The organism is Marinilactibacillus kalidii (assembly GCF_017599325.1).
GTDB classification, from domain to species: domain Bacteria; phylum Bacillota; class Bacilli; order Lactobacillales; family Carnobacteriaceae_A; genus Marinilactibacillus; species Marinilactibacillus kalidii.
In genome coordinates this window covers 57672-115342 of the sequence record NZ_JAGFVM010000023.1, presented here as the reverse complement: position 1 = coordinate 115342, position 57671 = coordinate 57672, and the positions used below count along the sequence as shown (strand labels likewise).

Here is a 57671-nt window from a genome sequence, read left to right as displayed (position 1 = left end):
GGGCATGATGATTTGACGTCATCCCCGCCTTCCTCCGGTTTATCACCGGCAGTCTCGCTAGAGTGCCCAACTAAATGCTGGCAACTAACAATAGGGGTTGCGCTCGTTACGGGACTTAACCCAACATCTCACGACACGAGCTGACGACAACCATGCACCACCTGTCACTCTGTCCCCGAAGGGAAAGCTCTATCTCTAGAGTGTTCAGAGGATGTCAAGACCTGGTAAGGTTCTTCGCGTTGCTTCGAATTAAACCACATGCTCCACCGCTTGTGCGGGTCCCCGTCAATTCCTTTGAGTTTCAGCCTTGCGGCCGTACTCCCCAGGCGGAGTGCTTAATGCGTTAGCTCCAGCACTGAAGGGCGGAAACCCTCCAACACTTAGCACTCATCGTTTACGGCGTGGACTACCAGGGTATCTAATCCTGTTCGCTCCCCACGCTTTCGAGCCTCAGCGTCAATTACAGACCAGAAAGTCGCCTTCGCCACTGGTGTTCCTCCATATATCTACGCATTTCACCGCTACACATGGAATTCCACTTTCCTCTTCTGCATTCAAGTCTTCCAGTTTCCAATGACCCTCCACGGTTGAGCCGTGGGCTTTCACATCAGACTTAAAAGACCGCCTGCGCTCGCTTTACGCCCAATAAATCCGGACAACGCTTGTCACCTACGTATTACCGCGGCTGCTGGCACGTAGTTAGCCGTGACTTTCTGGTTAGATACCGTCAAGGTCGGGGCAGTTACTACCCGACTTGTTCTTCTCTAACAACAGAGCTTTACGATCCGAAGACCTTCTTCACTCACGCGGTATTGCTCCATCAGGTTTTCACCCATTGTGGAAGATTCCCTACTGCTGCCTCCCGTAGGAGTCTGGGCCGTGTCTCAGTCCCAGTGTGGCCGATCACCCTCTCAGGTCGGCTACGTATCAATGCCTTGGTGAGCCATTACCTCACCAACTAGCTAATACGCCGCGGGTCCATCCATAAGCGGCAGCCGAAGCCACCTTTCGTCTAAGAGACAGGCGTCTCAAAGACATATGCGGTATTAGCATCCGTTTCCGAATGTTATCCCCCTCTTATGGGCAGGTTACCCACGTGTTACTCACCCGTTCGCCACTAATCCACTCTCTGCAAGCAGAGAGCTTCATCGTTCGACTTGCATGTATTAGGCATACCGCCAGCGTTCGTCCTGAGCCAGGATCAAACTCTCGTTTTAAGTGTTTGACTTGCTCATTGATAAAAATTGTGAATGAACCTTGTTCATTCGTTTAGTTGTCTTGATTCATAAATGAATCGAAGACCCCTGCACATTTGGTTGTTTTTACTTTGTTCAGTTTTCAAAGATCAATCGTTTAGCCTACTGGTTAAGCCGTTCTTGCGAACGTCAACTCAACTTGTCGACTCATACTATGTTACATCATCGTGTCGAAGATGTCAACAAATTTTTAAATTTATTTTTTTGATTGCAAATGCGAATCAGTTGAAAAGATCAATTCTTTATAACTGCGTTTCGTTATCAGCAACGTTTTATACTTTACCAGTTAGAATCGATCTCGTCAATAGATTTTTATATTTTTTTCAATTTTTTTTGATGTAATACATAAAAAGGTTGATATACCAACTTTTATAAAATTACCTTTATTGAGCTTCGACTTCTTTCATAAACGAGAAATCTGCCGTTTCTTTTTTAGTAATCAATAATAAGCCGTCACCCAGTGGCAATAAAGTTGTTTCGAGCGCAGGATGATCAAGAACAATTTCTAAAAAAGCATTTAACTTTTTATGAATCTTTCTTCTTCGTCTTGGAATATCCTTTACATCCTCTAATATTGTACCACCTTGAAGCACATCATCTACCGCTAAGACTCCACCATCTTTTAAAACACGCATACAATCGGGGAAGAAATCATAATACTTTGCTTTAGCGCTATCCATAAAGATAAAATCATATCGATTCTTTTCAAGTTTCGCTAGCCACTCATCTGCTTGACCTTCTAATAACGTAATACGATCTTCTATGCCGAGTGTCTTAAAATTTACTTTTGCTTTTTCAAGCATCACAGGGTTACGGTCGATTGTAGTGATTTTACCATTCTTTTCCATATGTTGCGCCATTAATCCGGCTGAAAATCCAATCGCTGTACCAATTTCTAAAATTTCTTTCGGTTTGATTTGTCCAAATAGCCATACGAAAAATGCGACTGTCTCATGAGGAATAATCGGCACCCGTTTTTCGTTGGCTTCTTTTTCTATTGTTCCCAGTTTCCCATCTAATTGCTTCTGTGCTGTTCTTAAAAAATCTCTTACTTCTTCTATTACAACTGGGCGATCCATCATTTCATTTATTTTATGCATATTGTCCTCGGCTTTCTTTTAGGAATTTCCATTATATTTTACACGTATTTAGGTATTTCTCCAAGTAGTTATCTGTTATAATTATAATGTGAGAATAGAGAAAGTTATATGAGAAGGAGCCAATAATTATGTTGATTAAACAGTTATCTGTACCAAAGAATGTTGTTAACACCATTTCTGAAGAAGCAACGCTACAAGAATCAATCGAGCTTTTAGAAGAAACGGGTTATCGTTGCGTGCCAGTACTTGATGAAAGTGGCAAAATCTTCCGTGGAAATATTTACAAGATGCATATCTATCGTCATAAAGCTAACGGCGGAGATATGAGCCTTCCTGTTACACACTTACTGAAAAATGCAACAAAGTATGTGCATTTGAATTCTTCATTTTTCAAAATTTTCTTCATGATCAAAGATTTGCCTTATATTACTGTACTTGATGAGAACAACCACTTCTATGGTATTTTAACGCACAGTTCATTAATTGATTTGCTTGAACAATCTTGGAGTATTGATCAAGGTAGTTATGTTTTGACCATTGCAACACCTGGTCAAAAAGGAGATCTAACGTCTATGACGAAGATTATCAATCGCTACTGTTCTATCATGAGTTGTATTACGCTAGATGTCAAACGTGAAAATATGGTTCGCCGTACTATCATGACTCTAGAACCTGGACTTTCAGAAAAGACATTAGAAGAATTGATCGCTCACTTAAATCGTAAAGGTTTTAAAGTTGTCGGTACTGAAGATTTGCATAACGACTAATCTTATTCATCAGTGTTCATACAAAAAGCAGTGTCTCTTTTACCAGAGACACTGCTTTTTTACGCCCGTTTTGTTCATCAATTAGTTCATTTGTTGTCTAAAATTAATTTTACTATCTAAATAAAGCATGAGCGGAATACCAATTGCCATGGTTACAAATTGACTGACGAACAGAGATGCATAAACAATCCAAAATGCTTGATCTGCGTCGAACATCAATAGTAAAAAGGCGATCATGAAGGTAAAAAATGAAAATACGATTGTATTGACTAACATTTTCTTCTTGACTGATGTCATCTTTCTAGTCAGTAAAATGATAACGATAAAGGAAACAATCGTATGGCCACCCCCAAGTATCCAATCGTATACACCGAATGGAGATAGGATAACATTGGCGATAATCACACCAATTCCGATTCCATAAGCATACTTTTTGTCAAAGGTAACTAAATGATTCAGCATTTCTGATAGTCGGATTTGAACTGCTCCAAATCCCAATGGTGCAATAATAAGTGTAATTACGACATACAAGGCACCGACAATTGCATTCAATACCCATTGTTTTGTTTTCATAAATGATTTCCTCCTAGTTTTTGATAACGTGGGTTGGCGCTCTCGAACCACGGTTGTTAGACAACGTTTAGTAGTTTATCACGATTACATACATGGTTGCAATATTTTTTTGAAAACGCGAAAAAAGAGGGTATCCATAAAGGGATACCCTCTTTTCTACTAAGTAATTAGGATCGTTTTAATCAAATATGTTTGTATTTGTTTGAAAGACCTACACTGATAGATAACGCTTCGTCTACAGAGTCCATAATATTCGCATTTAAATGCGTCACTTTATCTCGGAGCCTCTGTTTGTCGATTGTTCTTATCTGTTCTAGTAGTACAACAGAATTTTTCTCAAGTCCTTGATCAGCACCTACTTCAATATGCGTAGGCATTTTGCCTTTTTGAATCTTCGTTGTAATCGCTGCAACGATAACAGTCGGACTATACTTATTACCAACGTTGTTCTGAATGATCAAGACTGGCCTCATTCCACCTTGCTCCGAACCAACGACTGGTGATAGATCCGCATAATAAATATCTCCCCGCTTAACCATAGGCTTTTTCTCCTCGAAGGTACCTTTTTGGAAAAGTTTGCTGCATGCGACCCTCAATGACTCCTACTTCATCGCATGTAACATTCCTTTTTCAGATATGATAATGTGCTTCGCTTTCGCATCCATCGAACTCAGAGCATATCTCTAAATTGATGTTAGCCATTTCAGCATATCCTTTCCGCATGGCATCCATTTTATTCATACTCTCTTTGATACAATAATTTACCATTTGTGACATCAGTTCCGTTTTCTCAACATTTGTTTCCACACAGAACTCGACTAAGTCTTCATAAACTGATTGATCTAACTCAATAATCATTTTCTTGTTGCGCTGCTCTTCCATGATTGTGCCCTCCAAAAGATTATCGCTACCTACTCTATTCCAAGTCCTGATTAAATCATTTGAGCGAGACTGCTCCATTCAGCAAGACTGGCCAATGTTCAGTATGTTGGATCCATTTAGGAATGAATCGTGCAAATTACTATCTTAAGGTTAAGTTTATCATGAAAGACCTTGCATTAAAACCGGTCAATTCTATCGTTTGTGACGATTTCATGACCATATGATCATTTCACATCGAACTTATTAAGAAGTTTTTTCTAATATCACCTGTGCTGCCGCTACATTATTCGTATGCGTAATGGTGACCCAAGCATTACCGGCAAATGGGGACAGCGTAATCTCAGGCTTACCAGAAGCACTATTCAGTATCTCGATGTCGTGGAAACCGACTTTACCAATCCCCGTGCCCAACGCTTTGGAAAAGGCCTCTTTAGCTGAAAACCTTCCGGCAAGAAATTCATCTCTACGCGTACCCTTCAACTTTTCATAAACTTGAAGTTCATTTTGCGTTAAAACACGTGAGGGAAAGCTTTCTCTCTTTTCACTCGCTTCACTAATTCTTGAAATATCAACTATATCCAATCCAATGCCTACAATCATGCAATCCCTCGCTTACAAACATGCTTATTTCTTTTCTACTTGTTCGAATACAATAGTACCAGAACCTTTGGGAAAAGTCATACATAAGCTCTATGACCGTCACCCTACTAATCCCAATCAGCCTCTAGTTCATATGCATTTATTTCTCATCAGTAATAAATGCGTATAATCTAAAAAAGGGATCCATTTCTGGACCCCTTCTCAACTTGATTTTTAGCTATTTCCTTTAGTGCTGCTTCCGCGATCCTTACGGTAATTGTTACGACGTCCGCCGTTTTCACTGCGTCCTTTACCGTCACCACGTCTGTTTGTACGTTTGTTGTTGCTACTTCCACTACGGTTATTTCTACTACGATTACCGCCTCTATTTCCGCCACCACTACGTTTACGGTCTTTGTTCGGAAGTGGTCTTTGAGGTGTGATCGTTACAGGTACTTCAGTAGAATCTTTAATCATAGACTTAACTAAAGCTGCTGCGATGTCCTCAGAAGAATATGCGCTCAACAACTTTTCAGCTGCATTGTGGTATTTATCCAAACCGTTTTCTACGATTGTTTTACGGATATCTTCCATAGCAGTTTCTAATTGGCTTTCAATAGCTTCGTCGTTAGTAGGTGGACGAAGAGAAGAAATTTCTTGCTTGGTTAGGTTTTCGATTGTACGTAAATAACCCATCTCTTGTGGTGTTACAAACGTTACAGAAACACCTTTTTCACCAGCACGACCAGTACGTCCGATACGGTGAACATAACTTTCAGGATCTTGAGGAATGTCATAGTTATAAACATGTGTTAAACCTGAAACGTCTAATCCACGTGCAGCAACATCCGTTGCAACTAAGATATCCATTTTTCCTTTTTTAAAGTCACTCAATACGCTCATACGTTTACTTTGAGAAAGGTCTCCGTGGATTCCTTCAGCTTGGTATCCGCGCATTTCAAGACCTTTAGCTAGTTCGTCAACACGACGCTTCGTTCTACCAAAAATGATAGCTGAAGTTGGGTTTTGAACATCGATTAAACGAGTCAAAATATCAAACTTCTCATTATCACGTGCTTTAGTAAAGTACTGCTCGATTGTTGCAGCAGATAAGGTTTTTGTTTTGATTTTAACTGTTTCAGGTGATTTCATGAAACGTTCAGCAATACGCTTGATTGGTGTAGGCATTGTTGCTGAGAACAAGAGTGTTTGACGCTCTGAAGGTACTTCGCTGATGATAGATTCAATATCTTCGATGAATCCCATGTTCAGCATTTCATCCGCTTCATCTAATACAAGCGTTTCAACTTGATCTAGTTTCAATGTTTTACGTCTAATATGATCTAATAAACGTCCAGGCGTACCAACGACGATTTGCGCGCCACCTTTAATTTGTTTGATCTGTCTTCTGATATCCGCTCCACCGTAAACGCATGTTACACGTACGCGTTTATCTTTGCTTAAACGGAAAATTTCTTCTTGTGTCTGGATAGCTAACTCACGCGTTGGTGCGATAATCAAACCTTGTACGTTACGGTTGCTTGGGTCGATTTTTTGTAACATCGGAATACCAAACGCAGCCGTTTTACCTGTACCTGTTTGTGCTTGTCCAATAACATCTTTGCCTTCTAAGGCTAAAGGTATTGTTTGTTCTTGGATTGGGGTCGTTTCTTCAAATCCCATACCCTCTACTGATTTCAATATTTCTGGTGCTATGTTTAATTCGCTAAATTTCAAAAAATAATTCCTCCTATTGTTTTCCTTGGCTTCTATTTTACTGTGGAGCCAAGGAGTAATGCCTTAAAGTGAACGCATACCGTTCAATAGGTTGGCACTACTTAAAAGAAACTTATCGCCTCTAGATTCAATGAGGGTAGTTCGTCGTTTCTTTTTCACATAAATACCCTAATGTTCGTATACGAAACGCTCGATGCGAAACACCAGGGTTTTAAATTCTTCTTGACTCATATTTAATTAAAAATCATTTACTTTGAATTAGTATTCCGCTAATGAAAGCAAAATCGAACAATATCGAACCGTTGCTCAACAGACATCATAGCATGCATAGTTTTAATTTTCAACTACATCAGTGGATAAATTAAATGAATACGTTTTATATGACCTATTTTTTCAAATCGTTGACTACATTCAAAATGCCTGTTCCTAAGCTAGATTTCAGTAAGACAGTATCGTTTGATTGAATCGTTTTTCTCAAATAGTCAATCATCGGTTGTTTATCTCCTGAGAAATGTCTGATTGTTTCTAAACTGAACTGATCTTTAACTGTTTCATAGACTATGCCCATTTCTTCTCCATAAAGAACGAGCTGATCAATCGATGCTGCGTCAATAGCTTTCGCAACATCTAAATGAAGTTGTTCTGAAAGAGTTCCTAGTTCTAGAATATCTCCTAATACAACGATTTTTCGTCCATCTACGTCAATTGTAGAAAAATAATTTAACACGGCTTTCATTGATGAAGGACTAGCGTTATAAGCATCATTCAACAGTTGCGCCCCATTAAACCCTTCTATCCATTCCAAACGATTTTTGGTTAATTGGAACTGTTCCAATTGTTTCGCACATGTCTCTACTTCAATCCCTAATTCTAACCCCACAGCTAGCGCAGCCAATGCATTTTGTACATTGTATTCGCCTGGAGTAGGTAGCGTGATCGTCAGATCTGGAGAAAGGTTCACAGAGAATTTAGTCGTTCTCATTTCTGAAACGACTTCTACTGCATAAAGATCTTCTTTCGATGACTTCCCAAATGTCCGCGTTCTGAATCCTGACATCTTTTCTACACGTTCTGACAACAGAGGTTCTTCTCTTGGATATATCAATACACCTTCTGATTTCAGTCCGTCTGTAATTTCGAGCTTGGCATCAGCAATGCCTGATCTTGAACCAAAGAACTCAATGTGCGATTCTCCAATCATAGTGATTACCGCAATATCTGGTTCGGCCATTACGGATAACACATGAATTTCTTGAGCCTGACTCATGCCCATCTCAAGAACAACGACTTCAGTTTCTTCTGGCATTTCCAATATGGTGTATGGTAATCCAATATGATTATTAAAATTCCCTACTGTTTTATGTGTTTTATAACTGGCAGAAGCGACTGCTTCAATCATGTCTTTAGTTGTGGTTTTACCATTACTTCCTGTTACGCCAATAACCTTTGGATTCACCTTTTTCAGATACCACTTAGCTAGTGACTGTAGTGCAATCAATGTATCCCTTACGAGAATTACTGGAATATCTTTTGGCGCTTCTTCAATTGGATCACTCCAGAAGGTTGCACTTGCTCCATTTTCAATGGCACTCTGGATATATTCATGTCCATTACGTTCGGCTACTAAAGGTACAAATAGACTGCCTTCAGAAAGGTTTCTAGAATCAAAAGAGACTTCTTCGATTTTCACTGTTTCATCTTCAGCGTAGTAAACAACGCCTTGGGTGGCTTCAGCTATTTCTTTTAACATCCATTTCGTCATATTGTTCTCCCCAATCTATGTTTCTCGATTAGATTATCGAGCGTATTTTTTTAACGATTTTTAACGATCTTTCAAGGCTTGGCCTTGTCTGGCTTTGAAACGATGTAGTCCTAATTGAATGAGCTCTTCTATCAGATCACCGTAAGCAAGTCCTGTATTTTCCCATAGTCTTGGATACATACTATACTCCGTAAAACCAGGGAAGGTATTCACTTCGTTGATATAGATTTCATTTTCCGGTGTCAGGAAAAAATCGACGCGCGTTAGGCCACTACCATCAATTGCCATAAATGCTTTTGCAGCATATTCTCTCAGTTTATTCGTAACCTCTTCAGGTACTTGTGCTGGAATTTGAGGAATGACTTCATTTGTCAGGTATTTAGATTCATAATCGTAGAACTGCTGCTCTTTCACTAACTCTCCCGGCACAGAAGTATTCACATCTTCATTACCCAAAACAGCCACTTCGATTTCTCTCGCTTCAATACCTTGTTCCACTAAAACTCTTCTATCATATTCAAACGCTTTTTCAATTGCCTTAATCAGTTCTTCGCTATTATTGGCTTGCGTAATGCCGACACTTGATCCCATATTAGAGGGTTTGATAAACATGGGGTAAGGTAACTGTCTTTCAGTTTCTTCAACAACAGCTTCTTTGTTTACTCGCCAGTCATTCACTCTCACTTCATAGTAAGGAACGATTGGTAACCCTGCTTCTTGAAAGAGAATTTTACTGATGATCTTATCCATTCCTGTAGCACTCGCTAATACCCCAGATCCTACATATGGAATGCCTAGAACTTCAAATAATCCTTGTACTGTTCCATCTTCTCCATTTGGACCGTGCAATACCGGAAAGACGATTGATTGATCTTTAGGCATATCGCTAAATGAAAGCTCATTAGCTTCATCTTTAAAAATCAGATCTTTCTCAGAAGTCAATTGGCTTGGATCTTTAATGTCTTGTCCTCGCAACCACTTACCTTCACGTGTAATAAAGACTGGGGTTACTGTGTAGTAATTATAATAAATTTCTTTCAGGATAGCGTACGCTGATAAAATAGAAATATCATGTTCAGCACTTTTCCCTCCGTAAATCAGGAATATATTCATCAGATTTTCTCCTTTAATAGTGATTCATTTTTCTTGTTTCACTCAAATACTGGTAAGATGTTCTAACGATTATTTTAGCAACAAACGACTGACATAACAACTAAACTTTGAAAGGATTATAGAAAAATACACTTGTTTATTTATCGACTATCTATCCAATGACCGTGAATATATGTACACTTTTGTTATACTGAAAATGTGCAAATAAAAAAAGCTCTGGATAGCCAGAGCTTTTTTAACAGACGATTTACGCTTCGTCCATACCGTATTTTTTGTTGAAACGGTCGATACGTCCATCTGCTTGCGCAAATTTTTGACGACCAGTGTAAAATGGATGTGAGTCAGAAGTAATCTCCATACGAATTAATGGATATTCTTTTCCGTCTTCCCATTCAACTGTTTCGTTAGATGCTTTAGTAGACCCTGACAAGAATTTAAATCCTGTAGTAGTGTCCATAAAAACGACTTGATGATATGTTGGGTGGATTTCTTTTTTCATATTGTTTTCACTCCTTGTGCCATGAAATCTCTGCGATCTCATAGTTGTCTTCTATCATAAAATGCTTCGGATTGTCTAACCATTATAGGCAGACACTCTTCCCCACTTTTAGTTTGTATGCAACATTAAATATAATAGCACGATTGACTGGTTGTTGCAATCATTTTTTAGAGAATACTGTAAAATGATTGCTCACGTCTCAAGCTACTTTTTTATTTCTGTTGTAACATTTTTTGAACAAACTGATCATTTCTTTTATACCTACTAAGCGTTTTGATAAACTGGTCGGTATATTCAAGGGTATCATTACGCATGCCGCGTCTTAACTTATAGACTGCTTCATATTGCTCTTTGGTCAGCAACATATCTTCTTTACGCGTACTTGATCGCTTGATATCAATCGCCGGATAGATTCTTCTCTCTGCAAGTTCTCTTGATAGGTGTAGTTCCATATTTCCAGTACCTTTGAATTCTTCGTAGATAACATCATCCATTCGACTACCCGTATCAACCAATGCTGTTGCTACGATAGTTAAACTACCGCCTTCTTCAACATTTCTGGCTGATCCGAAGAATCGCTTCGGACGATAAAGTGCCGCTGGATCGATCCCACCACTCAATGTACGACCACTAGGTTGTTCTACAAGATTATACGCACGCGCTAGTCTGGTGATACTATCCATCAAAATGACGACATCTCTCTTGTCTTCTACTAATCTACGCGCACGCTCGAGGACGAGTTCACTCACTTTCACATGGTTTTGCGGCTGCTGATCAAATGTAGAATGCACCACTTCTCCGTCTATACTACGCTCAAGATCCGTCACTTCTTCGGGACGTTCATCAATCAGCAATACAATTAATTCAACTTCTGGATGGTTTTGTTTAATACCATTGGCGATTTCTTTCAAAATCGTCGTTTTCCCTACTTTTGGTGGTGCAACAATCAAACCACGTTGACCAAATCCGATAGGTGCAATTAAATCAAGCATTCTTGCAGAAAGTTCCTTAGGTTCTGATTCAAGGTTGATTCTTCTATCTGGATATAGTGGTGTCAATGCTGGAAAATGCGGTCTTTCTCGCGCTTCTTCCGGATCTTTACCATTTACCTGACGGACGTTCATCAATCCATAATAACGCTCGCCAGATTTGGGCGGTCTCGCTGTCCCAGTGATTTTATCCCCATTGCGCAATCCGAAACGCGTCATCTGAGAAGCTGAAATGTAAATATCTTCATTACTATGCGAATAATTGATAGGTCGAAGAAAACCAAAATCTTGTGTATAGATTTTATCCAGTACACCAGACACTTGGAAATAGCCTTGTTTTTCTTCTTGCGCACGCAAGACAGCCAGCGACAATTCTTTTTTGTTCATCTGACTATACTTTGGAATTTTCAAGTTTTTAGCTAACTCATAGATTTCTTTTAATGTTTTTTGTTGTAAATCATCAAATGTCAAAAAATTTGCCACTATTGTTTCCCCTATTCGTACATACCATTTTTTACGTTATTCTGTTACTTCTATTTCTTCCATACGGATATCTGCACCAAGTGCTGTCATCTTTTCAATAATGTGTGAATAGCCACGCAAGATATTCTCCACACCAGTAATCTCAGTTTCACCATTCGCAATCAAACCGGCAATCATTAAACAAGCGCCGGCTCTCAGATCACTAGCTTCTACTTGAGCACCATCTAGTTTTGACTGCCCTTCAATCAAGATAGTATCACTCGTTACACGCGCTTCTGCACCCATACGGTTCAATTCGGGAATGTGTTTTACGCGCTTAGGATAAATTGTATCTACGATTGTTGAGTTTCCTTCTGCCATCATCAATAATGGCGTGAACGGTTGTTGCAAGTCTGTCGCAAAGCCTGGATAAGGAAGTGTTTTGATGGACACACCTTTTAACTTACCAGTCGGTTCCGATACGCGGACAGAGTCTTCTCCGATTTCCATCGGAACACCCATTTCATCCATTTTCGCAATGAGCCCTTCAATATGTTCTACGATGACATTTTTCACAAGAATATCTTTACCTGCTGCTGCTGCCATGATCAAGTAAGTTCCCGCTTCAATGCGATCCGGGATAACGGTATGACGACATCCGTGCATCTCTTCTACCCCATCGATTCGGATGATATCTGTTCCGGCACCTCTTATTTTTGCACCCATATTATTCAATAGCGTTGCGACGTCAATAATCTCAGGTTCGCGTGCAGCATTTTCAATGATCGTTCTGCCTTTGGCTTTTACAGCCGCTAGCATTACATTGATTGTTGCGCCGATAGAAACAACATCGAAGTAAATTCTTGATGCTGTCAATCCGGATTCATCTGTTTTTAGGTACATCGCGCCTAATTCATTTTCAACAGAAGCACCCAACGAACGGAAGCCTTTTAAATGTTGATCGATTGGTCGCGGTCCTAAAAAGCAACCGCCGGGTAGTCCGACGACACCTTGACCAAATTTTGTCAGAAGTGCGCCCATGAAGTAGTATGATGCACGCAGACTTTTGATTTTCCCACTTGGCATCGGTATAGAGACCATTTCAGACGGATCAATCACAAGTGTTGAACCATCAAAGTCTGTTTTAACGTTCATTTGGTTTAGAATTTCAATCAATGAATGGACATCTTGTATATTCGGAACGCCTTCTAATGTTACAGGCGAATCTGCTAATATAGCTGCTGGTATCAATGCGACTGCACTATTTTTAGCGCCCGATATCGTTACTTCTCCGGTTAATTTGTTTCCACCGTTTATCAATATTTTTTTCATAGCTACTTATACAAGCCTCTCTTTTAAAAAATTATTTGATTATACGAATCTTTATTTCTGCTGATGGTTACTTAAACAGTATGTGGTAAAACAGCTTCTAATCTTTGGTAGACGATCCCTGCTGTAAATGCTTTGACCATATCAATGGGCAAGAAAGCCGTCAAATTCGTTAACATGATTGACTGCCACGAAATCGCTGTTCCGAGAACTTGATTCATAATGACGAACTGGTAAGTCATACCAATGAGGTACAATACCATAATCCCAACGAACATCGTCCCGATTATTTCTATACTGCTTGCTTTCTTCTGGTGCAATCTTCCCACCACTAAACTGACGAATATGGCGCCGATGATATATCCGAAGGCTGGAGATAATAGGCTTTGGAACCCACCTGATCCACCTGCGAACACTGGAAAACCAATCAATCCTAATATCATATAAAGCGTGATTGTCAGGGCACCTTTTATCTTACCCACTAGTGCGGGAATCAGTAAGAAAAAGAAAACTTGCAATGTGATTGGGACTGGTCCAATGGGAATGATAAAAACAGATGCGACAGAGAGCATCGATGTTAGTAAGGCTATTTGCATGAGGTCTTTAGTTGAATAGTTTTTCAAAGGGATCTCCTTTGCCAAGTTAATAGTTTAAAACACAGATAAGTATAAACAATAAAGTTCTGTAATACAATATTAAAAGTAAGAATGATATGGTCTTGCAATCACCTGTTCATCACTATGTAAAACGGTAAAACGACGCCTGATCACTCAGCCGTCGTTTTATCTGTTATTTTTATTGAAAGGATTCGATTAACCTTGGTTAGATGAACCGAATTCTTGCATTTTAGCTTTAGTTGTTGCAGTGATATTTTCTTTACCGGGTCCGATAACTTTACGTGGATCGTAAACTTTATCATCGTTAGCTAGAACTTCACGCGTACGTTTAGTCCAAACTTGTTGTAATTCAGTATTCACGTTGATTTTAGTGTGACCATATTCGATTGCTTTTTTGATTTGGTGTGTTGGAATACCAGATCCACCGTGTAATACTAGTGGTGCACCAGTTAATTCAGAAATTTCTTTCATTTCGTCAAAACCTAGTTGAGGTTCGCCAACATAGTCTCCGTGAACTGAACCAAGCGCAGCTGCTAAAGCATCGATTTTCGCTTCAGTTACCATACGTTTACATTCTTCAGCATCAGCATAATTTACGTTACCGATAACGCCATCTTCGTTTCCGCCAACAGATCCAACTTCGGCTTCAACAGAAACACCTTTAGCATGTGCATATTCAACAACTTTTTTAGTTGCTTCAATGTTTTCAGTGATCGGGAATTTAGAATTATCGATCATTACTGAAGAAAATCCAGCATCGATTGCTGCTGTACATGTTTCTAATGAAGAACCGTGATCCAAGTGAACTGCTACAGGTACAGTGATGTCCATTTCTTCCATCAAAGCATTAACCATTGCTGTTACAACTGTAAATCCGCCCATGTATTTTGCTGCACCTTCAGAAACTCCTAGGATTACTGGAGATTTTTCTTCTTTAGCTGCTGTTAGAATAGCTTGAATCCATTCTAAGTTGTTGATGTTGAATTGGCCTACAGCATATTTACCGTCTAAAGCTTTGTTCAACATTTCTGTCATACTCACTAAACGAGTCATGTATTTGTTCCTCCTCAAAATTTTCGCACTTTTAAACCGAGGTTTGATTATCGGTTTCCACTACATTATATACAAAATTCACAAATAAAACTAGTCAAATATAGAGAATTCGACGGGTTTTTCTATCAACTTGCTGCTATGACTTTATCTGATTTTATTTCGATTAGACTCTTTTCAAAATTTTAATCGGTTCGCCATTTATTTGCTAAGCGCATTTTCAAGCGATTTTTCTACAAATGCTGCAAATAATGGTTGTGGTCTATCGGGTCTTGAGATAAATTCAGGATGGAACTGGCAACCAACAAAGAATGGGTGATCCGGAACTTCAATGATTTCCACTAAACGATTATCTGGAGAAACACCTGAGAAGACAAGTCCTTTTTCTTCTAAGATTTCTCTATATTCATTATTAAATTCATAGCGATGTCTGTGACGCTCTTGAACCACTTCTTGATTATCGTAAGCTGCTGCTGTCACTGTATTTTTTTCTAATTTACATGGGTACAGACCCAGTCTAAGCGTACCGCCCATTTCAACAACGTCTTTTTGATCAGGCATCAAATCGATAATGTTATGTTCAATCGTTGGATCAACTTCCGCTGAACCCGCTCCTTCGATCATAGCAACGTTACGTGCATATTCAATTGTTGCTAATTGCATACCTAAACAGATACCGAAGTAAGGAATCTTGTTTTCTCTCGCATGTTGGATGGCAAGTAATTTCCCTTCAAGACCTCTTGAACCGAATCCTCCAGGTACTAAAATACCATCTACATCTTCTAATTGACTCATCAATTCAGAAGGTGCTAATTTCTCAGCATTCACCCACTTGATTTCAATATCAGAGTCAACAGCATAACCTGCGTGTTTCAATGCTTCTACTACTGATAAATAAGCATCCGGTAATTCTACATATTTTCCAACGATGGCTACACGTGTTGTGTATTTCAGGTTTTGTACTTTTTCTTCTAATTTCTTCCACTCAGTCATATCAGCTTGAGGAACATCTAGTTTCAAATGATCCACGACGATTTGATCCATGTGTTGTTTCTGAAGATTCAATGGAATCGTATAAAGGGTTTCAACATCAAGCGACTCAATGACCGCTTTAGAATCGACATCCGTAAATAAAGCCAGTTTATCTTTTGTATGTTGATCAAGTGGATACTCTGTTCTCACAATCAGTAAGTTTGGCTGGATGCCTAGACTGCGTAATTCTTTTACACTGTGCTGAGTCGGTTTTGTCTTCATTTCTCCTGCCGCTTTTAGATAAGGGATCAACGTAGTATGGATGTACATCACGTTGTCTGATCCTACCTCACTCTTCATTTGACGAAGTGCTTCCAAGAATGGAAGAGATTCGATATCACCCACAGTTCCGCCAACTTCAGTAATGATAATATCTGAATCTGTCGTTTGTGCAGCACGCATGATCTTTTGCTTGATCTCATTTGTAATATGCGGAATAACTTGCACGGTCGCACCTAAATAGTCCCCGCGTCTTTCTTTATTTAATACTTCAGAATAAACCTTCCCTGTCGTTACATTGGAGTATTGGTTCAAATTGATATCGATGAAACGCTCGTAATGGCCTAAATCCAAATCTGTCTCAGCACCATCATCTGTTACAAAAACCTCACCGTGCTGGTATGGACTCATCGTTCCTGGATCCACGTTGATATACGGATCAAATTTTTGAATCGTGACTTTTAATCCTCTGTTTTTCAACAATCTTCCTAGCGATGCCGCTGCGATACCTTTACCAATTGAAGAAACAACGCCACCTGTTACGAAAATATATTTTGTCATTAAAATGCCTCCTATATGCTGTTCGGGAAAGTTCAGTGCAGTCTTGCGCCGTACGTTCATTGCCTATCAGACGTTTCCACTCGTCTCTCTAAAAAAGAGAAAGCTCCCCATTCTAAATAAGAATAGGGAGCTTGATATATGTTGTATTCCGCTCTGCCCTACTAAGACGTTCTACTCCCTTTTAGTTAAAAGTTTGCAGATTGCCTCTTAGGGTGCCCAATAAATATGATATAGACTCGGCACATGTTCGTCAAGAACTTTTTCTGTTTTCACATAGCGTTCTTTTTAAACAAACTAACGTTTAGCGAAAACTTTTTTATTCGTCTTCCTCGTCATCGTCGCCTAATACATCTTCATCGTCGACTACAGAAAGTCCAGCGATGTTTTCATCTTCTTCATCGTCATCACCTAGATCTTCAAGATCTTCTTTGTACTCGCCAAGATTTTCTTCATCTTCGTCATCGACCATTACACCGTGCTCATCTACAGCGACACGATCACCGAATTCAACAACATCTTCTTCGTCATCGTCTTCTTCAACATCTTCATCTTCGAAGACTTCAATTTCGTCGTCGAATCCTTTACGTTTTCTACGGCGTGGTTTTTCATCTTCTTCATCATTGTCGTGTGTGATTTCTTCATCGATTGAATCGATTGGATACCAGCCACGTAGTCCCCAGCGGTTAGAACCTAAAGAAATGAAACGACCATCAATATTCAAGTCTGTATAAAATTGAATCATCTCTGCTTCTAATTCAGCATCACCGATGTTCAAGTACTCTGCAACTTGCACAAGTAAATCATTGTAATTAGATACTTGTCCAGTATTTTCTAAAATAGCGTGTGCTACGTCTACCATTGCTAATTCATCTTTTGATTGTCCATCGAATTGTTTGAGTTCCAAACCCACACGACCTTTCTTGTCTATGCTCATTTTATTTATAAGTGATGATTGTCAGACTACCGCTATTAAACTTCTTAAGCGTACTTCTATTTACGGCATCCAGTTTATACTACCTTATCACGTCGTAAAACGCAATCTTATTTGGTAAGAACCCAATTTTTCTCCATTAAAATAAAGCGCATAGTCGACAGACATTCTTCCAGCGAACGGTCGATCATAATAGCTGATTTTAAGGTTTTGTGTATCAATCTTGATGGGCATGATGCCTGCTGCTGTTTTATATTGCGTTTCAGTCACTTCATCGCTGTTGAAAGTTAATCTTGTAAGAAACTCTCCTCTACGAATTAAGTTGACCGTTCCGTTAGGATTGATTTTCACCGTAACCGGTACAGCCGCTTCCCCTGTAAATTTTTCTTCGTATCTAATGTAATAACTGTTGTTCATATAAACCACTCGACCTTTTTCTTCAAATACATGGTGGTGTGTTTCTCCGTTTTGCACATATGAACTCTCCATTATAACCTCTGCCGGCAATCCATTCGCTAATTCTTTTGAAGGCACAGTTGACTCTCCTTTCATCATCTAATCCCTTAGGCAATAAATGATTGATTCTATACTTTTCAGTTTATCACAAAATCAGAGGGACGTCTCACACTTCCTTTTCTTTATTACGGCGTAGGCAAAAAAAACAATCTTTGTTATACTGTTTCTATAGAAAACTATCATGACTAAAGGAAGATTTTACATGACGCCATTAAATGCGCGCATACTCCCAAACGAAGTACCTTATATCCTATTCGATTCAGAATCTGCACCTTTTGATCAGACGCCAGCTTCTCCTTTTGCTTTGACGGATGCCTTCATTGAATATGCTGTTAGACTACAGCAACCGGTCCTACATTTCTGGTCCACAGAACCCCTCGTTATTCTAGGAATGATGGATACCAAGTTGCCTTTTTTAACAGAAGCACTCTCCATCTTCATACAATCAGATTACGATTATGTTGTTCGAAATTCCGGAGGTTTAGCTGTTGTCAGTGATCCCGGTGTATTGAACATTTCCCTGATTTTTCGAGAAGGCGATCGACGTCTCACGATCAATGAAGGGTACGAGCGCATGCACGCTCTGATTCAAGAAACATTCAAAGATTATGGTAAAACGATTGATGCTATTGAAATTCCAGACTCTTATTGTCCGGGAGATTACGATTTAAGTATTGATGGCAGAAAAATTGCTGGTATTTCTCAACGCCGTATCAAAGGCGGCATTGCGATCATGATTTATCTCAGCGTAACCGGTAATCAAAAAGCACGTGGTGAATTGATTCGTTCCTTTTATCAAAAAGGGCTCGCTGATATTGAAACAAAGTGGCATTTCCCAGACGTACGCCCCGCTTCTATGACCACCCTAGAGGAAGCATACGGTATGCCCCTCACTCTTGTTCAAGTAAAACAAAGTCTGACTATGACCTTACAAAAATGGGTTCCACAATTACAACTAGGCGAATACGATCAGCTTTTAGAACAACAGTACTTTGAAGGTATGGAAAAAATGAACAAAAGAAATGAAAAACTAGGCGAATACAAACAAAAATGACGGACTATATTGACCGATAGAGAGGAGTCTCTGTTTACCGCGCAGATCGAATCACTACTATTTCGACTGTTTTACAGCGGAAACAGTCACCTATGAGCGCAGATAAATTCGAACGCATCGACCGTTTACCCTTTGAGAAAGTTTTCAAAGACCCTGTTCATGATTATATTCACGTAAGACATCGACTCATACTAGATTTGATTGATACCAAAGAATTCCAGCGTCTTCGTCGCATCAAACAATTGGGCACCGCACAATTCACTTTTCACGGCGCAGAGCATTCTCGTTTTTCTCATTCTCTCGGTGTTTACGAGATCACACGAAAAATCGTAGACATGTTTGAACGGAATTATCCAGACGATTGGGATGCAGATATGCGTTTAGTTACGCTGTGCGCTGCCCTATTGCACGATCTTGGACATGGACCATTTTCTCACACCTTTGAAAAGATATTCGACACTGATCATGAAGCTTTCACGACGGATATTATCCTATCAGAGAGCACAGAGATTCACAAAGTGCTTCGTCGCGTTTCACCTGACTTCCCTAACCAGGTTGCTAGCGTTATTACCAAAGAACATGCCAACCCACAAGTCGTCCAACTGATTTCCAGTCAAATCGATGCAGATAGAATGGATTATCTTCAACGTGACGCTTTCTTCACCGGTGCGACCTATGGTGCATTTGATTTATCACGTATTTTGAGGGTGATTCGCCCTTATCAGGATGGCATTGCTTTTCAATATCAAGGCATGCATGCTGTAGAAGATTATGTCGTCAGTCGTTTTCAAATGTATATGCAAGTCTATTTCCATCCTGCTTCTAGAGGAATGGAAGTCACCTTAGACCGTTTGCTTTACCGTGCAAAACAGCTTTTCGAACAAGGTGAGCTTTTCCCAGCATTTCCTTTACTTGACCCCTTTTTCAAGGATACTCCTACACTCTCAGACTATCTGAGATTAGATGATGGCGTTCTGCAAACGGCGATCAACCTTTGGACGACTAGTGAAGATGCTTATCTCAGTGAATTGTCTAAGATGTTTTTGAACAGACGTCCCTTTAAATCTCTTTCTTATCAAAAAGGAAAAGATGAGCATCTTGTTGAGGAATTAAGAGACATCGTCGGGAAATTAAACTACGATAAAACGATTTTCACTCGTACCAACAGTAGTTCTGATTTACCTTATGATTATAAACTCAAAAGTAAAACGCCTATCCATTTGATGCAAGCTGACGGCACACTGATTGAATTAAGTGAAGCAAGTCCGATCGTACGCTCGCTAAGTGGAAATTTACATGGCGATCATAGATTATTCGTGCCGAAAGAATTACTTGAAAAACCGGCAGACAATAAAGAAGTCAGCATGTTCCAAGATGACTACGATGCTTTTCAACAATATATTGTGAATGACCGGATCGTTGATCCGAATAAAAATAGAAGTGGAGAATGATTGAGGCATGAAAAAAGATTTAATCGCAATTGATATGGACGGAACCTTGCTTAACCCAGAACGCAAAGTGACAGAAGAAGTGAAACAAGCAATCCACGAAGCCAAACAAGCTGGAATTAAAATCGTCTTATGTACAGGACGCCCTTACCCTGGTGTAACAGCGTATTTGAAGGAACTAGATCTTCAAAACGAAGGTGACTACGTGATTACTTACAATGGTGCTTTGGTTCAGAAGTCTGATACAGAAGAAATCATTTCACAACATACGATGACACACGCCGATTATAGTACTTTAGAAAAAGCCGCTCGTGAGTCTGGTGTCCACTTCCATGCGATCCGCAACGACGGTATTTATACCCCCAACAAAAATATCGGTAAATACTCTGTCTTGGAATCTTTTATCAACGAAGTACCATTGTTTTATAGTGCACCGGAAGAGATGGATGCCCAAACGCCTTACAATAAAATGATGATGATCGATGAAGAACCGTTACTGGAAGCAGCGATTGCACAACTTCCAAAAGCGTTGTGGGACAAGTATACCATTCTACGTAGCGAGCCGTTTTTCTTGGAATTTTTAAACAAGAAAGCCAATAAAGGCATCGCACTAGAAGACTTGGCAAATAGTTTGAATATACCTCGTGAACGTGTAATGTCTATCGGTGACGGTGGTAACGATGTTCACATGATTGAATATGCGGGTACTGGTGTGGCTATGGGTAATGCCAAGGATGTTGTAAAAGATGTAGCAGATGCTTTCACGACATCTAACGCTGAGAACGGTGTAGCAAAAGCTATTCGTGATTTCGCACTGTAATATTCTCTATAAAATTTTAGAAAAGACTGAACTGATGCGGATATTGTTATCAGTTCAGTCTTTTTTTCATGATTCTTTCCCTAATAATTAGCGGTTTCGCGGATAAATTTGTATACGTAATTTAATTCTATAATCGTTTGGTTTTATCCTTAAAATGATGAGTGTTATACTTTGTCTAGACAAAAAGATAAGGGAGATGGAAGAAACATGGCAGACAAACCAGTTTATACAACAGCAGCAGTCAATACAGGTGCTCGTAATGGAGAAAGTCATACTCCGGATCGTTCTTATGAGGTCAACGTAGATACACCGAAAAAAATGGGTGGAGATGGAAATGGTACGAATCCAGAGCAATTATTTGCTTTAGGTTATAGTGCTTGTTATCACTCTGCACTTGATCATTATAAATCTGAGAAAAAAATCGATAATAAATCACAGGTAACCTTGACTGTTCATTTATTGAAAGATCAAGCTGACGGCGGATTCAAATTAAGTGTAGAAATCGAAGTCGGCATTGAAGATATGAGTGATGCGGATGTTCAGGAACTTGCTGAAAAAGCACACCACTATTGCCCTTACTCAAAAGCTACTATGGGAAACATTGATGTAAAAATCAGCGCAGTACCTTACGTTGCTGGAAAATAAATCTAACTTTTCTTCAGGACTCAGACGCTTCATGTCTGAGTCCTTTTTTTATTGTATTGGTTTTTCTTGACTATTCGAACAAACGTTCTTATAATTAAACCAAACATATATTCTTTAAGGAGAAACGCTTATGCTTCAGAAGATGGATTATACTAACGAACCTCGGCGAGATATTCTCTGTATCGATGTGAAATCTTTTTTTGCTTCGGTTGAGGCTGTCGACCGCCAACTACATCCGCTCGAAGCCTATATCGCTGTCGTCAGTAAACCAGATAATAATGGTGGGCTTGTTCTCGCTTCTTCGCCGATGGTAAAACAAACTTATGGGATCAAAACGGGCTCGCGCGTGTTCGACTTCCCTCGTCACTCAAAGATTCAAATCGTAGAGCCACGAATGGCTTTTTATTTGGAAAAAAACATAGAAATCCTTAGTATTTTTAAACGGTTTGTCGCAAACGACGATTTACTCGTTTATAGTATTGATGAATCATTTTTAGATGTAACACATTCACACCGATTATTTGGAACGACCGAAGAAATTGCTAAAAAAATCCAACAATTAGTCTGGAAAGAATTGAATCTCGTCGTAACTGTCGGTATTGGCGATAATCCGCTTTTAGCTAAATTAGCATTGGATCACGCAGCAAAAGATGATCGAGAGCGGAATTTCATTGCGGACTGGCGCTACGAAGACATTCAAGACACTGTATGGCACATTCATCCACTATCTGATTTTTGGGGGATCGGTGCTCGCACAGAAGCCCGCTTAAAACGAATGGGCATAACCTCTATTTACGAATTATCCCAGTTCGATGTCCGTCAGTTAAAGAAAAAGATCGGTGTCATTGGAGAACAGCTCTTTTATCACGCACATGGTATTGACCGCACACTTTTATCAGAAACCTTTACGCCTAGCTCTACTTCTTATAGTAAAAATCAAATACTTAATCGTGATTATGTGGATCAGCACGAAGTCGAGATCGTCATCAGAGAAATGGCCGAAGAAAACGCCATGCGTCTTCGTAGGCACTGTGCGACAACTAGCGTAGTCAAACTCAGTCTTGGCTATTCAAAACATATTGAGGATAGAGGGTTCAGTCATCAAATGCTGATAGAGGCCACTGATTCTTCTAAAGTTATTATTCATTCTCTGTTGTTGCTATTTGAGCGTCACTATACTTATAAGCCAGTGCGCGTCATCAATGTTACTTTTGGTACGATCAGGCCCAAACAATCCCTTCAATTGAGTTTGTTTGAAGAACCGCAACAGTTGATCGACCGAGAAGAACTGGATAAAACGATTGATCACATTCGAAAACAACATGGCTATACCGCTCTTTTGCACGCTAGTAGTCTTGTTCAAGGCGGTATGGCCTTGCAACGTGCAAAGTTATTGGGTGGTCATCGCTCAGGTATCCTCAAATAAAAAACCTGCTCTTCGAACCGCCAGCAAGGGATGCTTGTCTGACTGTTCAAAGAGCAGGTCTGATTACCGTTTATTTTTTAGCTGTTGAAAATTTTCTGTAGACGCTTCTTAGCTGTTTATTGTTTACCAAGAACCAGATCGTCATGACCCGAATAACTATGGTTACTGCATTCTGAATCAATCTTGGTGGTAGAATAACGGCCAAAGGATTCTCGGTCAAAATCATTAACCAAGCTGTATTTAAGATAATATGGATAATGACAGCAATGACTACCTCTACAGCGATGACTTGCCACAAACGGATCTCTTTTCTGTGAAGAAATAAGCCATAAGCAACCCCAGTCAATAACGCAGAAAGTGTGAAGCCTGGAAAAAGTGTACCGGACCCACCTGCCAGCATAAATACTAAAATATCCGCTAAAGCAGCGGCTATTCCTGCTACAACAGGCCCAAACAATAACCCAATGAGCGCAATCGGTAAGAATGCAAAAGTGATTCTAACAATCGGAGTCATAATGCCTACCCTACTGAGTGCTAAGTTCATGGCAATCAAAATACCTACGATTGCTAATCCCTTCGTTCCTATATTCCAATTTGATGGTTTCCCATTATTTCTAAAAGCCGATTGCTGTTGATTTTGCATGATTCGAAGATCTCCTTTAATTTGAATTTTGTACCGCATGAATAGGATACAACTACTATCTATGATTGCTCGCAGATAGCCGTTCATTAAAGAGTCCTCGCTAAAAAACCGTTAGAGCTTTAAAGCGGATGCAGAGAGAAATCGCAAAACATAACTGTTTTTTCGTCTGAGGGCGACATCCCATCCACTCAGCACTTAACGCTTCTCTCTTACTCTTGTCGTATACTAACTTTACGCAGGTATTTACTTTGGTTGAATCGGTTCTATTATAGCATGTTTCTGTCCTGTACTGATCGTTTTTCCAACGATTAAATACTGAACCGGTATATCGTGAGGCTCCACTGGCATTTCCTCTACAAGTTGACTGGAGCATACAAGTGATAGGGTCGTATTGGGGAAATCGGCTAATAATCGATCATAATAACCGCCACCAAATCCGATTCTGTACCCTTCTCTTGTAAACACAACACCTGGAACGATCATCAAATCAATCGTCTCCACTGCGCACCTCGTTGTTTCTTGAACTAACGGTTCACGAATACCAAAGTATCCTGCTTTAACTTGCGCGAACTGGTCGATCTCATAAAAGTGAAGCGCTCGTGTGGCATGAATAGACTTTGGGACCGCTACTTTTTTCCCTTCATACCAAGCTTGTTTGATAATCGGTTCAGTATCCCATTCTAATCCGCCTGATAGCGTTACACCGATACTCGTCGCTTCTTTCCAGTGTTCCGAGTCAAAGAGCGTTTTGTAAAAAGCTTGTTCTATCAGCTGTTTTTCCGTTGAAGATAGGGATTTCAATGTGTTCATGACTTGTGCACGAATCGTTTCTTTCTCCAAATCCTCTCCCCCTTTAGTGCTTATGTTCCGCTTTTAGTGCCCAGGCTGCTTTGACAACTTGCTCAGCTAGAATTGCTGTAGTGATTGTCCCGATTCCACCGGGTACAGGTGTTATCGCTGACGCCTTTTCCGCGACCGCTTCATATTGAACATCTCCGCAAGTCTTGCCATTGATGCGACCGTAACCAACATCCACAACGATTGCATCTTGTTTAATATGATTTGGACCGATCAAGTGCGCGACACCCGTTGCCGAGATCACGATATCTGCTTGTTGTGTATACTGTTCTAAATTTTTTGTTTTAACGTGACAGTTAGCCACAGTCGCTTCTTCGTTAAGCAGTAAAATCGATAGTGGTTTCCCTACAACAGGGCTACTTCCGACTACGCAGACATCTGCACCTACTAACTCTACTTTGTAGTACTCCAGCAATGCCATTACAGCTTTGGGTGTACTTGGCCATAAACCAGATTGATCATTTTCTACTAGCTTACCTAAGTTATCAGGCGTCAAGCCATCAATATCTTTTTCAGGATCAATTCTTTTCGCAATATCATTTCGAGAAATTCCTTCGGGCAAAGGCTGCATTACCAATATGCCGTGTGTCTGATCATCTTCGTTTAAACGGTCAATTTCTGCAAAGATATCCGCTGACGTCGTATCTTCTGGAAAAAAGACAGAAGTCACGTCAATCCCAATTTGATTCATTGTTTTTACGGCTGCCGTTTCGTATGAAATAGACGACGCATCTTCCCCAATTCTAACAATCGCCAGTGTCGGACGACACTCTACTCGTTTCAGTTCATCGACTACTTGTTTCGCTTGCTGGCTGATTTTTTCTGCTACTGGCTTACCCTCTAATATTTTTACCAACTACTGCACACTCCTTGTCTCTACTGATGGCCATTTTTTATGTACCAAGTAATATTTCGAGTCTGCATACAACTGATCTGCTTTGCCTTCTCCTTGGACAAGATATGCATTACTTAGCCCTTCCAACTCTTTTTTGGTTGTTTCATCTTTCATGAAATTCGTATTTACAAGTACATTGAGATGAGAAGACTGTAAGGCTGTTCTTGCAAAAAGCACCCCTACTGAAATGTCATTCACGATTGATCCGCGAATCGATAAGGTTGACAGTTTTTCATAAAGCTCAATCAATTTCAGTGTTGTTTTCATCATTTTCAGTGGTGGTTGAACAGCACTATGCAGCCCAGTTTCTATCGCTTGTTGGCGCTCAGACTTTTGTTCTTCTGTCTCTTTCGGCATTGCATAAGCTTTTGAAACGGGCTCGAATGCATGGGCATCTTCATCTTTTAATTGTTCAAAATAGGCTTGAACCTCTGCTGCTTCCATTAAAATCGTTTGGACTCTTTCTTTGAATTCACTTTCCAATTTCTTGTTACTCTGGATTTCAGAGACCATGTGTATCAAAGCCGCACTCATTGCACCTATCAGCGCTGTCGCACTACCGCCTCCAGGCAGTCCATCTTTAGACTGTAGTTCTTTTAAATATTCAGCGATCGATTGTTCTGTCATGTAACCTGTCCTTCTCTCTTAGAATAATCCTGTGATCTTACCTTCTGATGTGATATCAACTTGCTCAGCTGCTGGCTTCTTCGGTAATCCTGGCATCCGCATAATATTACCTGTTAAGACAACAATAAACCCTGCTCCGGCAGAAATCGATAACTCTCGAATATTTACACTAAAATCGCTCGGTCTACCTAACTTATCCGCTTGGTCCGACAGGGAATACTGTGTCTTGGCCATACAAACAGGTAGCGCACCATACCCCAACGCTGTTAGTTTTTCTGCTGCTTTTTTTGCTACAGTGGTCCATTCTGTTCCAGATCCACCGTAAACTTTTTGTACGACTTTTTCTACTTTATCTTCAATAGTGTCTTCTAGTTCGTAAGCAAATGTCAATTTAGAGGGTGTCTCACAGACCTCGACAACTTGTTTTGCGAGTGCTACTCCTCCATTACCACCTTTGGCCCATACATCAGATTGAACCACTTTAACGCCTTGTTTTTCACAGGCTTCTTTCAATAATTGAAGCTCTGCTTTTGTATCTTGAGGAAAAGTGTTAATGGCTACAACGGCATTTAACCCAAAAACATCTTGGATATTTTCAACGTGTTTCAATAAATTTGGTAGTCCTCTATTCAATGCTTCTGTGTTTTCTTGATCGAGTTGGGCTTTCGATACGCCACCATGCATTTTCAGTGCTCGAATCGTCGCGACGATCACCACGGCATCGGGTTCGATTTCACCCATACGACATTTGATATCAAGGAATTTTTCCGCACCTAAGTCTGCACCGAATCCTGCTTCTGTTACGACATAATCCGCATGCGCCATGGCCATCTTAGTAGCTAGCAGACTATTACAACCATGGGCAATGTTAGCAAAGGGACCCCCATGAACGAATACTGGTGTATGCTCAAGTGTTTGAACTAAATTAGGCTTCAGTGCATCTTTTAGTAGAGCTGCAACTGCGCCTTCAGCGCGTAATTGACCCACAGTAACAGGATGATTAGCATAGGTATAGCCCACCAGACAATTCTTTAATTTCTCTTTTAATTCATCAATCGAACGAGATAAACAGAGAACAGCCATGATTTCTGATGCAACTGTGATATCAAACCCATCTTCTCGTGGCATACCGTTCGAACGCGCCCCAATCCCACTGATCAGTGAGCGTAATTGACGATCGTTCATATCGATAGCTCTTCTCCAAGTCACTCTACGAGGATCAATATCAAGTTCGTTCCCTTGATAGATATGGTTATCGACCATTGCTGCTATTAAGTTGTTAGCTGCCCCGATCGCATGGATATCACCGGTAAAATGCAGATTTAAATCTTCCATTGGAATAACTTGAGCGTATCCACCACCTGCCGCGCCACCTTTCAATCCAAATACGGGCCCTAGTGAAGGTTCTCTCAGTGCAATGGCTGTCTTCTTGCCGATTTTCTGCAATGCGTCTCCGAGACCAACCGATGTCGTCGTCTTCCCTTCCCCTGCCGGTGTAGGGTTGATTGCTGTTACTAAAATCAGTTTCCCTTGTGGTTTTTTATCCAGACTTTCCCCAGACAACGTAACTTTAGCTTTATAAGGTCCGTAATGTTCAAGGTCTTGTGTATGAATGCCTATTTTTTCTGCTATTTCATCTATTCGCAACTGAGTAGAGGCTTGTGCAATTTCAATATCTGTCTTCATTTTATAACCCTCCGTTTTTTAAACGAATAAAAATAAAAAAATCGGATTATTCGTTCGTCAATTAGTCTAAACTTCGTTATCTTTCTATGTACATCGATTATAACACATGAATAGTCGAACTTTAATCCTCAATATCGGAATCCTTTTGAACGATAATGAAATCTGTTACATTGTGTCATTCTAAATAATTATTTATCGACATTGTTCCAGATATTTCGTAAAATAGGAATAGCTCGTATAAAAGGAGGATATACCTTGAAAATATTAGATAGAGTTGCTTTAGGTATTCTGATATTAGGTGGCATTCATTTACTACTAATCGGATTAATTGGTTTTAACACTGTAGAATTCTTTTTAGGTAGCGTAGAAGAATGGGGAACTCGTATCGTTTATATCGTTATCGGTCTTAGTGCTTTATGGTGCTTCAAGTACTTCTCATTCACTCCCAGAGGTGGAAGTCGTTTGCGCGACCGTTAATGTCTTATCTGATCGTATTTGTTTTTCACATATAGACAAGTGCCTTCACATTCGATAATAACCATATACTTCAACTATAAAATGAAAAAGTCGAGTTATTATAGCTATCTATAATAACTCGCTTTTTTGTTTATTCATAGAATTCAACTCTATTTTTTGCTTAACTGTACAGTACGATGCCTGCGATCATCAACAATATACCAATGATCAAAGAGACGACTGCACCTAATACATAGATACTGACATACCATGAAAAATACTTATTTGCTTTACGATTTGTTTCTTGATGGCTCTTTTTAAGTTGCTTAGGAAATTTCAACGATAGACCGCCATAAGCGGCTAGTATAAATCCAATAACGATTAATAAAACCATTCAATACCCTTTCTCTACTTACTGTTATTTATTTTAAATAGGTAAATCTTCTCGTCCTTTTCCACGGAAGAAATCTCTCCACTGATAAAAATCGGCATCTAGACCACGTAACAGAATCTCAGCTGAACCGACATTTGTTGCCAATGGAATCTCGTACACATCACTTAAGCGTAACAAAGCTGAGATATCTGGTTCATGTGCTTGGGAAGTAAGCGGGTCTCTAATAAAAATAACAAGATCCATTTTGTTATCAGAGATATAAGCACCGATTTGCTGGTCACCACCGAGTGGGCCAGACTTGAAACGATGGACATCTAAACCTGTTTCTTCAATAATTCTGGTACCTGTCGTACCTGTTGCGTATAGTGTATGTTTTTCTAGAATATATTTGTACGCAGTTGCTAATTTGATCATATCTTCTTTCTTTTTATCGTGTGCAATCAGTGCGATATTCATATCGATTACTCCATTCTTTTTAGTTTGGCTTCAATGATATGCCTCTCTGTTTTATCATAACATATCTTATTGGGTAGATAATACCCAGAACTCATTCTAAGTTATAAGCGTTATATTTGCTCCAACGTAAAGCGCGAGATACACTGAAGTTACAAATCAATAGGAGGAATAACTAATTATGGGTAAAAAAGTTGCAACAGTTATGACGAAATTATTTGAAGACGTAGAATTTACTTCACCAAAAGAAGAACTTGAAAAAGCAGGACACGAAGTCGTTACCATCGGTTTTGAAGCAGGCGAAACGGTTGAAGGTAAAAAAGGAAAAGCTTCCGTAACGATTGATAGAAGTATTGATGATGTAAAACCTGAAGACTTCGATGCGCTATTGATTCCAGGTGGCTTCTCACCAGACCAGTTACGCAAAGATGAGCGTTTCTTGAATTTCACACGTGCTTTCTCTGCAGATAAAAAACCAATCTTTTCAATCTGCCATGGTCCACAATTATTGATCAATGCCGAAGTTGTTAAAGGTAAAGACATTACGTCTGTATCTCAAGTAGCCATTGATCTTAAAAATGCTGGCGCGAATTTCCATGACAAAGAAGTCGTTATTGATGATTCTGGATTGATTTCAAGTCGTACACCAGACGATTTACCGGCTTTTAACGAAGCTATGGTAAATGCTTTACAATAATTACGGTTAACTGAGGAAATTATTATTTTTCTTAGCTAAAACCTTAACTGATTTTAAGGTTAAACAGCCGTTTTATTGCTAAACTATCTTTAGTGTTAAAAGTTAAAACACTTTTCTTTTCTCCCCCTAATATTGAACCTTATAAAGTGGCCCCCCACTTTGACTGTTCTTTTGAAAAGAAAACTGATTCTATATGAAGCAACACTTTCTTTCTCCCCTGATTGAATTGTATACACTGCTTTATTATAGAAACATAAAGACTAGATATGTCTTATTAACAAATAAGGTTGGACTATTTCAACCTAACAAAAAATCCCATTAGGATTTAGCGAATTTTCGCTCTTTCCTAATGGGATTTTTTGTCTGCTTTATTTAATCCTGATAAGCCCAATGATTCGTCGGACCATGTCCATGACCAATACTTTCTAGCGGTTGAGCAATTGCTGCCTGGATATAGGCCTTAGCTGTTTGAATGGCTTTCATATCATCTTGTTCCTTAGCAATTTCTGCTGTGATACAAGCTGAGTAGGTACACCCAGTACCGTGCGTATTTTTCGTATCGATACGCGGAGTCGACAACCAAACGTCTTCACCCGATTCGAGCAATACCAAGTCAGTTGCTTCAGGATCTTCTAAAGCGTGACCACCTTTAATGATCACAACACGACTACCCAGATTTTTTAACAGTCGCGCTGCTTCAAGCATGGTTTTGTTGTCTGTTATTTCTATTCCGGTTAGCGCTTGTGCCTCGGGAATATTTGGGGTGATGATATCTGCTAGGGGAACGAGTTTCGTTTTCATAGTTTCGATTGCGTTGGATGCCATAAGTGGGTGGCCGCCTTTAGCAATCATCACTGGGTCAATGATCAATGGTATCGTTGGATGTTTTGCCAAATTTTTCGCGACTAGTTCCATATAGGTCTGATCGACAAGCATCCCTGTTTTGATGGCCGCTATATCAAAATCTTCAAAAATAGCCTCTAGTTGTGCTTCCACTATTTCGAGTGGCACAGGATGAACACTGTTCACACCAAGCGTATTTTGTGCAGTTACAGCCGTTATAACCGATGTTCCGAATACGCCACGGGCTTGAAAGGTCTTTAAATCTGCTTGAATCCCTGCTCCGCCACCACTGTCACTTCCTGCTATGGTCAGTACTTGTTTTGGTCTCATATTTGCCCCTCTTTTCTAATGATTACTTCATGTTGAGTAATACTCATCGTTTTAATGCATGAACATTAGTCTTGCCTTTTTATTGCGATATGATGAAACAAAAAAACTCTTCTATCATTTAGTAGAAGAGTGCAGCCTCACATCAAAAAGAATACAGAAACCGCATCTTTAAGTGTATCATGGTCACTTCCCTCCGCTAGCATTACCTAGTTCAGGTTAAGGGTCAGGTCTTACCTTTCTCAGCGCTAACTACCAAATGGCTTTTCCGATTTTACTTAGTCATCGGATAATCTATCGGTGTATCTGCTCCCCTAGTTCTTTTAAACGAACATTTCCATTATATCAAGTCGATTACTGGATTACTAGTCTAAAAGTTGGCAAAACTAAGTAGCTCTTCTTCACTCGATTTGTTTTTTCATCTCTTCATCATAGCTTCTTCAAACTTATTATTTATACTATGTTCATACCCACAATAACCAACTTATTTTTTCCGGTTGGCTACTCCTCCAAGTAGCCAACCATCTCCTTTTTAACCACCTACAGCTGTAGGTGGTTTTTTTTATTTATTATCTAGCTGTTCTGTCTCTATGTTTTACGAGTAATGCGTACTTTTATCTGCAGGAATCATTTTAAGATTTGTTTTCATGACGTCACGAATGTTATAAGATGAGATCGCTCCTTTAAACCAATTTCTCAAAAACCAACTATAAATAAAAAACAGCCATGAATGGCTGTTTTTTTTTTACTATAATTGATTTTTGACAATCTTTCCATCTTTGATGACGAGTTGGATGGTTTCTACATTTGATAAACGCGCAATATCGTCTAACGGATTCCCTTTGATGACAACTAGGTCTGCTAACTTTCCGGTTTCAAGCGTTCCTAAATCGCTTTCCCAACCGAGACATTCCGCAGCGGTCTTGGTCGTTGCGACAATGGCTTCCATAGGTGTCATTCCACCTTCAGTCATGAGCGCTAGTTCTCTCAAATTGGTTCCGTGCGGCATGACACCTGCATCGGTGCCCATCGCAATTTTAACGCCTGCTTTGTAGGCAGCCGCAAAGCTTTGTTTGTGCGCTTCAATGGCTTCTCTCGCTTTTTGTACGGAAGATTCAGGCATGCCTGATGCTTCTGCCAATTCAAGTACAGCGACTGGTGCAAGCAATGTTGGCACTAAAAAAGTGCCCTGTTCCTTCATCATTTCAATAGCTTCATCGTCTAGAAAAATACCATGTTCAATCGAGTGGATACCCGCTTTGACAGCTTGTTTGATTCCTTCAGCACCCTGTGCATGCGCCATCACTCTGACGCCTTTTCTGAATGCTGCTTCCTCGACGATGACATTTAATTCTTCTAGTGAGAACTGTGTGAACTCTGGGTGATCAGTCGCGCTCAAGACGCCACCAGTCGCATGGACTTTAATGACTTCCGCTCCAGCTCTTAGCATTTCTCTGGTTTTTTTGCGGACTGCTTCTACACCGTCTGCTTTACCATCTGGCATACCGGGATAATCTGCTTGAAGCAATTCAACGGTTTGACCGGAAGTTGTATACCCATCACCATGCCCACCAGTAATGGTTAGTGCGTTGATACTTAGTTGCATTCTCGGCCCTTCTACGATGCCTTCTTCTACTGCTTTTTTTACACCTAGGTCCGTACCTAATGCATCTCTAACAGATGTAATGCCTGCGTCTAATGTGTTTCGCATATATTGTATAGCTTGGTAAAACATGTAGGAAAATGGTGTTTCTAGTCTCGTTTGAACCGGTGAATATTCCATCATGAGGTGAACATGTGTATCAATAAAACCAGGTGCAATCGTCGCGCCATCAACATCGATCGTTTCGTCAACAGTCCCATCAAAATCACCGGCATCCCCTACAAAGATGATGCGGTTGCCGTCAACAACGACAGCACCTTGTTTGATCGGTTCGCCCCCGTTACCATCAATCAGTAAACCATTTGTAATCATCATTTTGGTCATCTTAACTCTCCCCTTAGCAATTGAATAAATTCTATTTTAACCTAAGGGATTTACATTTACTAGATTAAGATGAAAAAAAGATGAAAATTTTATCATTTCAACTCTTTCATTGCTTTCAACAAGTCATGTGCTTGCGCAACGTCTTTATCTCCACGACCTGAAATCGTCAAAATAATGGCATCTTCTTTATCGAATTCCGGCGCAAGTTTCTTCGCAAGTGCGACTGCATGCGCACTTTCCAAAGCGGGTATAATACCTTCTTTGGAAGAAAGTATTTGGAAAGCTTCTAACACTTCTTCTTTAGTAACCGTGTAGTATTCAGCACGTCCACTTTCTTTCAAATAGCTGTGTTCAGGACCAACGCCTGGATAATCTAACCCGGCAGCAATCGAATAAGTTGGTGCGGGTTCGCCAGCTTCATCCTGTAAGACCAACGTTTTAAACCCATGAAGTTCGGCTGGTTTTCCGTGCGCCATCGTGGCAGCTTCTTCTGGCTCTACACCAATCAAGCGTACCTCTTCTTCCTCAATATAATGCGCAAATGAACCAATCGCATTACTACCACCACCAACAACTGCAATCACCGCTGCTGGAAGCTTACCATCTTGCTGAATGATTTGGCGTTTAGATTCTTCACTGATCACAGACTGGAAATGTCTGACAATAGACGGAAATGGATGAGGCCCAACAGCCGAGCCCAATAGGTAAAAAGTGTTCTCATAATTTTCTACAAGATCTGCTAAAGCGACGTCTACTGCGTCTTTTAGTCTTCCTTGCCCCTTTTCGACCGGTACGACTTTGGCACCGAGAAGTTCCATCCGAAAGACATTTAACGCTTGTCTTTCGGTATCGAGTTTGCCCATATAGATGGTGCAATCCATACCAAACATGGCACAGGCTGTAGCCGTCGCCACACCGTGCTGGCCAGCGCCAGTTTCTGCGATGATTCGGTGAGCGCCCATGCGTTTTGCGAGTAAAATCTGACCAATAACATTATTGATTTTATGCGCGCCCGTATGGTTCAAATCTTCTCGTTTCAAGTAAATTTTTGGTCCATCAAATGCTTCAGTCAATCTTGAAGCGAAGGTCAGTGGATTTTCTCTTCCAACGTATTCTTTTAAGATTTCTTTGAATTCACGGTTGAATTCTGCGTCATCTTTGTAATGTTCAAATTCACTTGCTAAATGATTCAAGACTTCCTTTAGTGCTGGCGGAACAAAGCTTCCACCAAATTCTCCAAAAAAACCTGTTTCGTTTACTGCCATTCTTTCGTACCCCTCTTCTAATTGATTGTTTACAAAACTTCTGTCAGATTTTCTTCTTCAAATAATCGCAATAGATCCTTCATCGTCATTTGTTCTTTAGCCTTTTGATCTAAGTCTAAGGTTATCTTACCATCTTTCATGACGATTAAGCGATTACCATACACTAAGGCATCTTCCATTTGATGCGTAATCATCATACAAGTCAATTGTTTTTCTTTTATAATCTGATCTGTCAGTTCCATCAATTTTTTAGAAGTTTTAGGGTCTAGTGCGGCTGTATGCTCATCTAGCAGTAGCAGATCTGGTCGCGTCAACGTTGCCATCAGCAAACTCAACGATTGGCGCTGCCCACCAGATAACTGGCCTGCCGGTGCATCGATTTGTTTTTCTAACCCATTCCCAATCGATGCACACATTTCTTCAAATGCCGCTTTATTCTTTTTCAAACTTCTGGATTTTAGTGTTTTACTTTCTCCACGCAGTTTAGCTAGCAATAAATTTTCAGCAACGGTCATTCGTGGCGCTGTTCCCATTTTTGGATCCTGAAAGACTCTTGAAATCAATCCTGCTCGTTTTTCTTCTTTCCATTTTGTCAGATCTTTGTCTTTTAGCACGACAGATCCATCCGTTGTTTCTATTGAACCAGTAATACTATTGAATAAAGTCGATTTACCGGCACCATTGCCACCCAACACAGTGACAAATTCACCTTCGTTTAAGGTGAAGTCCACACCGTCCAATATTCTATTATCTTCATCTGCCTGATTTGTGATGACTTTCGTTAGACCCGTTAATTTCAATAATGTACTCATGCTTTTTCCCCTTTCCCAATCAGCGTACCTAATCTAAGGCTACGTCTGATTTGTGGAATCATTAAACAAATCGCTAGAATCGTTGAGCTAAAGATACGGATATAGGTTGTATCAAATCCGAGTTGAATAACGAAAAGCAAGAGTAGTTGGTATAAGACACTCCCGATGACGATCGTGCACAATCGCTCGCCAAGTTTTAGGTCCTTAAACATTACTTCACCAATAATGAGAGATGCAAGACCAATGACGATGACACCAGCTCCTCCATTTACGTCTGCATATCCGTTGTTTTGCGCGACTAGCGCACCAGCTAGAGCGATAACGCCGTTTGAGATAACGAGTCCTAGTATTTTCATGTTATCTGTCCGGATACCCAATGAACGTGCCATATCTTCGTTGTCTCCGGTTGCGATAAACGCTTGTCCGAGATTAGTATAGAAGAACGCAAGAATTGCACCAATAAGCACAACAAGTACGATGATCCCAACGAATACAACGTTATAGTAGTTGGGTAGGCCTTGGAAGTAATCGAATAACCTGTTTTGGTTCAGTAAACTTAAATTCGGGCGTTTCATAATAAAGAGGTTGACTGAGTGTAGTCCTGACATAACTAGGATACCGGCTAAAATGACGGGTACTTTTCCTTTTGTATACAATAAGCCTGTCGCCAGTCCCGCACACATGCCTGCCAATATTGCTAAAATGATGGATAGAATGGGCGGAACGCCTGATACGATTGCGGTCACGGCCACAGCAGCGCCTAGTGGAAATGAGCCTTCAGTTGTCAAATCCGGGAATTTCAAAATACGGTACGTTAGATATAACCCTATTCCTAATACTGCCCATAAAAATCCTGATGCGATAGCGGATATAATCATCTTATTGACCTCCCTCTTCTGGTTCGATAATTCTACTGTTTTCTAAAACATCTTCTGGAATCGTTACACCGATTGCTTCGGCTTTCTCTACGTTGATCAGTTGTTCTCCACCTTCTACGATATATACGGGGAAAGTAGCTGGATCTTTACCGTCTAATACTTCAGCGGCCATTCTTCCAGACTCAACGCCTAATTGAACTTGGCTAATACCAATCGTTGCCAATCCACCTTGTGCAATCATTAAGTCAACAGTTGGAATCAGCGGCATGTTATAGCGATCCGCTTCACTGACGACCGTGTTGAACGCACTAGCGATCGTATTATCTGTCGGCAAGTAGATCACATCGACTTCTTTAGACATCGCTGCGACCATTTGTTGAATTTCATTTGTGTTCGAAACAGTGTAGGTTTTGAGGTCTAATCCTGCATCTTCAATCGCTACTTGCGCACGTGCTGCCTCTGCTCTGGCGTTGTCTTCACCGGAACTATAAAGCATCCCAACCGTTTGTGCGTCAGGAAGAATAGCTGTCATCAATTCAATTTGATCTTCGACTGGCGCTTGGTTTTTAACGCCTGTTACGTTTCCACCTGGTTCCTCTTCAGAAGTGACCAGTCCTGAACCGATAGGATCTGAAACAGCAGCCATGATCACAGGAATGTCACTAGTGACATTTGTTAATGCTTGGCTAGCGGGTGTGCCGATCCCGATTACGATATCTGCACCCTCACTCACGATAGAACTTGCCATCGTGTTCATCAGATTTTGATCACCTTGTGCATTTTGGAAATTGATCGTCAGGTTTTCTCCTTCAACATAGCCGTTTTCAGCTAAGCCTTGAATCGTGCCTTCACGAATTTCATCTAGTGATGGGTGACTAGTCGTTTGTAATAAGCCGACTGTCAGTTGCTTTTTATTTGTTTCAGCTGATTTTCCCTCATTACTTGAAGCTGTTTGGTTCGTTGTTTGTTCACTTGGAAAAAAGAATCCTATGATTAATACTGTAAAAATAAGGGCAAATGTAACGAGCATACCTCTTCTTTTCATCGTGTTACTTCCTCTCTTATCTGTTTAATATCTATTTAATAATCTTGTCAGTTGTTTCTTTTCCAGTCCCAGTCAGATAGCATCTGCACCAACTCCTTAAATCAATCACTTTATGCGTTAGAGTATATTCTTTAGATAACCATAAAAAAAGGCAATCTCCACACTTGATTCAGTAGTGGAAATTGCCTTTTTACAAACAAAACCACATAGATATCGCGCTATCTACGTGGTTACTTATCTAGAATTTCTCGAGAAATAAGCCGCATAGATACAAAATTTAGAATGAGTTCTAAACGTTGTATCTACGAGACTACTCATATCTACAACGATCTACGCCAGCTTTGCCAGTTCATATTCAATTGTACTGTCTGCTTAGAATCGAAGTTCATGAGTGTCTCTCTCCTTTGTCATCTCTAATGTGATTTTTATAATACAGTGTAACTAAACCGTTGTCAACAAAAAAGTGGTTTCCCCAGATCGGTGCAACTGACTAATGTGACTTTTCTAGATTTCCTTATTCTCTTGATCTTTAAAAGTGTTAAACTAACTACGTAAAGAAAGAAAAGGAGCCTTTAATGTAATGAAAAAGAAAATCGCAATCATCGGCGCAGGAGTAGTTGGTGCTTCTGCAGCTTATTATTTAAGCAAAGAGGAAACAGTTGAAGTAACTATTTTTGATGAAGGAACTGGTCAAGGCACTTCTGCTGCTGCTGGCATCATCAGTCCTTGGTTATCAAGAAGAAGAAACCAGAAGTGGTATCGTATGGTGAAAGCAGGTGCGGCCTTCTATCCTGACTTCTTGAATGAAGTAATGGATGGCGCCCCTATTCCTGAATCCGTTTATAGTAAAGTCGGTACTTTATTATTCAAGTCAAAAGAACGGCACTTAGAAGAGCTTCTCAAAATCGGTCAAAAAAGACGTGAAGAAGCGCCTGAAATCGGTGATCTTGCTATTTTATCTCCAGAAGAAATCAAACAAAAAATCCCTATTTATACGGGTGAGCAATCCGCATTATGGGCAAGTGGCGGTGCCAAAGTGGATGGTAAAGCGCTCGTCGATTTACTCATAGAAAAAGCCAGCCAACATGGCGCTACCTTTGTTCCAGAACGTGTCGAGAAACTCGAGCCCGAAAACGAAAGATTAACAGTAGTTACTGCGCAATCAACCGATGACTTCGATTGTGTCGTTTTAGCAGTAGCTGCCTGGTTACCTACTTTACTAGAACCCTTAGATTATGAATTGGATCTGCGTCCACAAAAAGGCCAATTGGCAATCCTAGCTTTATCTGATATTTCCACTGCCCAATGGCCAGTCATTATGCCAGAAGGTGAAACAGATATCATTCCATTTGAAGGTGGTCGCATCGTCATTGGTGCTACTCACGAAAACGATCAAGGATTTGATCTAGAAATCGATCAAGATCTACTAACTTCTATGGTAAATGAATCTACTACACAATTTTCTACATTTTTACGTGAGGCAAAAATTGTGGATTATCGTTCTGGTACGCGCGCTTATACTTCTGATTTTTCACCTTATTATGGACCTGTTCCGTCCTTACCCAACGTTTATGCCGCTAGTGGACTAGGTTCTACGGGACTAACTGCCGGACCGCTCGTTGGTAAAGAACTCGCGTTGCTAGCGATGAATCAAGTGACACAATTACCCTTAGTTGATTACCCAATCGAGCAGTATATCAAGAAAATAGATGAACAGACTAAATAGAGTCGACCATCTGCTGAACTTTACTTTCTGATAACTAGATTTTGCAAAAAAAAGATGAACCCAGATTTGGGTTCATCTTTTTGGTTTTGGATAAATCGATTAGTGATTTTGAGGTCTTTCGATTTTTTCAATCTCTGGTCGCTTCGTTAACGAAAGGCCATAAAGACCAATACTAAACGTCAACCACATCATACCCACTGAATAACCACCAACAATATCTGATGGAAAATGTACGCCTAAATAAATGCGACTAACACCAATTAATAGAATCAAACACATTAGACCAATCGATGCTATTAGACGGAACCACAAGTGCTCAGATAACCTTAATACCAAGAAGATCATTGCGCCATACAAAATGATAGACCCCATTGCGTGACCACTTGGAAAAGAATAGCCATCTTGCATGATTAAATGTTCTACACTACTTGGTCGATCTCTTCTAATCATATACTTTAATACTTGATTCAATACACCCGCACCCAATGCTACCGTAAGTAAATACCAAAGTGAAAGCCATTTGTTTTTTAGCTTAAACAAAATGAATAGGCTCGTCGCAATGGCGAGAAGTGTTAGCGGCAATACATTCCCAAACAATGTGATCCCTCTGAAGATACTAGTCAGTATCGGTTCGCGCTCATCAATGATTTCATTCCCTACATAATCGTCAAACATACCTAAGATACCCCATTCGAAATATCCAGCTATTGCTAGCAATAAGAACGGAATAATCATAATCATTCCTAGGTAAAACATTGTCTTCGGCTTCCATAAGTGCCGATTAACTTTTTTTAAAGAATTTGACATCATTGTTTCCTCCGTAAATCTATTTTTATATGTTCATCGTTCATATGACAGCTTTTTTGTTTGCTTACCTTTTAAAAGTGTCTGTTTTTTTGCAAGTAATCATTATTTTTCATTATTTTCGAAAATCTCCTTTGACTTCCTTTCTTGCATTAGGTAAAGTAGTCAAGGGAATCTGAATTACGCCCCTCTGTTCTCGCGCTTGATTTAAAAGCGTTAAGGACTAGAAAGTATAACTACTATAGAGGAGTTTATTGTTGTATGAAAGTATTTGATTACGAAGATATTCAATTGATCCCTGCCAAAGCCATTGTTTCCAGTCGTTCAGACTGTGACACATCCGTAGAACTTGGCGGACGTCGCTTTGCACTTCCAGTCGTGCCAGCTAATATGCAAACTGTTGTCGACGAAGAATTGTCAATCTGGCTTGCAAAAAATGGTTATTTCTACGTGATGCACCGCTTTGACGAAGCAGCTAGAGCTGGCTTCATTGAAAAGATGCATGCACAAGATCTTTATGCTTCTATCAGCTTAGGCGTTAAAGATGAAGAGTATGATTTCGTAAAAGAACTAGCTGAGCGTAACCTTGTTCCAGAATATGCAACGATCGATGTTGCACACGGACATTCTCAAATGGTTATTGATATGATCACACACGTTAAAAAACATTTACCGGAAACCTTCTTGATTGCCGGAAACGTTGGTACGCCAGAAGCTGTACGTGAATTAGAAAATGCTGGAGCAGATGCGACAAAAGTCGGTATTGGACCTGGTAAAGTTTGTACAACAAAACTAAAAACAGGTTTTGGTACAGGTGGATGGCAATTAGCAGCTGTCTCACATTGCTCTAAAGCTGCACGTAAACCAATCATCGCTGATGGTGGTGTTCGTACTCATGGTGATATCGCTAAATCTATGCGTTTTGGTGCAACAATGGTAATGATCGGCTCGCTATTTGCTGGACATGACCAATCACCTGGTAAAATGGTTGAAGTTAACGGCCGTCCTTATAAAGAATATTTCGGTAGTGCATCAGCTCATCAAAAAGGTGAACGTAAAAACGTTGAAGGTAAAAAAATGCTAACACCTTACAAAGGTGACATTGCAGACACCATGCTTGAAATGAAACAAGATCTACAGTCTTCGATTTCTTATGCAGGTGGAGATGACATCGAATCTCTACGCAAAGTAGACTACGTGATCGTTAAAAATTCCATTATGAATGGCGAGAACTACAACGCTAGTGGAATCGATGTTCCAGATAGCTTTGCTACTTCATCAAACTTCCAACCATAATCAAATAAACGAAGCACCTGCGGCTAGTAATCGCGGGTGCTTTTCTTTGTTTAAAATAGCATTAATCTTTTCTTTTGATTTCTAAATAAATAAAAAATCCATAGTACAACACAACAAAAAACAAAACGATAAAAAAAATCCAATAAGGCAAATCAAAAACGATATATAAAACGAAAAAAAAGACAAAAGAAAACAATGGATACCAGACAAGCGTTTTAGGATCAAATTCTGTCTGTGGCATGAAAAACCCACTCCTAAACAACTAGATTTAAATGCGAAAGAATCTGATCGACTGTTTTTTCTACAGTAATGTTCTCGACGATCATATCTGTTTCTTTTGGAGGCGTCAATTCGTTGGTATCATCACTATGACAAATTCGCTCATAAATTTTCTCTTCACTATCTCCTCGTTTGCGCATTCGCTCAGCCATAACTGTTTTTGAAATATGAATGAAAACAACAACTGTCTCTTCTGGAAAAGCTTTCTTCATTGCGACAGCGCCGTTGCGATCTAAAGAAACGTGGACGATATCGTGCACTTCTAATGCATCACTGACTTCCGCCTTCGTCAGACCGTAAACACGATTGTTATATACCGTCTGTTCGACAAAATTATCCGGATTCAGTTCATCGACTTTTCTAAAATGATAATCAATACCGTCTTGCTCTCCAGAACGTGGCTCTCTCGTCGTAGTCGTTACGAGTTTAGGAATCCCTTTACGTACAAGCGCTTCGCCCACTGTCGTTTTTCCACTACCGCTCGGTCCAACTAATACGATAATACACTTATCTTTCATACATACTCACCCCAATATGTCGTCAGCAGTTCGGCTTTATCCACCTAATGTAACATCTGTTTTCTGGTACCAATCTAATGCATCATAAAGATGCTGATTTTTATAATCCGGCCAAAATTCATCAATCACAAAAATATCTGAATAGACAGATTGAATCGGTAAAAATCCACTTAAACGACGACGACCACCCCAACGGAGAACCATGTCCATTCGGGAAACATCTTTAGACGCAATATGGTCGATAAGGTTGCTCGAATTTTCAATCCCCTCATTGTTTAAAGCATAATCAAGATCCCAATTCCAACCATAATTCACGAGAAAATTCACTTTCATTTTTCCCTCTCCAAATCGAGTACGTTTCATCGCATAAGGAAGTAGTTCTTTTGGAAAGACTTTAGAATCTGTATTACCTAATACCATTAAATCTGCATCACGTTTCTTTAATTCATTCACTGAGTCAACACAAGCTTTTTGGAAGGCCTTTGTTTGAAGTGAAGGTCTTTTCACATTATCCATCGTAAACCCATAGAAAGTCATCTCTTCTACGCCCAACTCAAGACATGCTTCGTATAATTCTAGTCCCGGACCAATCCCATGAGGATAGCCGTCCGTTTTCTGTAATCCCTGTCCAACTGCCCATCGACGATTCCCATCAGGAATGACACCGATATGTTTCGGCATGCGTTTAAATGTTTTCATGCTATTTATAGGTCTCCTTATATTCCACTACGAATTTGTAAATTTGATCAAAATAGTTCTTATCTCTTATAATACAGCTTTTCAACCCTCTTCATCAACTAACATGGATATTTTTTATTTTACCTGACCAAAAGTTAGAAAATATAAACACCAACCTTTTACATTTCTATAACAAAGTGATAAAATATTAATTAAGAAAGCGTTATCTTTTTATATAAATAACAACTTTTCAGCTTACAAGATTTGCATTCGATAATTAATAGTATACAGAACGTTATTTTCAAGCTATAATCTATTTATGTACTTAAAGTAAGTAAAATAATCAAGGATTGGTTCAGCCAATTGAGGAGGGGTTGAAATGTTTAAAACCGAACGTAATAAACGACTATTCCATATTTTCAGCAATATATTTATCGCATTCTTCTGGGGATGGACACTCTTCATTCAATACCGAATTGAGTACCAAAGCTCACTTGAAATCAATTTTCAGCGGTTCTACATGCTAACACTCTGGATTTTCATTGCAACGACGCTCGGACGCATCGTTTATCATTTCATCAAGCTTAGAAAATACACTAAACGGAAAAAACAAGCTGCTTCCAAGCTAGCCTGATTTTATAGCACCCCTTCAATTGTATAAAGGGAGGGGTGTTTGCGTTAGATTCGTCTTCAATAAATCCATTATTCCTTTTCCTTCGAAGTATCTCCGAATCCTTGATCATGCTATTAAAAAAGCGCTCCGCCTGATGGGCTGAGCGCTTTTTTAGTCACTTGACTATGCGTTGACTACTCTTTCACTTACTGCTTTTCCTTCTTCTAAAAAGGCTTGTTTATTTTCTTCTGGAACCATTGACCCACCTGTCGCCCATGCAATATGTGTTGCTTGTGCTAACTTATCCGTGAGTTTTTGAGATTTAAGGTATCGTCTACCCGCTTCTGATTCTAGTAATCTATGTGGTCCAGCTAGTCCGGCAACTGCTGCTGGTTCTAGGAAAATGGCTTCTTTATCGTAAAGATTGAACAGTAGCTGACGGAAAACCTCATCTTTCAGGCTATAACCGGCACTAAAATAATTATGCATTAATTTCGCTACTAATCCCGATGTTCTCGGTACAGCTAAACCATCCGCCACTGTAATCCCACCAAGTCCGATTTCCTCAACTGAGATTTCATCATATAATTTAGAATCCAATCCCACAAGCATACTTGGCATCTTTGTCGGCTCTGCAAAAATACAGTGAACATTATCCCCGAAAGCTTGTTTCAAGCCAAAAGTTATCCCACTTGGTGATCCACCGATGCCACAAGGCAAGTAAACAAATAAAGGATGCTGTTCATCCACTTTGATCCCTTGCTTGTCTAATTGTTTCTTCATACGGTAGCCACCCACTGTGTAGCCTAAAAATAATTCTTCTGAGTGCTCATCGTCGACAAAGTAACTATTAGGATTCGCATTCGATTCCTCTCTACCTTGCTCAACAGCTTTTGAAAAGTTCGTATCATGCTCGATGACCTTGACACCTTTAGCACGTAAGTAATCTTTTTTCCATTGTTTGGCTTCTACAGACATATGAACGGTCACATTGAAGCCTAATTTACTGCCCATCGTGCCGACGCTAATACCCAAATTACCTGTTGTTCCAACAGCAATGTGGTAATTTGAGAAAAAGTCTTTAAATGACTCACTAGCAAAAATGGCATAATCTTCGTCAATATTAGCCAGCATACCTTGCTCTAAAGCGATCGTTTCTGCATGTTTCAAGACTTCATAGATAGCACCTCTAGCCTTGATCGTTCCAGAAATCGGTAATAGATCGTCTCTTTTCAACAACAATTTACCTTGAATCGTTTCTTGATTTACTTCGTTCAGCCAGTTTTTCATTGAAGTAATTTCCATCAATTCCGATTCAATAATGCCGTTCGTCTTTTGCGTTTCTGGAAACGCTACTTGAATATACGCAGCAAATCGCTGCCATCTTGCTTCTACATCTTCAATATCTTTCATCGAATACTTTGTGTGCCTATTTGCTTCTTCCGCCTTTAAGTACGCAGGGTTCTCCCAAAATACTTCTTTCCCTGCAGAAATTTCTTTTATCAAAGGACTTTGCTTTGTAAATTCTCCTATCTGTCCTTCTACCATATGATTCAACCCTTTCTTTTACATATTTTTTTACTAGTCTTACTCGTGTTCTCCTACTACATCAAAACCATTGTAGCATATTTTTTATTCTTCAAAAGCAATTCTTTGTTTTTGATTAAAAGTGTTTATAATGAATAATATTCTTATGTAAATCACCCTTTATACTTAAGAATTAACTTGTGTAGGCTATTCCAATAAAGAACCCTAAGATTTCTTTTTGTTCTCTATCGATTTTCACTTATGAAATCGTTATACTGGGCTTATTGATTATGATTGGAAAGAAGGTAAAGGTTTGGAAAGTTATCCAGTAGCAGATATCCTAGATGTCTGCGTCGAAGCCGGGCAAGTGATGCTCGAAAATGGTGCGGAGACGTATCGAGTAGAAGACACTTTGTATCGGATCGCTAAAAGTTATGACTTAGTCTACATTAATGTATTCGTCGTGCCGACCGCTTTGATTCTGACTGTACAAGGCAAAGATAAACAAGATCATACGGAACTATTACGCATGACTGATCGACAAACAAATCTTGAAAAAGTATCTAAAGTAAACGACTTATCGAGACAACTCACCCAGCAGCTACTATCTCCAGATGATGTGAAAAAGAAACTGAGTGAAATCAAACAGACCCCACGTAATTTCAATCAGTGGCAGCGAAATCTAGCCATCGCTTTTGCCTGTGGTTGTTTTCCTCTTTTATTTGAAGGTACTTATGAAGATATGCTCCCTTCTTTTATCGCTGGTGGTTTAGGTCACTTATTGTTTGATATTATCAATCGCTGGACGAATGTCAGCTTTTTCGCAGAGATGGTTGCTTCATTTTTTATCGGTTTATGCGCGGTATTTTTTACCTCTTTAGGCATTGGGAATGATTTGAATACCATTATTATCGGGAGTGTTATGTGCTTAGTTCCTGGTATGGCTATCACGAATAGCTTCAGAGATTTAATGGCCGGACACTTACTTGCAGGTGTAGCGGTCGTCGCAAAAGCTTTACTTACAGCCGGTGCAATTGGAATTGGGATTGCGATGGTGTTGACCTTTCTTTAAAGGTTCTCACTTCTCAAGATTCACGAATGTTAAGGAGAATGTTTCATGTTCGTACAATATTTAACTTATTTTATTGCTGCTTTTATTGCAACAGTCGGTTTTGGTATTTTATACAATGTTCCCAAAAGAACGATCTTAGCTTCCAGTCTCGCAGGTGCGACTGGCTGGATCGTCTATTATTATCTTTCTTTTCAGCTTGACCTTGATTTCTTCGTTGGTGCTGGTGCAGCAGCCTTTCTAGTGGCTAACTGCAGTCAATGGTTCGCTCGTTACTTCAGAATGCCCGTGATCGTATTTGCGATTCCTGGTATTATCCCGCTTGTCCCTGGTGGCTCTGCTTATAATATGATGCGGGCTTTTATTGAAGGACATTCTGATATGGCTTTTATGTATGCAACAGAAACCTTTTTGGTCTCTGGTGCGATCGCCTTAGGACTATCCGTCAATAGTGGACTTCTCCAAGTGCTTTCTTCTAGAAAATTGGGCAAACGAGAGAAACGTTATTTACCTTAAATCCTAAAAAAAGAAGAGCCTACCTACAGCGAACTCGGCTGCAGATAGGCTCTTTTTGATTGCTTTAAAATCCAATATATGGTGCGGGATTAGTGAATTGACCATTTTTACGCACTTCAAAATGTAAATGGACGCCTGTTGATACACCTGTCGTGCCCATTGTTCCAATTCGCTGTCCTTGCTGAACTGTTTGTCCAGAAGAAACAAGCAAGTTTGGTTGCAAATGTGCATACAACGTTTCGTAACCATTTCCGTGATTGATTTTGATATAGTAACCATAACTTGAACTATAACTTGAAATGGTTACTGTCCCACTAGCTGCCGCAATAATCGCGCCACTACCTGCGATATCAATGCCATTGTGCATCGTTTGTCTTCCTGTAACTGGGTGTTTTCTTACACCAAACGGAGAAGATACATAGCCATTGGCTGGACGAATGAATGGTGTTGAAGAAACAGGTTGTGTTGGTGTCTCTACAACTTCTTCAATAACTGGTTCAGGTTTCACTTCTGGCTTAGGTTTTGGTGCAGGTCTCACCGTTGGTTTTGACGATGTTTGCTTATCTTCGTTTTTATTCTCTTGATGATCGTTCTCTTTTTTAGTATCTGTTTTTGGCGAACTGCTTGTTTGTACTTCAGATTGTTTCGCAGCCACTACTTTTTCTTGTGCTACTACTGAAGCTTCTTTTTGTTCAGCTTCTTCTTGCTCTCTACGTGCTTGCGCTTCAGCCTCAGCTCGTTGTTCAGCTTCCGCTTCTTTTTCTGCTAATAACTGCTCGGCAATACGTTCTTCTTCTAACCGTTTTTCTTCTTCCAATCTTTGTTCCACAAGAATACGTTCGTTTTCACTATCGATTGCGCCGTCTACTTCTGACGACTGAATCGCTAGTGCATATTGTTCTTGTACAAAAGCTTCTTTTTCTTCTGAAGTCATGTTATACAATTCAACGACTTGGGTAATCTGTTCATCCAATTGCGTTTGTTGGGAAGCTAGTGTCGCTCTTGTCTGTTCCATTTCTTCAAGGTAATCCACAACAGCTTCTTTTTCAAATTGCATTTGAGCTTCAGCTTTCACGACCGCTTGCTGATCTCTAACCTGATCTGCCATAATCATTTGATTGGCAGAGACAAGTCGATTCACAATATTCAGATGCCCAATGACTTCTGAAAGATTATCTGCCGCAATAATCGTATTGATTATACTTCCAGTATTCCATTCTGTCTGTGTAGCTCTTGCTTGAACCTTTAATTTCTCATTTCTTTTATCAATTGCTCGATTTAATGTAACGATATCATCTTGGAGTGTTTCGATTTGAACGTTTGTATCTGCTAGCAGCAGACTTTGTTCCTCAAGCCCAGCTGTCAATTCCCCTATACTGATTTGCAAGCCTTGGATGTCTGATTCTAAATCTGCTCGTTGACTGTCTAATTCATTTAATGTTTCTTCTTGTTCCCCAATTGTACCTTCTACCTCATTTGAACGCTCTTCAATACTTTCCTTTTCTTTCTGCAATTCATCTAATCCGGTTTCTGCAGAAACGGTCTGCGTAAAAACCATACTTAAACTAGATAATAAGAGCGCAGTAATTGAGGCTTTTATAACTATTTTTTTCAATTAATCTCCCCCAACTCGTGTGAAACTAATCGCTGTTGTCCCACTTGTTTAAAGTATAAAGGAGTCCACCAGTGATTGGAAACGAATTCGTGCAATTCGATTATTACAGTTTGATGACTATAACAAACCGTACTCCCTATGACCTAAACAATCCCATTACACAGTCTTTTATCTACGCTTTGCTTTATCTCCAATATCTTTTCTGTAAACCAATTGCTTTGTATCGAGCTGCATTAGTTGGTTGTAAACCTTCCGCTGCGCATCTAAGATATCACTACCTTGCGCTTCAATCAAATAAACGCGTCCCCCATTCGAATAAAGTGCGTTAGCCATTTCTTTAACGCCCGCATAATAAACCGTCGTTTCTTCCATTTGTCCAACGTGGATCGGAATGTCAACTGCATAAGTTGCTGGATAGCCTTTAGCCGCTACAACAACGCCTAAATCTACCCCTGATTTTTTCCAGTTAATGTTCGGTTTCTTATCTTCTAGCAAATCAGTAATGACTTGAGCAAGATCTGATTCCAATCGATTCAAAACCACTTGTGTCTCAGGATCGCCAAATCGCGCGTTAAATTCAATCGTTTTTGGACCCGCATCCGTTGAAATGATACCCGCATAGAGTACACCAGTAAAAGGTGTCTGACTATCCGCCAGTCCTTTTGCCGCAGGTATCAAAATCTTTCTGATTGCTTCATCTACAATGGACGCAGAGATATGCGGTACAGGAGAGTAAGCACCCATCCCACCGGTGTTTGGTCCTTGATCATTTTCGAGGAGTCGCTTATGGTCTTGTGAAATCGGCATTGGATAGACCTCTTCTCCGTTCACAAAAGCCATTAAAGAAAATTCTTCTCCCACCAAGCATTCTTCAATCACAACTTGCGAAGCAGACTGACCAAATTTGTGGTCTTGCATCATTTCTTTTAAGGCTATCTGCGCTTCCAATACGGTTTGTGCAACAACAACGCCTTTACCAGAAGCAAGACCGTCTGCCTTTATAACGATTGGCGCACCTTGCTTCTCAACATAACGACAGGCATCTTGGTAATCACTAAAAACTTGATAAGCTGCCGTTGGGATTTGTTGTTGATCCATCAGTTCTTTTGCAAAAGCTTTTGAGGCTTCAATCAGCGTTGCCGCTTTAGAAGGGCCGAATACACGCAGCCCATTTTTGTGAAAATCATCTGCTAATCCATTAAATAGTGGAACCTCTGGACCGATAATCGTCCACTCAATCTCATGATCTACTGCAAACTGCATCAGCTTTTCATGATCCGTCAGTGAAATGTCCGCTGTAAAAATACCTTCTAAGGCCATTCCTGGGTTACCTGGAACACAATACACTTTTTCAGTTAAGGGGCTTTGATTCAATTTGCTGGCGATTGCATGTTCACGACCGCCGCTTCCAATCACAAGTAACTTCATTTACGATTCCTCTTTTCAAGAATTGTTATGTAAAAAAGGAAGAGCGTGTTCCTTCTCTTCCTTTTTCGAATATTAATGTCTAAAGTGACGCGTACCTGTCAAAACCATTGCAATCCCGTTTTCATCAGCTTTATCAATAGATGCTTGATCCTTGATACTGCCGCCAGGTTGGATGATCGCTTTGATACCATGTTCAGCTGCATAGGCTACGCTATCGTCCATTGGGAAGAAAGCATCACTTGCTAGAACAGCTCCGCTAGCTTGATCAGCGGCTTGTTCGATTGCAATTTTCACGGCGCCAACACGATTCATCTGTCCAGCACCGATGCCGAGCGTACGCTCGCGGTTACCCACAACAATGGCATTACTTTTCACATGCTTGACGACTTTCCAATTAAAAACCATTGCTTCCATTTGTTCAGCTGTTGGCTGCGTCTTGGTCACGACTTTCCATTCAGGTTGATCGACGTTATCAATCCAGTCTTGATCTTGCACCATTAAACCGCCAAGGACTGAAACAAGTTCTTTCCCTCCAGAAGCGGCTTCCGTAAAGTCTAATGCTAATAAGCGAATATTTTTCTTCGTACTTAAGCGTTCAAGTGCTTCTTTTGAAAAACTTGGTGCAATGACGATCTCTAAAAAGATTTTGTGTAGTTTTTCCGCTACCTCGAGTGAAACTTCTCTATTCAGCACGACGATACCACCAAATATAGAGATGCTATCTGCTTCATATGCACGGTCGAAGGCTTGTTCAATGGTTTCACCCGTACCAATTCCACAAGGATTCATGTGTTTGACAGCGACAGCTACAGGTTCTGTGAATTCTCTCGCCATGCGAATCGCTGCATCTGCATCTTTGATATTATTATAAGATAGTGCTTTCCCATGTAACTGTGTCGCTTTCGCGATTGAGTAAGCGCCCGCCATTGGGTCTTCATAGAAGACAGCTGACTGGTGACTGTTTTCACCATACCGCAAGGCTTGTTTTTTTGTGTACGTCACTGTCACAGATTCAGGGTCTTCTTCACCTGACAAGTCAGTTAAATAATCAGCGATCAGCGCATCATAACTTGCTGTATGACGGAAAACTTTCGCCGCCAACGCTTGTCTGGTCTCAAGAGTCGTTTCACCATTTTCCGCTATTTCTTCGATAACTTTTGTATAATCCGCTGCATCAACGACAACAGTGACTGCCGCAAAGTTTTTTGCTGCACTGCGCAACATACTTGGTCCACCAATATCGATTTGCTCAATGGCTTCTTCTGGTGTGACATCTGCTTTTGTAATCGTTTCTTTAAACGGATAAAGGTTCACACAGACATAATCGATTGGTGTGATATCATGTGCCGCCATCGCTTCCATGTGGCGATCAAGATCTCTGCGTCCTAACAATCCTCCGTGAATCAATGGATGTAACGTTTTAACACGCCCATCCATCATTTCTGGAAAACCAGTGACGGATTCAATCGAGATCGTCGAAACGCCTGCTTCTTCTAAAACCTTTTTAGTCCCACCTGTTGAAATGATTTCCACACCATTTTGAACCAATGCTTGTGCAAATGCTACAACATTTGTTTTATCTGATACGCTAATTAATGCTCGTTTCATGAATGTACCTGCTCCTTCTGCAACTTTTCAATATACGTTTGAATCACATACGGATACATCGAATGCTCAACTTTATGTACCTTCTCTTCCAGTGATGTCAACGTATCACCTGATTCTACCATGACTTTCTTTTGAGACAAAATAGGGCCTGTATCGATGCCTTGATCAACCAAATGAACGGTGACACCCGTTTCCTTTACACCTGCTGCAAAAGCGTCTAAAACAGCTTGTTTCCCCGGAAAAAACGGCAGTAATGATGGATGGATATTCAAGATACGATCGGGATACGCTCCTAGTAAAGTTTTTCCAACGATTCGCATATAACCAGCTAGTATAATCAAATCAATCTTCATTTCTTTCAGCACTCCAAGAACAGCTTGTTCAAATGTCATTTTATTCAAATACTGGTTGGGTTGAAGTAAACGCGCCTCAATCCCACTTGCTTCCGCTCTTTTAAGCACATACGCTTCGGGTTGATCGCAGATAAGTAAACAAAGTTCCGCATTGATTTTTCCGGATTGAATCGCTTTGGCAATCACTTCAAAATTTGATCCACTACCTGATGCAAAAATAGCTAGACGTGTTCTAACTTGTTTACTCAAAGATAATCGCCTCTTTAGCTTGCACTGATTTTTCTTGAACGACACCTATTCTTGCCGGTGTTTCTCCACATTCTCTTAACCTTTCCATTACGACTGCTACATGCTCCTCAGGTACCGCTAAGACCATACCGATACCCATATTGAAAATCTCATAACACTCATCAGCCGTTAGGTTGCCTTCCGTTTTCAGTAAATCAAAGATTGCTGGAATTGTCCATGTCCCTTTCTTGATCTTTATACCAAGATTTTCCGGCAACATTCTTGGAAGATTTTCAACAAATCCACCACCAGTAATATGGGAAACACCATGAATCAGTTCTGCTTTGATCAACGGTAAAACCGATGGTACGTAAATTCTAGTTGGTTCAAGTAAAACTTCTCCAAGCATCTGACCTGCCAATCCTTCCATTTTTGCATCCATTGTGTAATCGTTTTGCTGAAAAAAGATTTTGCGAACAAGTGAGTAGCCATTGGAATGGACGCCACTAGAAGGTAACCCAATCAATTGGTCGCCCGCTTTAACTTTTTCTGTTGTGAGTAGCTGTGATTTCTCCGCGACCCCTACACAAAACCCAGCAAGATCGTAAGCATTCTCTTCATACATATCTGGCATTTCAGCCGTTTCTCCACCAATCAACGCTGCGCCAGCCTGTACACAACCTTCAGAAACGCCGGCCACGATTTGCTCCATTCGTTCTGGAACAGTTTTTCCTGTCGCAATATAGTCTAAGAAATAAAGCGGTTCTGCGCCTTGTGCCAAGATATCATTCACACACATCGCTACACAGTCGATTCCGATCGTATCATGTTTACCTTGCTCGATTGCAAGCAACAATTTCGTACCGACACCATCCGTTCCAGAAACCAAGACAGGCTCTTTGACAGCAATCGCTGATAAGTCAAATGCTCCTCCGAAACCGCCTAAAGCGCCCATCACGCCTAATCGTTCTGTTCGTTTTGCATGTTTCTTGATTCTTTCGACCGTTTCGTAACCTGCTTCTACATCTACTCCGGCGTTGGCATAAGCATTTCCCATCTAAGTGAACCTCCTGATTATGTGTGTAATAATGGATCTCGTTCATTGATTTTTTCTAATGTATGCAGATAATCAATTTCGTAGTCATAAAGCGCTGTTGGGTAATCCCCTGTAAAGTAAGCCATACAAAGACCATTGTGTGGTGCATCGAATTGTAGGCCGATCGAATCAACGGTGCCATCGATACTTAAAAAGGACAGACTATCTGCACCAATGACTTCTCTGATTTCATCAACAGAGTGATCTGCTGCAATCAGTTCTTTCTGATTTTGGATATCAATACCGTAAAAACAAGGGTATTTTAGTGGTGGTGAAGAGATTCTTACATGAACTTCCGCAGCACCTGCATCTTTCAGTAATTGAACGATACGTTTACTCGTTGTACCGCGCACGATCGAGTCGTCGACCATGATGACTTTTTTCCCCGCAACAACTCCCCTGACGGCAGAGAGTTTCATTCGTACCCCTTGTTCACGCAACGCTTGCGTAGGTTGGATAAACGTTCTTGCCACATACTGATTCTTGACAAGGCCCATCTCGTAAGGAATGCCACTTTCTTCTGCATAACCACTTGCGGCTGACAAGGAAGAATTCGGCACACCAATTACCATGTCCGCATCGACTGGTGATTCTTGCGCTAGTTTTCTACCCATATTTTTTCGCGCTGTATGCACGTTGACGCCTGCAATATCTGAATCAGGTCGTGCAAAATAGATATATTCCATCGAACAGATCTGTAATAACGTATCTTCTGTATACTTTTCAATTTGGTAGCCTTCATCGTTTACAATGACCATTTCCCCTGGCTCTACCGAGCGAATGAACGTAGCGCCGACCACGTCTAATGCACAAGTTTCGCTTGCAAGAACATATGCGCCATTTTCCATCTGACCGATTGAAAGGGGTCTGAATCCATTCGGGTCAAGCGCGCCGATCATTGCATTTGGTGTCATCATCAAGTATGCAAAGGCACCTTTAATGACGTTTAAACTTTCCTTGATTCTTTCTAATAGTGTGGGCTGTTTGCTACGACGAATCAGGTGCATCAAAACTTCAGTATCTGAATTAGAATGAAAGATCGCGCCTTCTTCTTCTAGTTCTTTTCTAAGCGTTGTTGCGTTTATGAGATTGCCGTTATGTGCTAGCGCGATTTCTTCATCGTGAAATTTGAAGAGGAAGGGTTGGATATTTAAGATACTATTACTGCCAGCTGTGCTGTATCTGACATGGCCAATCGCTGCTTCTCCGACTAATCTGGCTAATTCTCTTTCGTCTTTGAAAACATCTGATAGTAGACCGAGGTCTCGATGTCCTTTTAATCGTCCATGATGATTTGAGACGATACCGGCACCTTCTTGTCCACGATGCTGTAAGCTGTGTAGACCAAAATAATTTAAGCTAGCTGCATCTGGATGTCCCCAGACGCCAAAAATGCCACATTCTTCGTTTAAACTTTTGATTTCAGCAACCACGGAATCGCGCCCTCCCATACTGTTTTCAATTCATTGATGTCACCTGTTACTTGTTGATCTTGCGTTTTTATCCTAACGGTTGGTGTATCGGTTACTTCACCGATGTTCACCGCATCTCCGTTGAATAATGCTAAGACATTTTCTACCTGTTCAGGTTTTACAGATAAAATAAATCGAGAAGGTGATTCGGAGAATAGCCATTCTTTAGGCATATCGACTGCTACATCTAGACCGAAACTTTCTTTAAAAGCTGATTCAACCAGGGCAACGCCTAGTCCACCCTCTGAGAGATCATGTGCGCTTTGTATCCAGCCTTGGCGAATCGCTTCTAGTACCTTGTCTTGAATCGTTTTTTCTTTTTGAATATCAAAATCGAATAAGTTGCCCTCGATTTTCCCTAATTGTAACTTCTGCAACTCTGTTCCATTGAAGTCCGGTTTTGTTTGACCAACTAGAATGATACGATCTCCTAATTGTTTGAAATCGGACGTAGTCACATGAGCAAGGTCTTTTACTAAACCGACCATCCCAATCATTGGCGTTGGATAAATGGCTTCTCCATTGGTTTCATTATATAGCGAAACATTTCCCGAGATAACGGGTGTACCCAATGTCTCGCAAGCCGTTGCAATCCCATCAGCGGATGTCCATAATTCCCAGAACACTTCTGGTTTATCTGGGTTTCCGTAATTCAGACAATCTGTAATAGCTAAAGGCTGACCACCACTGGCCACAATATTTCTAGCTGCTTCTGCAACTGCCATTTGACCACCAACTTCTGGATTTAAATATAAATAGCGCGCGTTACAGTCTGTTGTCATGGCTAAAGCTTTTTGTGTGCCACGAATGCGAAGGACAGCTGCATCACTTCCTGGTCCAACAACTGTGTTCGTCCGAACCATCGAATCATAGGTCTCGAATATCGATTTTTTTGAGGCAATCGTCGGTTGTTGCAAAAGCTGCTTTAAGGTTTCACTAGCATCTGTGATGGTTGGATAAAAATCAGCCATCTCTTTGTAACGTTGGATTCTTTCTGGTTCACTGTAAGGCTTGTTGTAGACAGGTGCTTCTTCTGCTAGCGCATCTACAGGCAGGTCTGCTACTTTTACGCCATGGTGGTATAAACGATATTGCCCATCATCTGTAACGTGTCCAATGTTAACGGCATCTAAGTCATACTTAGAGAATAATGCTTGCACACGTTCTTCGGAACCTTTTGTTATGCAAATCAGCATACGTTCTTGAGATTCTGATAACATCATTTCGTATGGCGTCATATGTGTTTCTCTTTGTGGAACATCATCAAGATTCAAGACCATTCCACTTCCCGCTTTAGAAGCCATTTCAGAACTAGAAGAAACCAGCCCCGCTGCGCCCATGTCCTGAATCCCAACGAGAATGTCTTGATGGTCTTGAATCAATTCTAGACAAGCTTCCATCAATAGTTTTTCCATGAAGGGATCACCGACTTGAACTGCCGAACGTTCCGACTCTTCTTCGTCGCTGAATTCAACTGACGCAAAAGTAGCACCATGAATGCCATCGCGACCAGTTTTTGCACCAACATACATGATCGTATTACCGACCCCTTTAGCCTGACCTTTTTGAATATCTTTGTGATCGATCAATCCAACACACATTGCGTTCACGAGCGGGTTTCCTCTATAGACTGGATCAAAAGCAATTTCGCCACCAACTGTTGGGATACCGATACAGTTCCCGTAGCCACCAATCCCAGCCACAACCTCTTCTAATAAGTATTTTGTTCGTTCATTATCGAGTTCTCCAAACCTTAACGAGTCCAACATCGCGATTGGACGAGCGCCCATACTGAATATATCTCGAATAATACCGCCCACTCCTGTCGCAGCACCTTCGTACGGTTCAACTGCGGAAGGGTGATTATGACTTTCTGCTTTAAAAACGACCGCCTGACCGTCGCCAATATCAACGATTCCTGCACCCTCACCAGGCCCTTGTAAAACTTGTGGACCATCTGTAGGAAATTTACGTAGAACAGGTTTAGAATTTTTATAAGAGCAATGTTCACTCCACATAACAGAGAACAAGCCGGTTTCTGTGTAATTAGGTAAACGACCCAATATATCTTCCGAGATCATTCGAAATTCTTCGTCCGTCAAACCCCATTCTGCGTAGATTTTTTGATCTTTGATCATTTCAGCTGTTGGTTCTTGGATGGTTTTCATACGCTCGTGGTCTCCTTTGCAAAGTTCTGTACCATGGATTGGAAAAAGCGCAAGCCATCTTCCGAGCCAAGCAATAACTCAATCGCCCGTTCTGGATGCGGCATCATGCCTAATACATTTCCTTTTTCGTTGATGATACCGGCAATATTGGCTATAGAGCCATTTGGATTTTCATCAGCATAGGTGAAGACGATCTGTTTATTTTCTTTCAGCACTTGGAGCGTTTCTGAATCGCAGTAGTAGCTCCCTTCACCGTGAGCCACAGGAATCGTCAATCGTTCGCCTTGTTCATACAAAGTCGTAAACGACGTTTGGTTATTCTCAACGTTCAACTCGACATTTTTACAAATAAAATGCAAATCCTTGTTTCGCTGAAGCGCGCCTAGCAACAAACCTGCTTCTACTAAAATTTGGAATCCGTTGCACGTTCCAAACACTGGCTTTCCTTCTTCAGCGAATCGAATGACTTCACTCATTATATTAGAGAAACGAGAAATAGCGCCACTTCTCAAATAATCCCCATACGAAAAACCACCTGGCAGTAAAACACCATCGAATCCTTCTAAACTACTTTCTGTATGTGCTACATAGGCTGCTTCTTCTCCAGTCCCGTCCTTAATCGCATGTAACAAGTCCACATCACAATTGGATCCAGGAAATTGAATAACCGCAAAACGCATCGTTATACCGTCTCCTTTACTGCTTCAATCTCACAACGATAAGATTCCATGACGACATTTGCGAGTAACTGATCGCATATCGTTTCGATCGTGTCTTCAATCGCACGATCTTCTTGACGAGAAACTTTGATCTCAAAGTATTTTCCCATTCTAATATCTTCGATTTCATCAAACCCCATGCGATGAACGGCACCCCGAATAGCTTCTCCTTGAGGATCGAGAATGGATTCTTTATAAGTAACATAAACTTTTACGTTATACATACGTTTCGTTCTCCTTTTATCGTTGTTTTAGTCGCTTCAATATTTCTTCATATAAAGGAATAATGTCTCCGAGATCATTTCTAAAAATATCTTTATCCAGGCTATCGTTCGTGTTTGCATCCCATAATCGACAAGTGTCCGGTGAGATTTCATCTGCTAAAACAATCGTCTCGTCTTCTGTTTTTCCAAATTCCAATTTAAAATCGACTAATCGAATATCTAGTGATGCAAACAACTCAGTGAGTGCACGATTGATTAACAAGGCTTGACGACTGATTTCTGCAAGCTCCTCTTGAGTTGCTAAATCCAGTATTTTTATATGATCTTCGTTAATGATAGGATCATCAAGTGCGTCTTCTTTCAAGTAGTATTCAACTAAAGGGAAAGGAAGAACCCTCCCTTTTTCGATTCCTAACCGTTTCGAGAAACTCCCAGCAGCAATGTTTCGAACGACTACTTCTAATTTAAACATGTCCACTTTTTGAATAAGCTGTTCTGTTT

General features: G+C 40.3%; 57 protein-coding genes, 1 rRNA gene and 1 riboswitch (2 of these 59 cut by a window edge). Of the genes, 13 read left to right on the top strand and 45 right to left on the bottom strand.

The genetic code is table 11. The features are described from left to right. Together J5J05_RS05225 and J5J05_RS05220 are read right to left on the bottom strand one after the other, a co-directional pair. Nucleotides 1-1217, bottom strand: a 16S ribosomal RNA gene (locus J5J05_RS05225); it reaches 335 nt to the left of the window's first position. A gap of 422 nt (nucleotides 1218-1639) precedes the next feature. After that, nucleotides 1640-2356: an O-methyltransferase gene (locus J5J05_RS05220; protein ID WP_208559613.1), complete on the bottom strand. Its 717-nt coding sequence runs from the start codon at nucleotides 2354-2356 to the stop codon at nucleotides 1640-1642. 128 nt (nucleotides 2357-2484) lie between these two features. Here J5J05_RS05220 and cbpA point away from each other — a divergent pair, with 128 nt between their 5' ends. Further along, nucleotides 2485-3123 (top strand): cyclic di-AMP binding protein CbpA, encoded by a 639-nt coding sequence (cbpA, locus tag J5J05_RS05215; RefSeq protein WP_208559612.1) that lies wholly within the window; start codon nucleotides 2485-2487, stop codon nucleotides 3121-3123. An 81-nt stretch (nucleotides 3124-3204) separates the two neighbouring features. On the opposite strand, the gene J5J05_RS05210 is transcribed toward cbpA, so the two are convergent. The 15 genes from J5J05_RS05210 to J5J05_RS05140 form a co-directional block, all read right to left on the bottom strand. Next, nucleotides 3205-3696, bottom strand: a complete 492-nt coding sequence (locus J5J05_RS05210; protein ID WP_208559611.1) for a QueT transporter family protein — start codon at nucleotides 3694-3696, stop codon at nucleotides 3205-3207. 182 nt (nucleotides 3697-3878) lie between these two features. After that, complete coding sequence (locus tag J5J05_RS05205) at nucleotides 3879-4235, bottom strand: type II toxin-antitoxin system PemK/MazF family toxin (protein WP_208559610.1); 357 nt, start codon at nucleotides 4233-4235, stop codon at nucleotides 3879-3881. A gap of 91 nt (nucleotides 4236-4326) precedes the next feature. Further along, nucleotides 4327-4578, bottom strand: coding sequence for a hypothetical protein (locus J5J05_RS05200; RefSeq protein ID WP_208559609.1), 252 nt, complete (start codon nucleotides 4576-4578; stop codon nucleotides 4327-4329). A gap of 243 nt (nucleotides 4579-4821) precedes the next feature. Beyond that, nucleotides 4822-5178, bottom strand: coding sequence for a holo-ACP synthase (acpS, locus tag J5J05_RS05195; protein WP_208559608.1), 357 nt, complete (start codon nucleotides 5176-5178; stop codon nucleotides 4822-4824). Between the two features lie 213 nt (nucleotides 5179-5391). Continuing rightward, the gene (gene cshA / locus J5J05_RS05190) at nucleotides 5392-6894 is read right to left on the bottom strand and encodes a degradosome RNA helicase CshA (protein WP_279633294.1); all 1503 of its coding nucleotides are present in this window, start codon (nucleotides 6892-6894) and stop codon (nucleotides 5392-5394) included. Between the two features lie 385 nt (nucleotides 6895-7279). Continuing rightward, nucleotides 7280-8656, bottom strand: a complete 1377-nt coding sequence (locus tag J5J05_RS05185) for a UDP-N-acetylmuramoyl-tripeptide--D-alanyl-D-alanine ligase (RefSeq protein ID WP_208559607.1) — start codon at nucleotides 8654-8656, stop codon at nucleotides 7280-7282. A 60-nt stretch (nucleotides 8657-8716) separates the two neighbouring features. Continuing rightward, a complete protein-coding gene (locus J5J05_RS05180) occupies nucleotides 8717-9769 on the bottom strand; it encodes a D-alanine--D-alanine ligase (protein ID WP_208559606.1) in 1053 nt (350 codons plus the stop codon). Nucleotides 9770-10016: 247 nt separating this feature from the next. Beyond that, complete coding sequence (locus J5J05_RS05175) at nucleotides 10017-10268, bottom strand: type B 50S ribosomal protein L31 (RefSeq protein WP_208559605.1); 252 nt, start codon at nucleotides 10266-10268, stop codon at nucleotides 10017-10019. 212 nt (nucleotides 10269-10480) lie between these two features. Beyond that, on the bottom strand, nucleotides 10481-11740 hold the full coding sequence (gene rho, locus J5J05_RS05170) for a transcription termination factor Rho (protein WP_208559604.1): 1260 nt from the start codon (nucleotides 11738-11740) through the stop codon (nucleotides 10481-10483). Between the two features lie 36 nt (nucleotides 11741-11776). Then, complete coding sequence (locus J5J05_RS05165) at nucleotides 11777-13051, bottom strand: UDP-N-acetylglucosamine 1-carboxyvinyltransferase (protein ID WP_208559603.1); 1275 nt, start codon at nucleotides 13049-13051, stop codon at nucleotides 11777-11779. 71 nt (nucleotides 13052-13122) lie between these two features. After that, nucleotides 13123-13671, bottom strand: a complete 549-nt coding sequence (locus J5J05_RS05160; protein WP_208559602.1) for a biotin transporter BioY — start codon at nucleotides 13669-13671, stop codon at nucleotides 13123-13125. 189 nt (nucleotides 13672-13860) lie between these two features. Beyond that, complete coding sequence (gene fba / locus J5J05_RS05155) at nucleotides 13861-14718, bottom strand: class II fructose-1,6-bisphosphate aldolase (protein WP_208559601.1); 858 nt, start codon at nucleotides 14716-14718, stop codon at nucleotides 13861-13863. A 198-nt stretch (nucleotides 14719-14916) separates the two neighbouring features. After that, nucleotides 14917-16527 (bottom strand): CTP synthase, encoded by a 1611-nt coding sequence (locus tag J5J05_RS05150; RefSeq protein WP_208559600.1) that lies wholly within the window; start codon nucleotides 16525-16527, stop codon nucleotides 14917-14919. Between the two features lie 316 nt (nucleotides 16528-16843). Next, entirely contained in the window at nucleotides 16844-17431 is a 588-nt protein-coding gene (rpoE, locus tag J5J05_RS05145; RefSeq protein ID WP_208559599.1) for a DNA-directed RNA polymerase subunit delta, read from the bottom strand. A gap of 117 nt (nucleotides 17432-17548) precedes the next feature. Then, nucleotides 17549-17992: a YwiB family protein gene (locus tag J5J05_RS05140; RefSeq protein WP_208559598.1), complete on the bottom strand. Its 444-nt coding sequence runs from the start codon at nucleotides 17990-17992 to the stop codon at nucleotides 17549-17551. Nucleotides 17993-18176: 184 nt separating this feature from the next. Here J5J05_RS05140 and J5J05_RS05135 point away from each other — a divergent pair, with 184 nt between their 5' ends. From J5J05_RS05135 to J5J05_RS05115, 5 genes are all read left to right on the top strand, one after another. After that, complete coding sequence (locus J5J05_RS05135) at nucleotides 18177-19028, top strand: lipoate--protein ligase family protein (protein ID WP_208559597.1); 852 nt, start codon at nucleotides 18177-18179, stop codon at nucleotides 19026-19028. A gap of 92 nt (nucleotides 19029-19120) precedes the next feature. Beyond that, complete coding sequence (locus tag J5J05_RS05130) at nucleotides 19121-20479, top strand: HD domain-containing protein (protein ID WP_208559596.1); 1359 nt, start codon at nucleotides 19121-19123, stop codon at nucleotides 20477-20479. 7 nt (nucleotides 20480-20486) lie between these two features. Continuing rightward, the gene (gene yidA / locus J5J05_RS05125) at nucleotides 20487-21296 is read left to right on the top strand and encodes a sugar-phosphatase (protein ID WP_208559595.1); all 810 of its coding nucleotides are present in this window, start codon (nucleotides 20487-20489) and stop codon (nucleotides 21294-21296) included. 207 nt (nucleotides 21297-21503) lie between these two features. After that, on the top strand, nucleotides 21504-21941 hold the full coding sequence (locus J5J05_RS05120) for an organic hydroperoxide resistance protein (RefSeq protein ID WP_208559594.1): 438 nt from the start codon (nucleotides 21504-21506) through the stop codon (nucleotides 21939-21941). A 130-nt stretch (nucleotides 21942-22071) separates the two neighbouring features. After that, nucleotides 22072-23367, top strand: coding sequence for a Y-family DNA polymerase (locus J5J05_RS05115; protein WP_208559593.1), 1296 nt, complete (start codon nucleotides 22072-22074; stop codon nucleotides 23365-23367). A 70-nt stretch (nucleotides 23368-23437) separates the two neighbouring features. Here J5J05_RS05115 and J5J05_RS05110 read toward each other — a convergent pair whose 3' ends face one another. The 5 genes from J5J05_RS05110 to J5J05_RS05090 form a co-directional block, all read right to left on the bottom strand. Then, nucleotides 23438-24010, bottom strand: coding sequence for a folate family ECF transporter S component (locus tag J5J05_RS05110; RefSeq protein ID WP_208559592.1), 573 nt, complete (start codon nucleotides 24008-24010; stop codon nucleotides 23438-23440). A gap of 120 nt (nucleotides 24011-24130) precedes the next feature. Next, nucleotides 24131-24229: riboswitch (THF riboswitch) on the bottom strand. A 24-nt stretch (nucleotides 24230-24253) separates the two neighbouring features. After that, complete coding sequence (locus J5J05_RS05105) at nucleotides 24254-24850, bottom strand: 5-formyltetrahydrofolate cyclo-ligase (RefSeq protein ID WP_208559591.1); 597 nt, start codon at nucleotides 24848-24850, stop codon at nucleotides 24254-24256. Nucleotides 24851-24863: 13 nt separating this feature from the next. Next, a complete protein-coding gene (locus tag J5J05_RS05100; protein WP_208559590.1) occupies nucleotides 24864-25724 on the bottom strand; it encodes a bifunctional 5,10-methylenetetrahydrofolate dehydrogenase/5,10-methenyltetrahydrofolate cyclohydrolase in 861 nt (286 codons plus the stop codon). Further along, nucleotides 25725-26390 (bottom strand): cyclodeaminase/cyclohydrolase family protein, encoded by a 666-nt coding sequence (locus J5J05_RS05095; RefSeq protein WP_208559589.1) that lies wholly within the window; start codon nucleotides 26388-26390, stop codon nucleotides 25725-25727. An 18-nt stretch (nucleotides 26391-26408) separates the two neighbouring features. After that, nucleotides 26409-28076 (bottom strand): formate--tetrahydrofolate ligase, encoded by a 1668-nt coding sequence (locus J5J05_RS05090; RefSeq protein ID WP_208559588.1) that lies wholly within the window; start codon nucleotides 28074-28076, stop codon nucleotides 26409-26411. 255 nt (nucleotides 28077-28331) lie between these two features. Between J5J05_RS05090 and J5J05_RS05085 the strand changes: the two genes are divergently transcribed. Then, nucleotides 28332-28553, top strand: coding sequence for a DUF378 domain-containing protein (locus J5J05_RS05085; protein WP_208559587.1), 222 nt, complete (start codon nucleotides 28332-28334; stop codon nucleotides 28551-28553). Nucleotides 28554-28713: 160 nt separating this feature from the next. Here J5J05_RS05085 and J5J05_RS05080 read toward each other — a convergent pair whose 3' ends face one another. Both J5J05_RS05080 and mgsA read right to left on the bottom strand, forming a co-directional pair. After that, a complete protein-coding gene (locus tag J5J05_RS05080; protein WP_208559586.1) occupies nucleotides 28714-28926 on the bottom strand; it encodes a DUF6199 family natural product biosynthesis protein in 213 nt (70 codons plus the stop codon). Nucleotides 28927-28959: 33 nt separating this feature from the next. Further along, a complete protein-coding gene (mgsA, locus tag J5J05_RS05075; protein ID WP_208559585.1) occupies nucleotides 28960-29382 on the bottom strand; it encodes a methylglyoxal synthase in 423 nt (140 codons plus the stop codon). A 178-nt stretch (nucleotides 29383-29560) separates the two neighbouring features. On the opposite strand from mgsA, the gene J5J05_RS05070 reads away from it, so the two are divergent. Next, the gene (locus tag J5J05_RS05070; protein ID WP_208559584.1) at nucleotides 29561-30076 is read left to right on the top strand and encodes a type 1 glutamine amidotransferase domain-containing protein; all 516 of its coding nucleotides are present in this window, start codon (nucleotides 29561-29563) and stop codon (nucleotides 30074-30076) included. A gap of 372 nt (nucleotides 30077-30448) precedes the next feature. Here the strand turns inward: J5J05_RS05070 and thiD are convergent, their stop codons facing one another. The 6 genes from thiD to trpX all read right to left on the bottom strand — a co-directional run bounded on the left by thiD (nucleotide 30449) and on the right by trpX (nucleotide 37233). Beyond that, nucleotides 30449-31249, bottom strand: a complete 801-nt coding sequence (gene thiD / locus J5J05_RS05065; RefSeq protein WP_208559583.1) for a bifunctional hydroxymethylpyrimidine kinase/phosphomethylpyrimidine kinase — start codon at nucleotides 31247-31249, stop codon at nucleotides 30449-30451. A 745-nt stretch (nucleotides 31250-31994) separates the two neighbouring features. After that, nucleotides 31995-33233, bottom strand: a complete 1239-nt coding sequence (locus tag J5J05_RS05060) for a metal-dependent hydrolase family protein (protein ID WP_208559582.1) — start codon at nucleotides 33231-33233, stop codon at nucleotides 31995-31997. A 92-nt stretch (nucleotides 33234-33325) separates the two neighbouring features. Continuing rightward, nucleotides 33326-34498 (bottom strand): tryptophan synthase subunit beta, encoded by a 1173-nt coding sequence (trpB, locus tag J5J05_RS05055; RefSeq protein ID WP_208559581.1) that lies wholly within the window; start codon nucleotides 34496-34498, stop codon nucleotides 33326-33328. A 29-nt stretch (nucleotides 34499-34527) separates the two neighbouring features. Beyond that, nucleotides 34528-35310, bottom strand: coding sequence for an ABC transporter ATP-binding protein (locus J5J05_RS05050; protein ID WP_208559580.1), 783 nt, complete (start codon nucleotides 35308-35310; stop codon nucleotides 34528-34530). Beyond that, nucleotides 35307-36188, bottom strand: coding sequence for an ABC transporter permease (locus J5J05_RS05045; protein ID WP_208559579.1), 882 nt, complete (start codon nucleotides 36186-36188; stop codon nucleotides 35307-35309). The genes J5J05_RS05050 and J5J05_RS05045 overlap by 4 nt, the downstream gene beginning before the upstream one ends. A 1-nt stretch (nucleotide 36189) precedes the next feature. Then, nucleotides 36190-37233 carry a tryptophan ABC transporter substrate-binding protein gene (gene trpX / locus J5J05_RS05040; protein WP_208559578.1) on the bottom strand — a complete coding sequence of 348 codons (1044 nt, stop codon included), beginning with the start codon at nucleotides 37231-37233 and terminating at the stop codon, nucleotides 36190-36192. Nucleotides 37234-37813: 580 nt separating this feature from the next. Here trpX and J5J05_RS05035 point away from each other — a divergent pair. Next, on the top strand, nucleotides 37814-38959 hold the full coding sequence (locus J5J05_RS05035; protein WP_208559577.1) for an NAD(P)/FAD-dependent oxidoreductase: 1146 nt from the start codon (nucleotides 37814-37816) through the stop codon (nucleotides 38957-38959). A gap of 99 nt (nucleotides 38960-39058) precedes the next feature. Here the strand turns inward: J5J05_RS05035 and J5J05_RS05030 are convergent, their stop codons facing one another. Beyond that, on the bottom strand, nucleotides 39059-39766 hold the full coding sequence (locus J5J05_RS05030) for a phosphatase PAP2 family protein (protein WP_208559576.1): 708 nt from the start codon (nucleotides 39764-39766) through the stop codon (nucleotides 39059-39061). Nucleotides 39767-40024: 258 nt separating this feature from the next. Between J5J05_RS05030 and guaC the strand changes: the two genes are divergently transcribed. Further along, nucleotides 40025-41059, top strand: coding sequence for a GMP reductase (gene guaC / locus J5J05_RS05025; RefSeq protein ID WP_208559575.1), 1035 nt, complete (start codon nucleotides 40025-40027; stop codon nucleotides 41057-41059). A gap of 61 nt (nucleotides 41060-41120) precedes the next feature. Here guaC and J5J05_RS05020 read toward each other — a convergent pair whose 3' ends face one another. Genes J5J05_RS05020 through J5J05_RS05010 form a run of 3 tightly spaced genes read right to left on the bottom strand, consistent with a single transcriptional unit; the run spans nucleotide 41121 to nucleotide 42555 of the window. After that, nucleotides 41121-41300, bottom strand: coding sequence for a hypothetical protein (locus J5J05_RS05020; RefSeq protein ID WP_208559574.1), 180 nt, complete (start codon nucleotides 41298-41300; stop codon nucleotides 41121-41123). A 13-nt stretch (nucleotides 41301-41313) separates the two neighbouring features. Then, complete coding sequence (locus J5J05_RS05015; protein ID WP_208559573.1) at nucleotides 41314-41856, bottom strand: guanylate kinase; 543 nt, start codon at nucleotides 41854-41856, stop codon at nucleotides 41314-41316. Between the two features lie 36 nt (nucleotides 41857-41892). After that, nucleotides 41893-42555, bottom strand: coding sequence for an undecaprenyl diphosphate synthase family protein (locus tag J5J05_RS05010; protein WP_208559572.1), 663 nt, complete (start codon nucleotides 42553-42555; stop codon nucleotides 41893-41895). Between the two features lie 358 nt (nucleotides 42556-42913). Between J5J05_RS05010 and J5J05_RS05005 the strand changes: the two genes are divergently transcribed. Next, nucleotides 42914-43168 (top strand): hypothetical protein, encoded by a 255-nt coding sequence (locus J5J05_RS05005; RefSeq protein ID WP_208559571.1) that lies wholly within the window; start codon nucleotides 42914-42916, stop codon nucleotides 43166-43168. 162 nt (nucleotides 43169-43330) lie between these two features. Here the strand turns inward: J5J05_RS05005 and J5J05_RS05000 are convergent, their stop codons facing one another. Then, on the bottom strand, nucleotides 43331-44695 hold the full coding sequence (locus J5J05_RS05000) for a D-serine ammonia-lyase (RefSeq protein WP_208559570.1): 1365 nt from the start codon (nucleotides 44693-44695) through the stop codon (nucleotides 43331-43333). Nucleotides 44696-44987: 292 nt separating this feature from the next. Here J5J05_RS05000 and J5J05_RS04995 point away from each other — a divergent pair, with 292 nt between their 5' ends. Then, nucleotides 44988-45746: a threonine/serine exporter family protein gene (locus J5J05_RS04995; RefSeq protein WP_244244622.1), complete on the top strand. Its 759-nt coding sequence runs from the start codon at nucleotides 44988-44990 to the stop codon at nucleotides 45744-45746. A 45-nt stretch (nucleotides 45747-45791) separates the two neighbouring features. Continuing rightward, nucleotides 45792-46259 carry a threonine/serine exporter family protein gene (locus J5J05_RS04990; RefSeq protein WP_208559569.1) on the top strand — a complete coding sequence of 156 codons (468 nt, stop codon included), beginning with the start codon at nucleotides 45792-45794 and terminating at the stop codon, nucleotides 46257-46259. A gap of 64 nt (nucleotides 46260-46323) precedes the next feature. Here J5J05_RS04990 and J5J05_RS04985 read toward each other — a convergent pair whose 3' ends face one another. The 10 genes from J5J05_RS04985 to purC form a co-directional block, all read right to left on the bottom strand. Then, nucleotides 46324-47874: a peptidoglycan DD-metalloendopeptidase family protein gene (locus J5J05_RS04985; RefSeq protein WP_208559568.1), complete on the bottom strand. Its 1551-nt coding sequence runs from the start codon at nucleotides 47872-47874 to the stop codon at nucleotides 46324-46326. Between the two features lie 168 nt (nucleotides 47875-48042). Beyond that, nucleotides 48043-49302 (bottom strand): phosphoribosylamine--glycine ligase, encoded by a 1260-nt coding sequence (gene purD, locus J5J05_RS04980; protein WP_208559567.1) that lies wholly within the window; start codon nucleotides 49300-49302, stop codon nucleotides 48043-48045. Between the two features lie 72 nt (nucleotides 49303-49374). Then, entirely contained in the window at nucleotides 49375-50910 is a 1536-nt protein-coding gene (gene purH, locus J5J05_RS04975) for a bifunctional phosphoribosylaminoimidazolecarboxamide formyltransferase/IMP cyclohydrolase (protein ID WP_208559566.1), read from the bottom strand. Continuing rightward, entirely contained in the window at nucleotides 50907-51512 is a 606-nt protein-coding gene (purN, locus tag J5J05_RS04970) for a phosphoribosylglycinamide formyltransferase (protein WP_208559565.1), read from the bottom strand. The genes purH and purN overlap by 4 nt, the downstream gene beginning before the upstream one ends. After that, nucleotides 51505-52548, bottom strand: coding sequence for a phosphoribosylformylglycinamidine cyclo-ligase (gene purM, locus J5J05_RS04965; protein WP_208559564.1), 1044 nt, complete (start codon nucleotides 52546-52548; stop codon nucleotides 51505-51507). Before purM ends, purN begins: the two co-directional genes overlap by 8 nt. Before the next feature lie 17 nt (nucleotides 52549-52565). Continuing rightward, nucleotides 52566-54020: an amidophosphoribosyltransferase gene (gene purF, locus J5J05_RS04960; protein WP_208559563.1), complete on the bottom strand. Its 1455-nt coding sequence runs from the start codon at nucleotides 54018-54020 to the stop codon at nucleotides 52566-52568. Beyond that, a complete protein-coding gene (gene purL, locus J5J05_RS04955) occupies nucleotides 53996-56227 on the bottom strand; it encodes a phosphoribosylformylglycinamidine synthase subunit PurL (RefSeq protein ID WP_208559562.1) in 2232 nt (743 codons plus the stop codon). Before purL ends, purF begins: the two co-directional genes overlap by 25 nt. Then, nucleotides 56224-56907: a phosphoribosylformylglycinamidine synthase subunit PurQ gene (purQ, locus tag J5J05_RS04950; protein WP_208559561.1), complete on the bottom strand. Its 684-nt coding sequence runs from the start codon at nucleotides 56905-56907 to the stop codon at nucleotides 56224-56226. Before purQ ends, purL begins: the two co-directional genes overlap by 4 nt. 2 nt (nucleotides 56908-56909) lie before the next feature. After that, nucleotides 56910-57170, bottom strand: a complete 261-nt coding sequence (purS, locus tag J5J05_RS04945) for a phosphoribosylformylglycinamidine synthase subunit PurS (RefSeq protein WP_208559560.1) — start codon at nucleotides 57168-57170, stop codon at nucleotides 56910-56912. Between the two features lie 16 nt (nucleotides 57171-57186). After that, nucleotides 57187-57671 carry the 3' portion of a phosphoribosylaminoimidazolesuccinocarboxamide synthase gene (gene purC, locus J5J05_RS04940; RefSeq protein ID WP_208559559.1) on the bottom strand. The gene runs 226 nt beyond the window's last position, so 485 of the gene's 711 nt are visible here — the last part of the coding sequence; the start codon falls outside the window, past its right edge; its stop codon occupies nucleotides 57187-57189.

Bases quoted from the DNA above. Each gene is read 5' to 3' on its own strand.
- J5J05_RS05220 (WP_208559613.1), bottom strand. From the start codon at position 2,356: ATGCATAAAATAAATGAAATGATGGATCGCCCAGTTGTAATAGAAGAA.
- cbpA (WP_208559612.1), top strand. From the start codon at position 2,485: ATGTTGATTAAACAGTTATCTGTACCAAAGAATGTTGTTAACACCATT.
- J5J05_RS05210 (WP_208559611.1), bottom strand. From the start codon at position 3,696: ATGAAAACAAAACAATGGGTATTGAATGCAATTGTCGGTGCCTTGTAT.
- J5J05_RS05205 (WP_208559610.1), bottom strand. From the start codon at position 4,235: ATGGTTAAGCGGGGAGATATTTATTATGCGGATCTATCACCAGTCGTT.
- J5J05_RS05200 (WP_208559609.1), bottom strand. From the start codon at position 4,578: ATGGAAGAGCAGCGCAACAAGAAAATGATTATTGAGTTAGATCAATCA.
- acpS (WP_208559608.1), bottom strand. From the start codon at position 5,178: ATGATTGTAGGCATTGGATTGGATATAGTTGATATTTCAAGAATTAGT.
- J5J05_RS05185 (WP_208559607.1), bottom strand. From the start codon at position 8,656: ATGACGAAATGGATGTTAAAAGAAATAGCTGAAGCCACCCAAGGCGTT.
- J5J05_RS05180 (WP_208559606.1), bottom strand. From the start codon at position 9,769: ATGAATATATTCCTGATTTACGGAGGGAAAAGTGCTGAACATGATATT.
- J5J05_RS05175 (WP_208559605.1), bottom strand. From the start codon at position 10,268: ATGAAAAAAGAAATCCACCCAACATATCATCAAGTCGTTTTTATGGAC.
- J5J05_RS05165 (WP_208559603.1), bottom strand. From the start codon at position 13,051: ATGAAAAAAATATTGATAAACGGTGGAAACAAATTAACCGGAGAAGTA.
- fba (WP_208559601.1), bottom strand. From the start codon at position 14,718: ATGACTCGTTTAGTGAGTATGACAGAAATGTTGAACAAAGCTTTAGAC.
- J5J05_RS05150 (WP_208559600.1), bottom strand. From the start codon at position 16,527: ATGACAAAATATATTTTCGTAACAGGTGGCGTTGTTTCTTCAATTGGT.
- J5J05_RS05135 (WP_208559597.1), top strand. From the start codon at position 18,177: ATGACGCCATTAAATGCGCGCATACTCCCAAACGAAGTACCTTATATC.
- J5J05_RS05130 (WP_208559596.1), top strand. From the start codon at position 19,121: ATGAGCGCAGATAAATTCGAACGCATCGACCGTTTACCCTTTGAGAAA.
- yidA (WP_208559595.1), top strand. From the start codon at position 20,487: ATGAAAAAAGATTTAATCGCAATTGATATGGACGGAACCTTGCTTAAC.
- J5J05_RS05120 (WP_208559594.1), top strand. From the start codon at position 21,504: ATGGCAGACAAACCAGTTTATACAACAGCAGCAGTCAATACAGGTGCT.
- J5J05_RS05115 (WP_208559593.1), top strand. From the start codon at position 22,072: ATGCTTCAGAAGATGGATTATACTAACGAACCTCGGCGAGATATTCTC.
- J5J05_RS05110 (WP_208559592.1), bottom strand. From the start codon at position 24,010: ATGCAAAATCAACAGCAATCGGCTTTTAGAAATAATGGGAAACCATCA.
- J5J05_RS05095 (WP_208559589.1), bottom strand. From the start codon at position 26,390: ATGACAGAACAATCGATCGCTGAATATTTAAAAGAACTACAGTCTAAA.
- J5J05_RS05090 (WP_208559588.1), bottom strand. From the start codon at position 28,076: ATGAAGACAGATATTGAAATTGCACAAGCCTCTACTCAGTTGCGAATA.
- J5J05_RS05080 (WP_208559586.1), bottom strand. From the start codon at position 28,926: ATGGTTTTATTAATCGTTATTGGATTTATACTAGCCGCTTATGGCGGT.
- mgsA (WP_208559585.1), bottom strand. From the start codon at position 29,382: ATGAATATCGCACTGATTGCACACGATAAAAAGAAAGAAGATATGATC.
- J5J05_RS05070 (WP_208559584.1), top strand. From the start codon at position 29,561: ATGGGTAAAAAAGTTGCAACAGTTATGACGAAATTATTTGAAGACGTA.
- thiD (WP_208559583.1), bottom strand. From the start codon at position 31,249: ATGAGACCAAAACAAGTACTGACCATAGCAGGAAGTGACAGTGGTGGC.
- J5J05_RS05060 (WP_208559582.1), bottom strand. From the start codon at position 33,233: ATGACCAAAATGATGATTACAAATGGTTTACTGATTGATGGTAACGGG.
- trpB (WP_208559581.1), bottom strand. From the start codon at position 34,498: ATGGCAGTAAACGAAACAGGTTTTTTTGGAGAATTTGGTGGAAGCTTT.
- J5J05_RS05050 (WP_208559580.1), bottom strand. From the start codon at position 35,310: ATGAGTACATTATTGAAATTAACGGGTCTAACGAAAGTCATCACAAAT.
- J5J05_RS05045 (WP_208559579.1), bottom strand. From the start codon at position 36,188: ATGATTATATCCGCTATCGCATCAGGATTTTTATGGGCAGTATTAGGA.
- trpX (WP_208559578.1), bottom strand. From the start codon at position 37,233: ATGAAAAGAAGAGGTATGCTCGTTACATTTGCCCTTATTTTTACAGTA.
- J5J05_RS05035 (WP_208559577.1), top strand. From the start codon at position 37,814: ATGAAAAAGAAAATCGCAATCATCGGCGCAGGAGTAGTTGGTGCTTCT.
- J5J05_RS05030 (WP_208559576.1), bottom strand. From the start codon at position 39,766: ATGTCAAATTCTTTAAAAAAAGTTAATCGGCACTTATGGAAGCCGAAG.
- guaC (WP_208559575.1), top strand. From the start codon at position 40,025: ATGAAAGTATTTGATTACGAAGATATTCAATTGATCCCTGCCAAAGCC.
- J5J05_RS05020 (WP_208559574.1), bottom strand. From the start codon at position 41,300: ATGCCACAGACAGAATTTGATCCTAAAACGCTTGTCTGGTATCCATTG.
- J5J05_RS05015 (WP_208559573.1), bottom strand. From the start codon at position 41,856: ATGAAAGATAAGTGTATTATCGTATTAGTTGGACCGAGCGGTAGTGGA.
- J5J05_RS05010 (WP_208559572.1), bottom strand. From the start codon at position 42,555: ATGAAAACATTTAAACGCATGCCGAAACATATCGGTGTCATTCCTGAT.
- J5J05_RS05005 (WP_208559571.1), top strand. From the start codon at position 42,914: ATGTTTAAAACCGAACGTAATAAACGACTATTCCATATTTTCAGCAAT.
- J5J05_RS05000 (WP_208559570.1), bottom strand. From the start codon at position 44,695: ATGGTAGAAGGACAGATAGGAGAATTTACAAAGCAAAGTCCTTTGATA.
- J5J05_RS04990 (WP_208559569.1), top strand. From the start codon at position 45,792: ATGTTCGTACAATATTTAACTTATTTTATTGCTGCTTTTATTGCAACA.
- purD (WP_208559567.1), bottom strand. From the start codon at position 49,302: ATGAAGTTACTTGTGATTGGAAGCGGCGGTCGTGAACATGCAATCGCC.
- purH (WP_208559566.1), bottom strand. From the start codon at position 50,910: ATGAAACGAGCATTAATTAGCGTATCAGATAAAACAAATGTTGTAGCA.
- purM (WP_208559564.1), bottom strand. From the start codon at position 52,548: ATGGGAAATGCTTATGCCAACGCCGGAGTAGATGTAGAAGCAGGTTAC.
- purL (WP_208559562.1), bottom strand. From the start codon at position 56,227: ATGAAAACCATCCAAGAACCAACAGCTGAAATGATCAAAGATCAAAAA.
- purQ (WP_208559561.1), bottom strand. From the start codon at position 56,907: ATGCGTTTTGCGGTTATTCAATTTCCTGGATCCAATTGTGATGTGGAC.
- purS (WP_208559560.1), bottom strand. From the start codon at position 57,170: ATGTATAACGTAAAAGTTTATGTTACTTATAAAGAATCCATTCTCGAT.